Annotated in this window: 55 protein-coding genes and 2 pseudogenes (1 of these 57 cut by a window edge); 18 read left to right on the forward strand and 39 right to left on the reverse strand. The window is 70.5% G+C overall.

Going from position 1 to position 54,475, the window contains the following annotated elements; genetic code table 11:
* Positions 1–6: 6 nt before the first annotated feature.
* The 3 genes from ACFY36_RS32720 to ACFY36_RS32730 all read right to left on the reverse strand — a co-directional run bounded on the left by ACFY36_RS32720 (position 7) and on the right by ACFY36_RS32730 (position 3,867).
* Complete coding sequence (locus tag ACFY36_RS32720) at positions 7–936, reverse strand: diacylglycerol/lipid kinase family protein (RefSeq protein ID WP_499749774.1); 930 nt, start codon at positions 934–936, stop codon at positions 7–9.
* Between the two features lie 11 nt (positions 937–947).
* Positions 948–2,501, reverse strand: a complete 1,554-nt coding sequence (locus ACFY36_RS32725; RefSeq protein ID WP_499749775.1) for an alkaline phosphatase D family protein — start codon at positions 2,499–2,501, stop codon at positions 948–950.
* A gap of 103 nt (positions 2,502–2,604) precedes the next feature.
* Positions 2,605–3,867, reverse strand: coding sequence for a pyridoxal phosphate-dependent aminotransferase (locus ACFY36_RS32730; protein ID WP_499749776.1), 1,263 nt, complete (start codon positions 3,865–3,867; stop codon positions 2,605–2,607).
* A gap of 221 nt (positions 3,868–4,088) precedes the next feature.
* Here ACFY36_RS32730 and egtA point away from each other — a divergent pair, with 221 nt between their 5' ends.
* The 4 genes from egtA to egtD are packed head-to-tail and all read left to right on the forward strand — an operon-like array spanning position 4,089 to position 8,339.
* On the forward strand, positions 4,089–5,273 hold the full coding sequence (egtA, locus tag ACFY36_RS32735; protein ID WP_499749777.1) for an ergothioneine biosynthesis glutamate--cysteine ligase EgtA: 1,185 nt from the start codon (positions 4,089–4,091) through the stop codon (positions 5,271–5,273).
* A complete protein-coding gene (gene egtB, locus ACFY36_RS32740) occupies positions 5,270–6,592 on the forward strand; it encodes an ergothioneine biosynthesis protein EgtB (protein WP_499749778.1) in 1,323 nt (440 codons plus the stop codon). The genes egtA and egtB overlap by 4 nt, the downstream gene beginning before the upstream one ends.
* Positions 6,592–7,395: an ergothioneine biosynthesis protein EgtC gene (gene egtC, locus ACFY36_RS32745; RefSeq protein WP_499749779.1), complete on the forward strand. Its 804-nt coding sequence runs from the start codon at positions 6,592–6,594 to the stop codon at positions 7,393–7,395. The genes egtB and egtC overlap by 1 nt, the downstream gene beginning before the upstream one ends.
* Entirely contained in the window at positions 7,392–8,339 is a 948-nt protein-coding gene (gene egtD / locus ACFY36_RS32750) for an L-histidine N(alpha)-methyltransferase (protein WP_499749780.1), read from the forward strand. Before egtC ends, egtD begins: the two co-directional genes overlap by 4 nt.
* Here egtD and ACFY36_RS32755 read toward each other — a convergent pair.
* The 4 genes from ACFY36_RS32755 to ACFY36_RS32770 all read right to left on the reverse strand — a co-directional run bounded on the left by ACFY36_RS32755 (position 8,336) and on the right by ACFY36_RS32770 (position 16,944).
* Complete coding sequence (locus tag ACFY36_RS32755) at positions 8,336–8,947, reverse strand: dihydrofolate reductase family protein (RefSeq protein ID WP_499749781.1); 612 nt, start codon at positions 8,945–8,947, stop codon at positions 8,336–8,338. The two genes, egtD and ACFY36_RS32755, sit on opposite strands and share 4 nt — an antisense overlap.
* Before the next feature lie 29 nt (positions 8,948–8,976).
* Entirely contained in the window at positions 8,977–10,191 is a 1,215-nt protein-coding gene (locus tag ACFY36_RS32760; protein ID WP_499749782.1) for a hypothetical protein, read from the reverse strand.
* Between the two features lie 141 nt (positions 10,192–10,332).
* The gene (locus ACFY36_RS32765) at positions 10,333–10,800 is read right to left on the reverse strand and encodes a hypothetical protein (protein ID WP_499749783.1); all 468 of its coding nucleotides are present in this window, start codon (positions 10,798–10,800) and stop codon (positions 10,333–10,335) included.
* A 27-nt stretch (positions 10,801–10,827) separates the two neighbouring features.
* Positions 10,828–16,944 (reverse strand): polymorphic toxin-type HINT domain-containing protein, encoded by a 6,117-nt coding sequence (locus ACFY36_RS32770; RefSeq protein ID WP_499749784.1) that lies wholly within the window; start codon positions 16,942–16,944, stop codon positions 10,828–10,830.
* A gap of 168 nt (positions 16,945–17,112) precedes the next feature.
* Here ACFY36_RS32770 and ACFY36_RS32775 point away from each other — a divergent pair, with 168 nt between their 5' ends.
* Positions 17,113–17,883, forward strand: a complete 771-nt coding sequence (locus tag ACFY36_RS32775) for a phosphotransferase (RefSeq protein WP_499749785.1) — start codon at positions 17,113–17,115, stop codon at positions 17,881–17,883.
* Here ACFY36_RS32775 and ACFY36_RS32780 read toward each other — a convergent pair.
* Positions 17,765–18,160: a transposase gene (locus tag ACFY36_RS32780; protein ID WP_499749786.1), complete on the reverse strand. Its 396-nt coding sequence runs from the start codon at positions 18,158–18,160 to the stop codon at positions 17,765–17,767. The two genes, ACFY36_RS32775 and ACFY36_RS32780, sit on opposite strands and share 119 nt — an antisense overlap.
* Before the next feature lie 827 nt (positions 18,161–18,987).
* On the opposite strand from ACFY36_RS32780, the gene ACFY36_RS32785 reads away from it, so the two are divergent.
* Positions 18,988–19,737: a hypothetical protein gene (locus ACFY36_RS32785; protein WP_499749787.1), complete on the forward strand. Its 750-nt coding sequence runs from the start codon at positions 18,988–18,990 to the stop codon at positions 19,735–19,737.
* On the opposite strand, the gene ACFY36_RS32790 is transcribed toward ACFY36_RS32785, so the two are convergent.
* From ACFY36_RS32790 to ACFY36_RS32800, 3 genes are read right to left on the reverse strand one after another with little or no spacing between them, the layout of a single operon-like run.
* Entirely contained in the window at positions 19,734–20,459 is a 726-nt protein-coding gene (locus tag ACFY36_RS32790; RefSeq protein ID WP_499749788.1) for an ABC transporter ATP-binding protein, read from the reverse strand. The two genes, ACFY36_RS32785 and ACFY36_RS32790, sit on opposite strands and share 4 nt — an antisense overlap.
* Positions 20,456–21,187, reverse strand: a complete 732-nt coding sequence (locus tag ACFY36_RS32795) for an ABC transporter permease (RefSeq protein WP_499749789.1) — start codon at positions 21,185–21,187, stop codon at positions 20,456–20,458. Before ACFY36_RS32795 ends, ACFY36_RS32790 begins: the two co-directional genes overlap by 4 nt.
* Positions 21,184–22,170, reverse strand: coding sequence for an ABC transporter substrate-binding protein (locus ACFY36_RS32800; RefSeq protein WP_499749790.1), 987 nt, complete (start codon positions 22,168–22,170; stop codon positions 21,184–21,186). The genes ACFY36_RS32795 and ACFY36_RS32800 overlap by 4 nt, the downstream gene beginning before the upstream one ends.
* A gap of 79 nt (positions 22,171–22,249) precedes the next feature.
* Here ACFY36_RS32800 and ACFY36_RS32805 point away from each other — a divergent pair, with 79 nt between their 5' ends.
* Complete coding sequence (locus ACFY36_RS32805) at positions 22,250–23,155, forward strand: DUF6282 family protein (protein ID WP_499749791.1); 906 nt, start codon at positions 22,250–22,252, stop codon at positions 23,153–23,155.
* Positions 23,156–23,160: 5 nt separating this feature from the next.
* On the forward strand, positions 23,161–23,736 hold the full coding sequence (locus tag ACFY36_RS32810) for a DinB family protein (protein ID WP_499749792.1): 576 nt from the start codon (positions 23,161–23,163) through the stop codon (positions 23,734–23,736).
* Positions 23,737–24,015: 279 nt separating this feature from the next.
* Here ACFY36_RS32810 and ACFY36_RS32815 read toward each other — a convergent pair whose 3' ends face one another.
* A complete protein-coding gene (locus ACFY36_RS32815) occupies positions 24,016–25,125 on the reverse strand; it encodes an SMP-30/gluconolactonase/LRE family protein (RefSeq protein ID WP_499749793.1) in 1,110 nt (369 codons plus the stop codon).
* A 38-nt stretch (positions 25,126–25,163) separates the two neighbouring features.
* Here ACFY36_RS32815 and ACFY36_RS32820 point away from each other — a divergent pair, with 38 nt between their 5' ends.
* The 3 genes from ACFY36_RS32820 to ACFY36_RS32830 are packed head-to-tail and all read left to right on the forward strand — an operon-like array spanning position 25,164 to position 27,001.
* Positions 25,164–25,631, forward strand: coding sequence for a YfbM family protein (locus tag ACFY36_RS32820; RefSeq protein WP_499749865.1), 468 nt, complete (start codon positions 25,164–25,166; stop codon positions 25,629–25,631).
* 49 nt (positions 25,632–25,680) lie between these two features.
* Positions 25,681–26,541, forward strand: a complete 861-nt coding sequence (locus ACFY36_RS32825; RefSeq protein ID WP_499749794.1) for a hypothetical protein — start codon at positions 25,681–25,683, stop codon at positions 26,539–26,541.
* A complete protein-coding gene (locus ACFY36_RS32830; RefSeq protein WP_499749795.1) occupies positions 26,534–27,001 on the forward strand; it encodes an NUDIX domain-containing protein in 468 nt (155 codons plus the stop codon). The genes ACFY36_RS32825 and ACFY36_RS32830 overlap by 8 nt, the downstream gene beginning before the upstream one ends.
* Here ACFY36_RS32830 and ACFY36_RS32835 read toward each other — a convergent pair.
* Genes ACFY36_RS32835 through ACFY36_RS32850 form a run of 4 tightly spaced genes read right to left on the reverse strand, consistent with a single transcriptional unit; the run spans position 26,989 to position 29,889 of the window.
* Entirely contained in the window at positions 26,989–27,657 is a 669-nt protein-coding gene (locus ACFY36_RS32835; RefSeq protein ID WP_499749796.1) for a glycosyltransferase family 2 protein, read from the reverse strand. The genes ACFY36_RS32830 and ACFY36_RS32835 overlap by 13 nt on opposite strands.
* Positions 27,654–28,259 (reverse strand): class I SAM-dependent methyltransferase, encoded by a 606-nt coding sequence (locus ACFY36_RS32840; RefSeq protein ID WP_499749797.1) that lies wholly within the window; start codon positions 28,257–28,259, stop codon positions 27,654–27,656. The genes ACFY36_RS32835 and ACFY36_RS32840 overlap by 4 nt, the downstream gene beginning before the upstream one ends.
* A complete protein-coding gene (locus ACFY36_RS32845; RefSeq protein ID WP_499749798.1) occupies positions 28,256–28,981 on the reverse strand; it encodes a PIG-L deacetylase family protein in 726 nt (241 codons plus the stop codon). The genes ACFY36_RS32840 and ACFY36_RS32845 overlap by 4 nt, the downstream gene beginning before the upstream one ends.
* Complete coding sequence (locus ACFY36_RS32850) at positions 28,975–29,889, reverse strand: acyl-CoA dehydrogenase (RefSeq protein WP_499749799.1); 915 nt, start codon at positions 29,887–29,889, stop codon at positions 28,975–28,977. Before ACFY36_RS32850 ends, ACFY36_RS32845 begins: the two co-directional genes overlap by 7 nt.
* 57 nt (positions 29,890–29,946) lie before the next feature.
* On the opposite strand from ACFY36_RS32850, the gene ACFY36_RS32855 reads away from it, so the two are divergent.
* Positions 29,947–30,708 carry an alpha/beta fold hydrolase gene (locus ACFY36_RS32855; protein ID WP_499749800.1) on the forward strand — a complete coding sequence of 254 codons (762 nt, stop codon included), beginning with the start codon at positions 29,947–29,949 and terminating at the stop codon, positions 30,706–30,708.
* Here the strand turns inward: ACFY36_RS32855 and ACFY36_RS32860 are convergent.
* Genes ACFY36_RS32860 through ACFY36_RS32870 form a run of 3 tightly spaced genes read right to left on the reverse strand, consistent with a single transcriptional unit; the run spans position 30,695 to position 33,004 of the window.
* Positions 30,695–31,099 (reverse strand): RpiB/LacA/LacB family sugar-phosphate isomerase, encoded by a 405-nt coding sequence (locus ACFY36_RS32860; protein ID WP_499749801.1) that lies wholly within the window; start codon positions 31,097–31,099, stop codon positions 30,695–30,697. The two genes, ACFY36_RS32855 and ACFY36_RS32860, sit on opposite strands and share 14 nt — an antisense overlap.
* Before the next feature lie 10 nt (positions 31,100–31,109).
* Positions 31,110–32,255, reverse strand: coding sequence for a zinc-binding dehydrogenase (locus ACFY36_RS32865; RefSeq protein ID WP_499749802.1), 1,146 nt, complete (start codon positions 32,253–32,255; stop codon positions 31,110–31,112).
* A 23-nt stretch (positions 32,256–32,278) separates the two neighbouring features.
* Positions 32,279–33,004, reverse strand: a complete 726-nt coding sequence (locus ACFY36_RS32870) for an SDR family oxidoreductase (RefSeq protein ID WP_499749803.1) — start codon at positions 33,002–33,004, stop codon at positions 32,279–32,281.
* An 81-nt stretch (positions 33,005–33,085) separates the two neighbouring features.
* Between ACFY36_RS32870 and ACFY36_RS32875 the strand changes: the two genes are divergently transcribed.
* Positions 33,086–33,916, forward strand: coding sequence for a LysR family transcriptional regulator (locus tag ACFY36_RS32875; protein ID WP_499749804.1), 831 nt, complete (start codon positions 33,086–33,088; stop codon positions 33,914–33,916).
* Here ACFY36_RS32875 and ACFY36_RS32880 read toward each other — a convergent pair.
* The 6 genes from ACFY36_RS32880 to ACFY36_RS32905 all read right to left on the reverse strand — a co-directional run bounded on the left by ACFY36_RS32880 (position 33,894) and on the right by ACFY36_RS32905 (position 40,169).
* Complete coding sequence (locus ACFY36_RS32880; RefSeq protein WP_499749805.1) at positions 33,894–34,760, reverse strand: helix-turn-helix domain-containing protein; 867 nt, start codon at positions 34,758–34,760, stop codon at positions 33,894–33,896. The genes ACFY36_RS32875 and ACFY36_RS32880 overlap by 23 nt on opposite strands.
* A gap of 129 nt (positions 34,761–34,889) precedes the next feature.
* Positions 34,890–35,885, reverse strand: a complete 996-nt coding sequence (locus ACFY36_RS32885; RefSeq protein WP_499749806.1) for an arginase family protein — start codon at positions 35,883–35,885, stop codon at positions 34,890–34,892.
* Between the two features lie 141 nt (positions 35,886–36,026).
* Positions 36,027–36,524 carry an NUDIX domain-containing protein gene (locus tag ACFY36_RS32890; protein ID WP_499749807.1) on the reverse strand — a complete coding sequence of 166 codons (498 nt, stop codon included), beginning with the start codon at positions 36,522–36,524 and terminating at the stop codon, positions 36,027–36,029.
* Between the two features lie 224 nt (positions 36,525–36,748).
* Entirely contained in the window at positions 36,749–37,429 is a 681-nt protein-coding gene (locus ACFY36_RS32895) for a hypothetical protein (RefSeq protein WP_499749808.1), read from the reverse strand.
* 52 nt (positions 37,430–37,481) lie between these two features.
* Entirely contained in the window at positions 37,482–38,939 is a 1,458-nt protein-coding gene (locus tag ACFY36_RS32900; protein WP_499749809.1) for a GGDEF domain-containing protein, read from the reverse strand.
* A gap of 69 nt (positions 38,940–39,008) precedes the next feature.
* A complete protein-coding gene (locus ACFY36_RS32905) occupies positions 39,009–40,169 on the reverse strand; it encodes a phosphodiester glycosidase family protein (RefSeq protein ID WP_499749810.1) in 1,161 nt (386 codons plus the stop codon).
* 120 nt (positions 40,170–40,289) lie between these two features.
* Between ACFY36_RS32905 and ACFY36_RS32910 the strand changes: the two genes are divergently transcribed.
* Positions 40,290–41,057 (forward strand): PIG-L deacetylase family protein, encoded by a 768-nt coding sequence (locus tag ACFY36_RS32910; RefSeq protein WP_499749811.1) that lies wholly within the window; start codon positions 40,290–40,292, stop codon positions 41,055–41,057.
* Between the two features lie 3 nt (positions 41,058–41,060).
* Here ACFY36_RS32910 and ACFY36_RS32915 read toward each other — a convergent pair whose 3' ends face one another.
* Positions 41,061–42,497: a hypothetical protein gene (locus tag ACFY36_RS32915; protein WP_499749812.1), complete on the reverse strand. Its 1,437-nt coding sequence runs from the start codon at positions 42,495–42,497 to the stop codon at positions 41,061–41,063.
* 32 nt (positions 42,498–42,529) lie between these two features.
* A complete protein-coding gene (locus ACFY36_RS32920) occupies positions 42,530–43,057 on the reverse strand; it encodes a hypothetical protein (RefSeq protein WP_499749813.1) in 528 nt (175 codons plus the stop codon).
* 137 nt (positions 43,058–43,194) lie between these two features.
* On the opposite strand from ACFY36_RS32920, the gene ACFY36_RS32925 reads away from it, so the two are divergent.
* Positions 43,195–43,557 (forward strand): hypothetical protein, encoded by a 363-nt coding sequence (locus ACFY36_RS32925; protein WP_499749814.1) that lies wholly within the window; start codon positions 43,195–43,197, stop codon positions 43,555–43,557.
* On the opposite strand, the gene sodN is transcribed toward ACFY36_RS32925, so the two are convergent.
* On the reverse strand, positions 43,554–43,949 hold the full coding sequence (gene sodN, locus ACFY36_RS32930; protein ID WP_499749815.1) for a superoxide dismutase, Ni: 396 nt from the start codon (positions 43,947–43,949) through the stop codon (positions 43,554–43,556). The genes ACFY36_RS32925 and sodN overlap by 4 nt on opposite strands.
* Positions 43,949–44,428: a flavin reductase family protein gene (locus tag ACFY36_RS32935; protein WP_499749816.1), complete on the reverse strand. Its 480-nt coding sequence runs from the start codon at positions 44,426–44,428 to the stop codon at positions 43,949–43,951. Before ACFY36_RS32935 ends, sodN begins: the two co-directional genes overlap by 1 nt.
* Before the next feature lie 85 nt (positions 44,429–44,513).
* Here ACFY36_RS32935 and ACFY36_RS32940 point away from each other — a divergent pair, with 85 nt between their 5' ends.
* Positions 44,514–45,257 carry an SDR family NAD(P)-dependent oxidoreductase gene (locus ACFY36_RS32940; RefSeq protein WP_499749866.1) on the forward strand — a complete coding sequence of 248 codons (744 nt, stop codon included), beginning with the start codon at positions 44,514–44,516 and terminating at the stop codon, positions 45,255–45,257.
* Between the two features lie 140 nt (positions 45,258–45,397).
* Here the strand turns inward: ACFY36_RS32940 and ACFY36_RS32945 are convergent.
* A pseudogene (locus tag ACFY36_RS32945) lies at positions 45,398–46,833 on the reverse strand (IS1380 family transposase).
* 98 nt (positions 46,834–46,931) lie between these two features.
* The gene (locus ACFY36_RS32950) at positions 46,932–47,618 is read right to left on the reverse strand and encodes a hypothetical protein (protein WP_499749817.1); all 687 of its coding nucleotides are present in this window, start codon (positions 47,616–47,618) and stop codon (positions 46,932–46,934) included.
* 432 nt (positions 47,619–48,050) lie between these two features.
* On the opposite strand from ACFY36_RS32950, the gene ACFY36_RS32955 reads away from it, so the two are divergent.
* Both ACFY36_RS32955 and ACFY36_RS32960 read left to right on the forward strand, forming a co-directional pair.
* Complete coding sequence (locus ACFY36_RS32955; RefSeq protein WP_499749818.1) at positions 48,051–48,518, forward strand: hypothetical protein; 468 nt, start codon at positions 48,051–48,053, stop codon at positions 48,516–48,518.
* 351 nt (positions 48,519–48,869) lie between these two features.
* Positions 48,870–49,640: a hypothetical protein gene (locus ACFY36_RS32960; protein ID WP_499749819.1), complete on the forward strand. Its 771-nt coding sequence runs from the start codon at positions 48,870–48,872 to the stop codon at positions 49,638–49,640.
* 13 nt (positions 49,641–49,653) lie between these two features.
* On the opposite strand, the gene ACFY36_RS32965 is transcribed toward ACFY36_RS32960, so the two are convergent.
* The 8 genes and pseudogenes from ACFY36_RS32965 to ACFY36_RS33000 form a co-directional block, all read right to left on the reverse strand.
* Positions 49,654–50,457, reverse strand: coding sequence for an HpcH/HpaI aldolase/citrate lyase family protein (locus ACFY36_RS32965; protein ID WP_499749820.1), 804 nt, complete (start codon positions 50,455–50,457; stop codon positions 49,654–49,656).
* Positions 50,454–51,614, reverse strand: coding sequence for an acyl-CoA dehydrogenase family protein (locus ACFY36_RS32970; RefSeq protein WP_499749821.1), 1,161 nt, complete (start codon positions 51,612–51,614; stop codon positions 50,454–50,456). The genes ACFY36_RS32965 and ACFY36_RS32970 overlap by 4 nt, the downstream gene beginning before the upstream one ends.
* The gene (locus ACFY36_RS32975; RefSeq protein ID WP_499749867.1) at positions 51,604–51,834 is read right to left on the reverse strand and encodes a Zn-ribbon domain-containing OB-fold protein; all 231 of its coding nucleotides are present in this window, start codon (positions 51,832–51,834) and stop codon (positions 51,604–51,606) included. The genes ACFY36_RS32970 and ACFY36_RS32975 overlap by 11 nt, the downstream gene beginning before the upstream one ends.
* A 12-nt stretch (positions 51,835–51,846) precedes the next feature.
* Positions 51,847–51,951 (reverse strand): annotated as a pseudogene (locus ACFY36_RS32980) (zinc ribbon domain-containing protein); the annotation flags it as partial.
* Positions 51,948–53,021 (reverse strand): thiolase C-terminal domain-containing protein, encoded by a 1,074-nt coding sequence (locus ACFY36_RS32985; protein WP_499749822.1) that lies wholly within the window; start codon positions 53,019–53,021, stop codon positions 51,948–51,950. The gene ACFY36_RS32985 and the pseudogene ACFY36_RS32980, both read right to left, overlap by 4 nt.
* Positions 53,018–53,410: a MaoC/PaaZ C-terminal domain-containing protein gene (locus ACFY36_RS32990; RefSeq protein ID WP_499749823.1), complete on the reverse strand. Its 393-nt coding sequence runs from the start codon at positions 53,408–53,410 to the stop codon at positions 53,018–53,020. Before ACFY36_RS32990 ends, ACFY36_RS32985 begins: the two co-directional genes overlap by 4 nt.
* Complete coding sequence (locus ACFY36_RS32995; protein WP_499749868.1) at positions 53,397–53,846, reverse strand: FAS1-like dehydratase domain-containing protein; 450 nt, start codon at positions 53,844–53,846, stop codon at positions 53,397–53,399. The genes ACFY36_RS32990 and ACFY36_RS32995 overlap by 14 nt, the downstream gene beginning before the upstream one ends.
* On the reverse strand, positions 53,846–54,475 hold the 3' portion of the coding sequence (locus tag ACFY36_RS33000; RefSeq protein ID WP_499749824.1) for a RidA family protein. It continues 282 nt past the right edge of the window; the window shows 630 of its 912 coding nt (coding positions 283–912); the start codon falls outside the window, past its right edge; it ends in the stop codon at positions 53,846–53,848. Before ACFY36_RS33000 ends, ACFY36_RS32995 begins: the two co-directional genes overlap by 1 nt.

Genomic DNA, 54,475 nt, shown 5'->3' on the forward strand with positions numbered 1-54,475 from the left:
ATTTTTTTATCTGTCCGGAACGCCGACGGGCGCCATCACCCGAAGGGCGTTCGCGGCCAGCCCGATCCGTAGCGGGGTGGTGCCGCCGGGCTCGCCGTCGACCTCGACCCGGGCCGGCCGGTCGGTCTCGAGCCACAGCTCGTCCAGCGCGAGGAACGGCTCCTCCCGCAGGCTGCGGCGCGGGCCGGTGGCGGCGTTGCGCGCCGTCTCGCGCAACAGCTCGGTCTTGGCCGGGCCGCCGACCGGGTACGCCACGAGCAGCCGGTCGTCGGCGTTGGCGTCCCCGGTGATCGGGCGCCCGGCGTGATGCCCGCCGTTGGCCACGTACACCTGATGACTCACGAAGACATGACTGCGTTCCCTCGTACGCACGGTGATGCGCAACGGGCGGTGCCGGGTGAGCAGGCCGAGCGCGGTCAGCGGGTAGGCGACCTTGCCCAGCACCCGCTTGAGCAGCGGCGGCGCCTTGAGCATGACCTCGGCCGACAGCCCCACGCCGACATGGTTGGTGAACGCCTGGTCACCGGCGAGCCCCAGGTCGAGGTCGATCACCTTGCCCTGGGCGAGGACCGCGATCGACTCGTCGAGGCCGAGCGGGATCCCCGCCGTACGGGCGAAGTTGTTGGTCGTGCCCAGCGGCAGCAGGCCCAGGGCGATGTCGCGGTGGGCCAGCAGCCGGGCCGCCGTGCTGATCGTGCCGTCGCCGCCGCCGGCCACCAGCAGGTCGGGACCGAGCCCGATCGCCTCGGCCAGGATCTCCGGCAGCTCCTGCGGCCGGTCGACCGGATAGGCCTTGAGCAGCGTGAAGCCCGCCTCGGTGAGCCGGTCGCGGGCGCCCTCGTAGAGCTGCCGCCCGCGCCGGGAGTGGGCGTTGACGACCAGCACCGCCCGGCGCTCGCCGCGGATGGCCTCGGTCAGCTGCTCTTTGGTACGCATCAGGGCCGACCCTATCGGGTCAGCACCGAGGTCCCCGCCTCCACGGCGTACGAGGCGCTGGTGCTCACCGGCGCGTCGGGCACGTCGATCGTCTCCACGGTGCGCACGTCGGTGTGCCACACCGAGCGGTTCACCACGCAGCGCAGATAGCCGCGCTTGGAGCCGTCGAAGTACTTCACGTGCGGGTTGAGGGCCGGGTTGACCGCCTTGAGCGGCGCGTCGAACGCGATCGGGAAGTCGGAGCTGATCGAGGTGGCGGTGAACTCGACGGCGACCGGCCGCTGGTCGAGCCGGTCGAAGTCGGTGCGCAGCTCGCTGAACCAGGTCGAGTGGATGTCGCCGGCCAGGATGACCGGGTTGGCGACCTTGGCGTCGGCCAGGTGCTGGAGGAAGCGGGTGCGCTGCGGCGCGTAGCCGTCCCACTGGTCGAGGTTGGCCACGATCGGCGGCACCGGCGCCCCGGTCGGGTTGGGGAACTTGACGCGGCTCATCATGACCTGCTGAGCGACCACGTTCCAGCGGGCCGGCGAATGGTCGAGCCCGGCCCGCAGCCAGCGCTCCTGGGTCTCGCCGGTCAGCGAGCCGGTGGCGTTGGCCAGGCCGGCCTCGGCCAGCCCGAAGTCGCCCGGGAAGCCGCCGGGCTGGTCGGTGCGGTACTGCCGGGTGTCGAGCACGTTCAGCCGCAGCAGCCGGCCGAAGTCGAAGCGGCGGAAGATGCGCAGGTCGGTGCTTCCCGGGCGCAGGTCGGCCCGAATCGGCATGTGCTCGTAGTAGGCCTGATAGGCGGCGGCCCGCTGCCGGGCGAACTGGGCGACCGTCTGGCGCTTGGCGCCGGTGTCGTCGATCTCGTCGATCAGCCCGGCGTAATTGTTCTCGGTCTCGTGGTCGTCCCAGGTGACGATCCACGGGAACGCGGCGTGCGCGGCCTGCAGCGCCGGGTCGCCCTTGTACTGGGCGTGGCGGGCCCGGTAGTCGTCGAGGGTGACCAGCTGGTCGAGCCCGGCCGTGCGGGGCGCGGTGTGCCGCCGGTCGGCGAAGCGGCTGCTCGGGTCGTACTCGTAGATGTAGTCGCCCAGATGGACCACGACGTCGAGGTCCTCGGCGGCCAGGCCGAGATAGGCCGGCCAGTAGCCGTTCTGGAAGTCCTGGCAGTTCACGATGCCGAAGCGCAGGTTGTGGCCGCGCCCGGCCGTCTTCGTGCGGCCGACCGGGCTGATCCGGCCGAGCGCGCGGAAGCGGTAGAAGTATTCCCGGCCGGCGTCGAGCCCGCGCGCGTCGACGTGCACGGAGTGGGCCAGCTCGGGGCGGGCGATCGTGCGCCCGTGACGGGCGATCCGGCGGAAACGCTCGTCGTGGGCGATCTGCCATTCGACCTCGACTTTGCCCGTCAGGCCCTTCTTCAGCAGGCGGGTCCAGAGGATGACGGCGTTCGGTAACGGGTCGCCGCTGGCCACGCCGAGCGGGAACAGGTCGGCGGCTTTCGTCGCGTAGGCGGAGGCGGGCGGCAGGGCGGCGAGCCCGGCCGCCGCGGCGGCTCCGGACAGGACGTGGCGGCGGGTCAGCATGGCGGCGACTCCTCGACGTCGAGTGAACGCGTCCAATTTCGACCGTCACCCTGTCACGAAGGTCACCGCCCGGCGAAAGGCACGTGACGGAAATATGACCGGCTCAGGCGTTGGCGGCCCGCCGCGCGGTGTATTCGCCGCCGGAGCGGTGCGACGGGTACTGGATGAGGTTGTTGGGGGCGTCCTCCAGGCCGCTCGACCAGCCGCGGCGGCCCTCGAGGGGCTCCTCCTGATAGGTGTCGCGGACCCGGAACTGGCGGCCGTAGTCCATCATCCCGTCGATGAGCCGGTCGACGTCGCGGGCCGGCCGCACCACCAGGCGCATGAACTGGCTGGTCATGCCGAGCTTGTTGCCGCACTCACGGGTGTAGACGCCGTGGTTGGCCACCAGGTAGTCGCGCAGCGCCACACCGGACCACTCGGTGGGCAGCTTGACCAGGATGAAGTTGCCCTGCGACGGGAAGACCGTGATGCCCGGGATGCGGGCCAGCTCGCCGGCCATGGCGCGGCGGTCCCGGCTCAGCAGGCGCAGGCTGTCCTCGTACTCCTCCTCATGATCCTGGATCATGAAGACGACCTTCTCGGCCAGCGAGTTGAGGTTCCACTTGGGCAGCGCCTTGCCGATCTTGCCGGCGATCGACGGGTTGGCCATCAGATAGCCGAAGCGGATGCCGTGCAGGCCGAAGTTCTTGCCGAGGCTCTTGAGCACCACCGTGTTGGGGCGGATCACCGCGTCCGGGCCGACCGACGGATATTGCTCCATGTCGGAGAAGTCGATGAACGACTCGTCGATGACCACCAGGTCGAGGTCGCCCAGCATGTCCATGAAGCGGATGACGTCGCGGCGCGGCAGGTAGCAGCCGTCCGGGTTGTTGACGTTGCAGACCACGGCCACCTTGGAGCCGCGGTCGCGGATGAAGCGCACGTAGTCGTCGAGGTTGAGCCGGAAGCCGTCGCGCTCCTGCAACGGGAACATGTCGACCCGCTTGCCCGTCTCGAGCGGCTGGTCGGTCCAGCGGCCGAAGGTCGGGATCGGGATGGCCACACTCTCCTTGATCAGCAGGTGGTCGATCCAGGTGATCAGCTCGGTCGAGCCGTTGGCCATGGCGACCGTCTGCGGATGCAGGCCGAGCACGCTGCAGAGCTTCTTGGTGATGCTGGTGGAGTCGCTCGGGTAGTACTTCAGGATGTTCTTGAGGTCGCGGCTGAGCTCGTCGAACATCTCCGGGGTCGGGAAGTACGGGTTGCACGGGATGCAGAAGTCCACGATCTCGACGCCCTCGCCCGCGTTGCGCGCGAGGTCGAAGTAGGACGCGCTGTGCGCGCCCTTGTGCAGGATCGAGGTATCGATTCCGGTCCCCGCCATGACGACTCCTTGCTCGTTAGAGGTGGCCGCCCCTCAGTACGTGAACAGAGTTCGAAGGGTTCAGAAATTCTGTTTCCGCAGGTCAGCGTCTTAGGTAAGCCTTAACTGGACCTTGTGACCCAGATCACTTCGCGGTGATTGCCCAGCTAGACGACGGTTCATCCAAGGTCATGTGGGATCCGTCGCGGGAAAGTGTCGGACCCTGGCTTTAGCGTCGGCTCATGACCGAAAGCACGCGCACAGTCACGGCAACCGTGCTGCGCACCCAGGACGAGGTGGAGGCGCGCATCCGCGCCATCTGCTTCAAGACCGGCCCGCCCACCCTGATCGGCGCCGAGCTGGAATGGACCCTGCACCACACCGCGGCGCCCTCCGCGCCACTTCATCCCTCCGACATCCGTGACGCCCTGGGCCGCTACACACCGGAGACCCTCGGCGCACCCGTCCCGCCCGATCCGCTTCCCGCGGGTGGCGTGGTGACCGTCGAGCCCGGCGGCCAGGTCGAGATCTCCTCCGCCCCCGCCACCTCCCTCCCCGCGCTGCACGCCGCGGTGAGCGCCGACACGGCGTTCCTGACCGAGTTGCTCGCCGAGTCCGGTCTCACCCTCGGCGACCACGGCGCCGATCCCTACCGCGAGCCCCGGCGGCTCGTGCGGACCCCGCGCTACGACGCGATGGAGCAGGCCTTCGACGCCCGCGGCCCCGACGGGCGGGTCATGATGAGCAGCACGGCCGGGCTCCAGGTCTGCCTCGATCCGGGCGCCGGCTCGCTGCGGTGGGCCGCCGTCTCCGCGATCGGGCCGGCCATGGTGGCCGCGTTCGCCAACTCCCGGCGGCACGCCGGGCGCGACACCGGGCTGGCCTCGGCCCGCATGGCCGCCTGGCTGGCGATGGACCCCCGGCTCACCCACCCCGTACCCGCGTTCGGCGACGACCCGGCCGGCGACTGGGCCCGCTACGCCCTCGAGGCGCCGCTGACCTGTGTGCGCCGCGACGGCGGCTGCTGGGACGCGCCCCGGGGCCTGACCCTGCGCGACTGGGCCCGCGGCGCGCTGCCGTGGCAGCCGACGCACGACGACGTCGACTACCACCTCAGCCTTCTGTTCCCGCCCGTGCGGCCGCGCGGATATCTCGAGGTGCGCTATCTCGACGCGCAGCCCGGCGGCGACTGGATCGTGCCGGTCGCCGTCATCGCCGTGCTCATGGACGACCCGGGCCCGGCCCTCGACCTGGCCGCGCCCACCGCCGGCCGCTGGGCTGAGGCCGCGCGCCTGGGCGTCGCCGATCCCGCCCTGCGGCGCACCGCCGCCGTCCTGCTCGACCGGGCCTGCCGCCGCCTCGGCGGCTCGGGCCTCGACCCGCGAGTTGCCGAGTCCGCCACGCGGCTCCTGGAGGCATTGACGTGACCATCGAGACCGAACGGCTGCGCGACCGCGTGGCCGCCGAGCTGATCCGCACCCGTGACCGCACGACCCTGCTGACCGGGGCCGTCGACGACGGCGACCTGATCCGCCAGCACTCCCCGCTGATGTCGCCGCTGGTCTGGGACCTGGCCCACGTCGGCAGCCAGGAGGAGCTGTGGCTCGTGCGCGACGTCGGCGGCCGCGAGCCGGTGCGCCCCGACATCGACGAGCTCTACGACGCGTTCAAGCACACCCGGGCCGACCGTCCCGCCCTGCCGCTGCTGAGCCCGGCCGAGGCCCGGCGGTACGTGGCCCAGGTGCGCGACAAGGCGCTCGACGTGCTCGGCGCGGCCCGCCTGGAGGGCCGCCGGCTGACCGTCGACGGCTTCGCCTTCGGCATGATCGTGCAGCACGAGCAGCAGCACGACGAGACCATGCTCGCCACCCACCAGCTGCGCGTGGGCGCTCCGGTGCTGGCCGAGGCCCCGCCGCCGGCCGCCTCGCCCGCCGTGACGGGCGAGGTCCTCGTGCCGGGTGGGCCGTTCGAGATGGGAACCGACACCGAGGCGTGGGCGCTCGACAACGAGCGGCCGGCCCACCGGGTCGACGTCCCGGCGTACTACATCGACCGGGCCGCGGTGACGAACGGGCAATATGCGGCGTTCATCGCGGCCGGCGGCTACGACGACCCGCGCTGGTGGAGCCCGGCCGGGTGGGACCACCACCGGGCGGCCGGCCTGACCGCTCCCCTGCACTGGCGTCGCGACGGCGACGGCTGGCTGGCCATGTCCTTCGGGCGTACGGCACCGATCGTCGACGACGAGCCTGTCGTGCACGTCTGCTACTACGAGGCCGAGGCGTTCGCCGCGTGGGCCGGCAAGCGGCTGCCGACCGAGGCCGAGTGGGAAAAGGCCGCCCGCCACGACCCGGCCACCGGCCGCTCCCGGCGCTTCCCGTGGGGCGACGACACCCCCGAGGGCCGGCACGCCAACCTCGGGCAGCGCCATCTGCGGCCGGCCGCCGCCGGAGCGTTCCCCGACGGCGCGTCGCCGCTCGGCGTCCACCAGCTCATCGGCGACGTGTGGGAGTGGACCTCGACCGACTTCGCCGGATACCCCGGGTTCGCCCCGTTCCCGTACCGCGAATATTCGGAGATCTTCTTCGGCCCCGACTACAAGATGTTGCGCGGCGGCTCGTTCGGCACCGACCGGACGGCCGTCCGGGGCACGTTCCGCAACTGGGACTACCCGATCCGGCGGCAGATCTTCAGCGGCTTCCGCCTGGCCCGGGACGCCGCCCAGGACGCCGCGCGGGACGCCTGATGTGCCGTCATCTGGCCTACGCCGGGCCGGCCATCGCGCCGGCCCGGCTGCTGTTCGACCCGCCGCATTCGCTGTCCCGCCAGTCGTGGGCCCCGCGCGACATGCGGGGCGGCGGCACGATAAACGCCGACGGCTTCGGCGTCGGCTGGTTCCCCGGCCCGGCCGCGGGTGCCGGTGCTCCCGCAGGGGCCGGCGCGGGCTCCCGTGCCGGCGCTGGCGTTGTGCCGATCCGGTACCGGCGGGCCACTCCCCTCTGGAGCGACACCACCCTGCCCGCCCTGGCGGCGTCGCTGAGGGTGACCGGGATGCTCGCCGCCGTGCGCAGCGCGACCGAGGGCATGCCCGTGGTGGAGACCGCGGCGGCGCCCTTCGGCGGAGGGGACGGGCCGTGGCTGTTCAGCCACAACGGCAGGGTGACCGGCTGGCCCGGCTCGGTGGACAAGCTCGCCGCCACCCTGCCCACCACCGATCTGCTCACCCTCGAGGCGCCGACCGACTCAGCGCTGCTGTGGGCGCTGGTGCGTGACCGGCTGCGCACCTCGACCCCGGCCGAGGCCGTCGCCTCCACGGTGGCCGATGTCGAGGCGGTCGCGCCCGGGTCGCGGCTCAACCTGTTGCTCACCGACGGCACGACCATCGTGGCCACCACGGCGGGTCATTCGCTGTCCGTCCGCCGGGCCGACGGGGTGACAGTCAGCTCCGAGCCCCTCGACGACTCACCGGAATGGCAAACCGTCCCCGACCGTCACCTGCTCGTCGCCACCGCGAGCGACCTCGCCCTCACGCCCCTGGGAGCGCCATGACCACCACCGACGTCTACCTGGACGACGCCTACATCGAGCGCTCGCTGCGCGCCGACGTGGTCGCCGGCCTGACCGCCGACCCCAAGTGGCTGCCGCCGAAATGGTTCTACGACGCCCGCGGCAGCGAGCTCTTCGAGCAGATCACCGAGCTGCCCGAGTACTACCCGTACCGGGCCGAGCGGTCGATCCTGGCCGCCCGCGCCGCGTCGCTGCCACCGGTCCGCACGCTGATCGAGCTCGGCTCCGGATATTCGACCAAGACCCGGCTGCTGCTCGACGCGCTCGGCTCGCTCGAGACGTACGTGGCCATGGACATCTCGGCCTCGGCCCTGGCCGCCGCCGCCACACAGATCGAGGCGGACCATCCGGCGCTGCGGGTGCACAACGTCGTCGGCGACTTCGGCCGCCACCTCGGCCACCTGCCGGCCGGGCCCGACCGGCTGGTCGCCTTCCTGGGCGGCACCATCGGCAACCTCGAGCCGGCCGAGCGGGCCAAGTTCCTGGCCGCCATCCGCGAGGTCCTCCATCCGGGCGAGCGCCTGCTGCTCGGCACCGACCTCGTCAAGAGCCCGCGCGTGCTGGTGCCGGCGTACGACGACGCGCAAGGCGTGACGGCCGGCTTCAACCGCAACGTCCTCCGCGTGATCAACGCTTCGCTCGGCGCCGACTTCGACGTCGACGGCTTCTCCCACCAGGCCCTGTGGAACGACCGCGACGAGTGGATCGAGATGCGGCTGCGGGCCCGCTGGCCCATGCGGGTCACCATCCCCGCCGTCGGCCTGGTGATCGAGCTCAACTCCGGCGAGGAGATCCGCACCGAGATCTCGGCGAAGTTCCGCCGCGAGGGCGTCGAGAAGGAGCTCGCCGAGGCCGGCTTCACCCTCGACCAGTGGTGGACCGACCCCGAGGACCGCTTCGGCCTGTCACTGGCGTCGGCGGTCTAAGGCCGCAGGTGAGCCTTCGCGTCGTCGTACCCGGCCCCGCCGGGCGTGTCCCCGGCCTCGTACACCAGATGGAGAACGCCCGTCCCGAAAGCCTGTGACGACCGGAGGGTGAGCGGCAGCGGCCGCTCGCCCTCCGGGAAGAGACGACCGCCTCGGCGCACGGCGATCGGGTGCACCAGCAGATGCAGCTCGTCGAGCAGACCGGCCTCGATGAGCTGGACCACGACCGACGGTGAGCCGCTGATGCCGATCGGGCCGCCCGGCTCGTTCTTCAGCGCGGTGACCCCGTCGAGGAGGCCGCCCCGTAGCTGCTCCGAGTTGCGCCAGGTGAAATCGAGCTCCCGGTGGGAGACGACGACCTTGCGGCAGTCGCCGAAGTGCTGGGCGAAGGCCGCGTCGTCCCCGCCGGCCAGCTCACGCTCGGGCCAGGCGCCGGCGAAGCTGTCGTAGGTCTTCCGCCCGACCAGCAGCGTGTCCGTCACGCCCTCACCGACGACGGCGCCGACGGCCGCGCCCATCTCGTCGTTGAAGTACGGGAAGTGCCACTGGTCGGGCGCCTCGACCACGCCGTCGAGGGAGATGAACAGGGTCGCTCTGATCGCTCGCATGCCCTACAGACCGGCGTACGGACCGGAACTCATCGGTTGAAGCGGAAGATCGCGAAGTCCATGTACTCCACGTGACCACCGACGAGCAGCTTGCCGCCGGGCTGCACGGTGAGGGTGTTGCCGTATTCGGGGGCGCCGGCCACGTCGGTGGTGTGGGACCAGAGCAGCCGGCCGTCCGGCCGGAACTCGGCGAGCAGCACGTCGCCGTTCACCCCTCCGGTGACCATGATGCGGCCGCCGGCGCCGACGACCGGCGAGTTGAGTGACGGGAAGGTCGTGGTCACCAGGCCGTCGTGGCCGAAGCCGCGGTCGGGTCGGCCGTTCGGCAGGTAGCGCAGCAGGGCCGTGCGCCCGGTGCCGTTCTTCTGGGTCCACGCGGTCATCAGGATGCGGCCGCCGGCGGTGATCTGCGGGGCTCCCCCGCCGTCGATGCCCTGCGGCCCGGTGATGTCGCGGGTCACCCGCCCTCCTTTGCCGAAGGAGGTGTCGAGGGCGCCGTCCGGCGTGAAGCGGGCCAGCATGATGTCGCCGGTCGGCTCGGGCAGGGTGCTCCACCACATGGTCGAGCCGCTCACCACGATGTGACCGTCCGGTGTGACGGCCATGCCGCTCACCTGATCGAAGTCGCGTTCGCCGACGTCGGCGCGGACCACGCCGCCGGCGCCGAACGTGGTGTCGGGCGTTCCGTCCGGCAGCAGCCGGGTCAGCACGGGCGGGTCGCTGCCGTCCTCGGTCACCGCGGCCACCGCGACCAGCAGCTTGCCGTCCGGCCGGGGTGACACCGCGGCCACGCTGGAGGCGGCCAGCCCTTCGCCGAGGTCCGGGTAGAGCGTGCTCAGCACGGTGCCGTCACTGGCGTACGTCACCAGCACCGCGGTCTGGCGGCCGCCGGGTGTCACCCGGCCGCCGACGATGATCCGCCCGTCGGGCAGCAGGGTGAGGGTGGTCGGGTGTTCGCCCTCGGTGCCGGGGTGAACGTCCGTGCTGACCTTTCCCCAGCTGCCGAAGGAGATGTCGGGATAGCCGCTCGGAAGGCGCCGGACGAGGTTGAACCCGAAGTTGCCCGGGCCCATGGCGAGGATGTTCCCGTCCGGCTGCACCGTCAGGGCGGCCACCTCGTCGCCTCCCCCGAAGTCGTCGTAGACGGCCCCGGTTCCGGCGAACGACGTGTCAAGGCTGGGCGCCCCGGCCGGTGCGATCAGCGCACCGGCCACGACGGCGGCCAGCAGACCAGGTACATACATGACGACCACCTTCCTCACTCACGGTCCACGCTGGACGGTGTCGGCACAGTCTCCGGGCGCCCGTGTGAGGTCGGTGTTGCCAGTTCACGATGTGTGAGAGGCGCCCTTCCCGCCGGAACGGGAAGGGCGCCGATAAATCCCCTATGACGGGCCGTCGTAATAGCCCGGCGGGGCGACGAGCACGGAGTCGAAGTAGGCGCCGTCCTCGTCCTCGTCGTCGGTCTCCGGCTCGCAGAGCCGGCTGAGGGAGAGCAACAGGTCGGGGGCGACGATCAGAGCACCGTCGTCCTCGGAGATGACGCGGGTCGACTCCCGCAGCCGCTCGATGACGACCTCGCTGCGGGTGGCGAAGACGTCGATGCCCGCGTACGTCACGGGCACCGGCGTCAACGGCCGGAAGATCTCGACACCGTTCACCCGGTCGTTCATGGTCAGCGCCACGACGGTCAGGCCGCTGTCGAACTCCGCCCGTCCACGGGTCGGCACGGCGGAGTTCCGGGAACCGAGGTGCGCGAAACCCTCGATGCCGGACAGCGCGCGTTCCGCCTCGTCGATCCCCATGCCGACCCGTACCGGGCCGGCACCCTCAGGTGGTAGTAGCTCGAGCACCAATGCTCTCCCTCGTATGGGAACGGATCACCCGATGAAGCTGGGCACTGTTCGCAATGATTGATAGCCGGAGTGGCTGGACAGGCTGGCCACCATGTCCGCGATGGCACCGTCGTACTTGGTGCCGAACCGGCGGCGGATGTCGTCGATGTCCATCTGGATCGCCTCGTCGATGCGACCGGATCCTACCAACTCTTTCTGCCGCAACTGCCACGCCTGCGACTGATGGCTGGAGCCGGTGCTGTAGACGGCCCGGTGGTCGTCGTAGTCCATCTGGATCGACGGACCGTCCTTCATCTTGATGCCGAACGGGGTGATGGACTGCTTCGACGGCAGGTGGTTGATCTCGGTGCCCGGCACGTTCTTGCCCGTGGCCGGATCCTTGAGGTCGCGGTACTTGCCGCCCTTGTAGACGTGCCCGGCGGCCGCGCAGTTCGGGCCGTTCGGGTTGTTGTTGTGGACGAGGACCGACTCCTCGCCGGCGACCACGTAGTACGTGTGCAGGTCGTCGACGGTGAGGTCGTAGGTGATCTCCTCGTGCTCGTACGAGCGGACCGCCGAGACCTGGACGTACGTTCCGGCCGACGTGCGCAGGAGTTCGCCCTCGCGCAGGTCGCCCGCGTCGACCCACTGCTGGCGGGTCTCCGACCAGAACGGGTGGTGCTCGGTGGTGGTCAGCGAGTCGGACGAGCCGTCGGCCCCGGTGACGGTGACGTCGACGAATTCCTTGTCGTCGTCGGTGCGGATGGTGTGCGTGACCTGCCGGTCGGCGGTCTCACCGGTCTGCGGGTCGCTGGCCTGGACGGTGTCGCCCGGTTCGACCTCCTCGATCGGCTTGCGGGTGCCGTCGGCCAGCAGGACCGTGGTGCCGGCGACGAAGCTGTGCCGGACCGGGATCGGGCAGGACGCCCCGTCGCCCGCGTCCTTCTTCGTCTTCGCCTTGGCCTTGGCGGCCAGGGCTTTCGCCTTGGCCTGGGCCTCGGCGGCCGCCTTCTTGGCCGCTCTCTCCGCGGCTGCCTTGGCCGCCGCCGCCTTGTCGGCCGCCGCCTTGGCCGCCGCGGCCGCCGCTTCCTTGGCCGCCTTGGCCGCGTCCTCGGCGCCCTTGATGATCGCCTTGGCCCACTTCAGCTCCTGGAAGAAGGTGACCACGGCCTTGCCGGCCTTGTAGATCGCCTCGGCGATCTTCTTGGCCTTGAAGATCTTGCCCCAGGGCAGCGCCCCCACGACCATCGTGACGCAGGCGACCAGGTCGCCCTTGAGGCAGTTGAGGATGTCGTTGATGCCGAGGAGCTCCATCAGGATCTGCCCGCCGGCTTCCAGGATCACGTCGAGCGTGCTCTTGGACTGCAGCTGGTTGGCCTTGGCCAGATCCTCCGGCGACGGGCCCTGTGTGGCCGCGGGCGTCGTCGCCGTGGTGGTCGGCCCGGCGTCCGGCACGAGGCCGGTCGGGTCGCTGTACGCCAGCGGGTTGTTCGCGGCGTACGTGTAGGCCGAGCCGACACCCGGGCCGGTCGGCATCGGGTCGCGGCTGTCGAAACGGCCGGTGCCCGGGTTGTAGTTGCGGGCCCGCATGAAGTAGTTGCCGTCACCCGAGGTGTTGTCCTGATAGGCCCCGGTGTACTGCAGCGGGTTCTCGATGCTCTCGCCCGGCAGTTGCTGCCCGGCCAGGGTGGGACCGACCCGCGGGTTGCCGAACGGGTCGTAGTCGTAGCCCTTCTCGAGCGTGCCGTTGGGGGCCAGCAGGTTCGCCGTGCCGCCCAGCCAGTCGTGCGTGTACGAGTGCACCCCGCTCGCCGGGTCGATCAGCGCCAGCGGCTCGTCGTCCGGCCCGAACGTGAAGCCGCGCTTCTCGGTGACCGCGCCGCCCTGCTCGACCGTGTCGATCGCGATCTGCGGCAGCGTCCCGGCCACGTCCCACGACCAGCGCTGCGCCGAGGTCTGCTGCTGGAAGGCCGAGACCGAGGAGATCCGCAGCCCGCCGGCGTCGTAGTTGAACGCGGTGGACTGCCCCGACGCCAGCGTCGCCTTGGCCAGGCTGTTGTCGAGGTTGTACTGGAACTTGTCGCCGCCGGCCTTGATCTGGTTGCCGCGCTCGTCGTACTTGTACTCGGTCTCGCGCTCGTGCGACGGGCCCTCGACCTCTTCCTCGGTGAGCTGGTCGGCGTCGTCGTACTCGTACTCGGTGACGTCGTTGCCCGCCGTGCCGGTCCGCACCTGCTTGGTCCGGTTGCCGTTGAGGTCGTACCTGTAATCGATCTTGCCGACCGGCTTGACCGTCTTGTCGGTGCAGGAGGCCACGCCGTAGCAGGCCGAGATGATCTGGTCGGCCTCGTCGTAGCTGTAGGCGACCGACTCGGCGATGCCGCCGCGGGTGGTGACCACCCGGCTCGGGTTGCCGACCTTGTCCAGCGTCAGGTCGTACTTGGAGATCGGATCCTGCACGCCCGGCACGGCCTCGCCGGTGCGCTCGGTGCCGATCGAGGTGAGCCGGCCCGCGTCGTCGTAGACCCGCTTCTCGGTCAGGCCGGTCGCGGCCGGCAGCGTCGTCGTGGTCCGGCGCCCGGACACGTCGTAGCCGAAGCCCCAGGTGGCGCCGGCCGCCGTCTGCGAGGTGATCCGGCTGGCGGCGTCGTAGCCGTACGCCACCGTGGTGCCGTCCGGGTACTGGCGGCTGCTGACGTTGCCGCGCGTGTCGTAGTCGTACGAGAAGGTCTCGTCGGCGCGACCGGCCTCCTTGCGGGTGACCGACTTGATCTGGTCCTCGTCGTCGTAGACGACCTCCCGGACGCCGGTCGGGTCACCGTAGGAGGTGGTCCGGTCCTTGGCGTCGTAACCCCAGTTGTAGACCACGCCGCCGGTGCCGAGCGTGCGCTTGGCGAGGCGGTTGACGATGTCGTACTCGTCGACGATGGTCCGCTTGGCGATCTCGGCCGGGCTGAGGTCGTCGAACTCGTCGTCGTCGCCGAGGGTCAGCGTCTGGATCCGGTTGCCGTCGGCGTCGTACTTCGCGTACGTGCTGCGCCCGATCGGGTCGCTGGTGCGCAGCAGCCGCCCCGCCTCGTCGTAGTAGACCGAGGTCGTGTTGCCCTTGGGGTCGGTGACCGAGGAGAGGGCGCCGTCCTCGCCGTACTTGTAGAGGGTCGACTCCTCCTCGGGGTCGTCCGAGTCGAACTCGGCGTTCGGCGCGGTGACCGTCCGCGGCTGGTCGTCGTCGGTGTAGGTGAAGCGGGAGACGTGACCGTTGGCGTCGGTGGTGGAGACCGTCCGGTTCAGCGCGTCGAACTTCGTCGTGGTGACGTTGTCCAGGGCGTCGATGCTCCGGACCGGGTTGCCGGCCAGGTCGTACTCGAAGTGCGCGGTGAAGCGCTCCTTGTCGGCGCCCTCGACGTTGCCGCGCGGCTCGGTGACCGAGGCCATCAGGCCGTCGTCGGTGTACGTGAAGGTGGTGATGCCCCCGGTCGGGGAGATCTCCTTGATCTTGTGACCGGCGGCGTCGTACTCGGTCTTGGTCTGCGCCCCGCCCGTGTCGGTGATGCCGGTCTGCCGGCCCGCCTTGTCGTACTCCATCGCCGCGGTCCGGCCCAGCGCGTCCTTCGTGCTGGTGACCAGGCCGCTGTTGGCCCGCTGCGAGGTGGACGACTTGCCGAGCTCGTCGACCGTCTCCACGCTGCGGTCCAGGTCGTCGACCTTGTAGTCCTTCACGACCACCTGGCCGTTCGGGTACGGCCGGCGCATCTGGATCAGGTTGTCGTTGTGGTCGTACTTGTAGGTGGTGGTGAAGTCGGCCTTGTTCGCCCCGGGCGCGTTGCCGCGCGGCGAGGTGACCGACTCGACCAGGCCCTTGACGTTGTACGCCCAGCTGGTGACCAGGTCGGCCTCGTGCTTCATGTCGATCGCGGCGGTGGAGCGCCGCCCGGCCGCCGTGTACGTGTAGAGCAGCGTGCGCCGCTCCTCGAACGTGGCCTTGGGCAGGCCGTTGTCGAAGTAGCTGTACGAGGTGGACACGCCGCCCGAGGAGGTCGACTTCTTCAGCCGGCCGGCCGCGTCGTACTCGCTGGTGTCCGGGTTCTTCTTGGTCGGCTCGTAGACGGCCACGGTGCGGTCGAGGTCGTCGTAGACCGATCGGGTGGTGTAGGTCTCCCGCTTGGCGCCGGCCACGGTGCCCCGCGGATCGGTCACCGCGACCTTGCGGCCGACCTTGTCGTAGCCGTACTCGATCCGCCGGCCCTCGGGCGAGACGGCGGCCTTGGTCAGGCCGGCGTTGAGCTCGCCGTTGGGGATGTTCTCGTACTTCGAGACCTTGCCGAGCTGGTCGGTGACGGTCAGCGGCCGGCCCCGGTCGTCGTACGTGTAGGTGATCGAGTGGTTCTCGGGATCGGTGGTCTTGACCAGCTCGTCGAACTGGTTGTACTCGTCCTTCCACGTCTGGCCGTCGGCGTCGACGTGGGTGGTCGGGTTGTTGCGGGCGTCGTACTGGGTCTTGGTGCTGAACCGCTTGCCCGGCGCGAACTGCTCGATCAGGTTGCCGGCGGCGTCGTACTGCGACTCGTGCTGGTTCTGGTTGCCGTTGACCACCAGGTTGCGGTTCAGCGTCGAGTCGTACCGGTGATTGTTGGTGTCGCCGTTGCCGCGCTGCGAGTGCAGCAGCACGTTGCCCTTGTATCCGTCCCAGACCACGACGTTGTCGGCGTCGGTGGTCTTGGCCTCCTGCTTGGTGGCGTTCCACTCGAACGTCGTCGCGGCGCCCAGCGCGTCCAGCTGCCGGGTGACCCGGCCGGTGGCGCCGTACTCGTTGGTCAGCGTCACGACCTTGCGCGGGTCGATGGCCTGGGTGAGCAGGCGGGCGGCGTTGTACTTGTACTGCCAGATCTGACCGGAGGCGTCGATCACCTTGGTCAGCAGGCCGTCGGTGTAGAAGTACTGGGTCTTGCGCCCGTCCGGCAGGGCGATCGACTGGATCAGCCCGCCGGCCACCTTGGCCACGGCCTTGCGGCCGGAGGCGTCGGTCACCGTGATGCTGGTGTCGGTGTGCGCGAACCGCAGGCCCACCTGGCGCGGGTTGAGGATCGAGGTCATCCGGCCCTGCGCGTCGAACGTGAACACGATGTTCTCGCGCGTCGTCAGCGACCAGCCGTCACCGGCCTTGCGCAGCGTCGACCGCACACCCGGCGGCCGTACGTATCCGTCGCCGTCGGCCTTGAACAGGGTGTCCGAGCCGTCCTCGGCGCGGACCAGGGCGCCACCCTCGACCGGGGTGACCTTCAGGTCGTACACCCAGGCCCATCCCGGCCCGAAGGCCGAGGCCCCGGTGTTGAGCGACGAGTAGGCCCGGCCCGACGTGAACGGGATCCCGAACGAGATCATCGACAGGTCGCTCTCGCTGAGCGAGAAGCCACCGGTGCCGGTGTTCACGCCGATCGCGCGCACGGCCTGGCTGGCGTTCGTCATGCCCAGCGCGGCCGAGCATCCGCAGCCGGCCGCCTGCCGGTCCGGGATGGCCGGCGGGTCGACGGTCGTGCGCGGCTGCGCGTTCTCCGAGTTCGCCGACGGCACCTCGCCGTCCGGGTAGAGCCCGGTGATGGTGACGAAGTAGCTCTTCCCCGCGTCGAGCTGCCAGCCCTGTTCGGCGCCGAGCGACTTGCAGTAGCTGCGCAGCTCACCACAGCCGTCGTTGCCGAGCTGGTCCTTGCCCAGCACGGCCGATTCCTGCTTGGTCTGCGACTCGGCGTCGAACAGGTCGACCCGCCACGAGTCGAACCCTTGGTCCTTGAGGTTGAAGTAGGTGACGAGCGAGGTGTCGCCGACCACGAATCCGGGCCGCAGCACCACATCCACAAATGCTTCGCCCGGCGCCGCCTCAGCGGCCCGGGCGACGGCGGCCTTGCCTACTCTTTCGGCTTCGCCGCCGGCTTGCACCAGCGGCGGTACGACCGGAGGCCGCTCGCTCTCGGCCAGGGCGACCTCGCCGGCCGCGCCGGCCGGGACAGCCCGCTGCTGCGGGCCCTGCCCGGCGGTGACCTTGGGAACGTCGCCCGGATCGGCGAAGGCCGGCACATCCGCCGGCGGTGCCAGCGTCCCGACCAGAAGGAATGCGCTGAAGCCCGCCAACCAGCGGGCTCGCGCGAAACGACGCGCATACGACATGAACGATTACCCCTCCCCCGTGAGATGACCTCCGGGAGCGAAACATGCAGATGCGTCTATGAGCTTGATCTGTCCAAGATCTGTCACCTTCGCGGGTTTAGGTCTGACTGATCCGGAACAGTCGAAATTCGGTGTCGCTCTTGACCACGGTTCCGGTAGGAAACAGCGATGACCGAAGAGGTTCTGCCGGGCGGCAACACCGTCGGCGCGGCGCGCGCCGGCGACGTCATTCACAAGCGGGCCTCGCCGTGGACGGCGACCGTGCACGCGCTGCTCAGACACCTGGAGAGCGCCGGCTTCGACGGGGCGCCGCGGGCCCTGGGCTTCGACGCCGAGGGGCGCGAGATGCTGAGCTATCTGCCGGGCGAGGTGATCGGCGGGCGGGTCCCGTGGCCCGCCTGGGCCTTCGCCGACGAGACGCTGGTCCAGGCCGGCCGCTGGCTGCGCCGCCTGCACGACGCGACCGCCGGCTTCCGGCCACCGGACGACGCGCGCTGGTTCGCCGGCGGCGAGATGCGGCCCGGCATGGTGATCGGGCATCAGGACGCGGCGCCGTACAACGCCGTGATGGACGGCGACCGGCTGGCCGGCTTCTTCGACTGGGACACCGCCGGCCCGTCGGCACGCGAGTTCGACCTGGCCTTCACCGCGCTGTCGTGGGTGCCGCTCTACCCGCGGGCGGCGGCCGCGCATCTGGGCTTCCCCGACGGCGACGACCGCTCCCGCCGCCTGCGGCTGCTGCTCGACGCGTACGGCTACGAGGGCGACCGGCGCGCCTTCGGCACCGTGGTCGTCGAGCGGGCCCGCCGCCAGGCCGCGGTCATGCGCCAGATGGCCGACGCCGGCGACCCGGCCGCGATCGCCCTCCTCCCGGTCGCGGCCAACCTCGAACAGTCCGCCGCCGAGACCGAGTCGTTGCCGGACGACTTCTGGGGCTAGGGGCCGGCGGTCGACCACCTGCGGAGCCGCGCCGCCGTCGGTGCATCACCTGGTCCGGCGGCTCGGCGATGGTGGCTCGGATACCACGTCGTCGCAGCTCGGCACGGTTACCGCGAGAGCTGTGAGCGCTGTCGGCCAGGCTCCGGTCCGGGCGGGTCCTGGCCGCCGCGCCGCGACTCGTCCCAGGTGATGAGCAGTCTCCCCGGGGCCCATAACGTTCCGGCATGTCACGCCACGGCGACCCGGTGCGCACCCGCCACCGAATCGCGTTGATCACCGTCCGGCGATCTCACGGAGGACAACCCATCCGCACCGGCGGAAGCACTGCCTCAAGCTGGGCCCATTGATCATTCGTCAGGTCACCACGCGCCACGCATGCCCAACGAACGATCAACATCCCAAACACTCCCTAGGTGCAGAGGCGGCGTGGACGCAGGGGCGGGGGCGCGTGGGTGGCCCCGGTCTGGCGCGGGGTCGGCGTGGGCGTAGGTGCGGTGCGGGGTCGCCGCCTCTACGTCGCGGGCGCGAGGGCGGCCCGGGCGCAGGGTCGGCGTCGGAGTAGGTGGGGGGCGGCGCGGGCAGGAGCGGCGCTGGCGAAGTGCGAGCGAGGTATGGCGCGGGACGGTTGCGGGCGGAGGTGCGGCGCGAGGGCGACGCCGTCGAGGGCGCGGGACAAGGTGCGGCGGAAAGGCGCGAGGGCGACGCCGTCGGGACGCGGGACAAGGTGCGGCGGAAAGGCGCGGCAGCTGCGCGGGAGAAGGTGCGGGCGGAAGGTGCACAGCGGAGGCGTCGTCGCGGGTGCGGGTGGCTGACTGGTGTGGCGGTTGTGCGGGGTGGTGCTAATCGCCCAAAGCGGCCATACACCCCGCCGACAAGAGTAGGAGGAGGGCCACTATGACGCCGGCTCTCTGCCAGGGGGTCAGGCGGTCCCACAGCCGGGGCCTGGGCTGGCCCGGCCACTCTCGGTCGGAGTGGCGCGGTGTGCGGCGCATCGGGCAAGTCTCCGCGCCTCGATGATCGGCTAAATCGGCATTTCGGACGATGGGGCCTCGTCGAAAGAACCAGTTCGGTGCTGAATCGCGCACTGCTGCCGATTCTTCGGGCGTGCGAGACCACAGAACCTCCCGCCGGGGATTCCTCGGGCTGCTCGGCGTGGGTGCGGCGGCCACCGCCGGGCTTGCCGCGCCGGCCCAGGGCGCCGCGGCGACGGCCAAGGACCTACGGGGCTGGACGGGGGAGCTCGGCGACGGGCTCTTCGCCGCCAAGGGGCAGGCCGCCGTCACCGCCAAGGACATCGCCGTCGAGCATCTCGGTGGCTACTCCCGGCTGCGGGCCAACGTCCAGCGGCGGGGGATCATGGCGCACGTCATCGCGTACAAAAGGGTGACCGGAAGCGGACTGCTCAGGGTGACCCACCGCGGGGGTTATGCCTTTCGCCTGCCCGTGCCGGCGGTCAACGGCACCGCCCAGACCGTCGAGGGCGGCCTCTTCGTCTGGGACGGCCATCTCGATCACGGCACCGCGTTCCAGTGGGAGCTCAACCCCTGGCTGGCCACTTTCGGACAGCTTTCCGTGTGGACGGGGGACGCCTGGGTCAAGGCCGGCGTCAAGAAGCCCGACACCGCCTGGCACACCGTCAACTATCTGGTCCAGCCCGCGCGGAAGACCGTCCAGCTCGTGCTCGACGGCAAGAATTTGCCGGCGCCCTATTCGGCCACACCCAAGACCGGCTGGGGTACGACCGTGGCCGCTCGCCTGCAAGCCGAAGCCATCTCCGTTTATCCGGGCGCCAATGCCACCACCGCTCCCGCGCATGAGGTGCACGTGCGGAACTGGACGTGGACCCGTGCCTAGTGGAGCAGTTCGTGCAGCCGTGCCGAGGCCGAGGCGACCGCTTCCAGGTGGGCGTTGTAGCCGAAGCTCCGCGGCCGTGGAATGTCGATTTTCACGATCTCGCGGATGCGGCCGGGGCGGTCGCTGAGCACGGCCACCCGGTCGGCGAGCAGCACCGCCTCCTGGATCGAATGGGTCACGAACACGATCGTCGTGCCCAGGTCGAGGTGGATGCGCTGGAGCTCGACCGCCAGCTCCTCCCTGGTCAGCGCGTCCAGCGCCGAGAACGGCTCGTCCATCAGCAGCACCTTCGGCTTCTGGATGAGCGCGCGGCACAGGGCCACCCTCTGCTGCATGCCGCCCGACAACTCGTGCGGCAACCGTGAACGGAATTCCGTCAGCCCGGTCATCTCGAGCAGTCGCGCCGCCTCGGCCGAGGCTTTCCACCCGAATATCTCGGCCGGCAACAGGACATTGGCTTCGACCGACCGCCAGGGCAGCAGCGCCGGCTGCTGAAAGACCATGGCCACGTCGCGCCGCGGTGCATCCACCGCCGTGCCGTCGATGGTGATCGTGCCTCGTGACGGCGGGAGCAGGCCGGCGATCATGTTCAGCAGTGTCGACTTGCCGCAGCCGGAGCGCCCGATGAGCGTGACGAATTCGCCGTCCGAGACGGTGAGGGTGACGTCGGCCAGGGCCTCGATTTTGTCGAAGGAGCGGGCGATCCCGTCCACGGTGATCATACGGCCGCGCTCCACGGGATCACGACCCGTTCCACCGCCGCCACCAGGTAGAACAGCACCACCCCGGCCAGTGCCAGCAGCACCAGCGCGGCGAAGGCCATCGGCGTGTCGGCCGACGCGCCCGAGCCGGTGATGACCGAGCCGAGGCCGCGGTCGGGGCTGACCACCTCGCCGATCACCGCCCCGATGATCGCGAGCGGGGTGGCCACCTTGAGGCCCACGAAGATCTGCGGCAGCGCCCACGGCAGCCGCACCTTCACGAACGTCTGCCACCACGACGACCGCAGCACGCGGGCCAGTTTCCGCAGCTCGGCCGGGGTCGAGCTCAGTCCCGACATGGTCGCCACCACGATCGGGAAGAAGCTGACCAGCACCACCATCACGATCTTGGGCGTGTTCCCGAAACCCATCCAGACCAGCAGCAGGGGCGCCAGGGCCACCTTGGGCACGGCGTTGACGGCGGCCAGCACGGGCATGGTCATCTGCTCGACCGTGCGCGACGCCGCCAGCGCCACCGCCACGGCGAGCCCGCCCGCCACAGCGATCCCGAACCCGACGAGCACGCGGCCCGCGGTCACCCAGGTCTCGCCGAGCAGGTATCCCGGCGTGCTCCAGAATGTCTCGACGACGTCGCCCGGCGACGGCACGTAGAACGGGTCGATGCCGAACACGATCGTCGCGCCCCACCACAGCGCGATCGCGATGGCGGCGCCGAGCACACCCTTCACTTGACGAAGCTCGCGTCGACGACCTTGTCGGCGGTCAGGCCGGCCGGCATGAGACCGTTTTTGGTCAGTTCGGCGATGCCGGCTTCGACGCGTTTCGGGTCGAACGAGCCCAGCGCGGCGCCGCCGGCCGCCGTGACGTACGGCTTCATGGCCTCGATCTCGCCGATCGCGGCCGCCGTCGTGGCCGTGGGCTCGGCCTTGTGCAGGATGCCGGCCGCCTCGGCGGGATTGTCGATCGTGTACCGCAGGCCCTTCATGGCCGCGCCGACGAAGCGTTGCACCAGGTCACGGTCGCTGCCGATCAGGTCGGCCTTGACAATCACAGCGTTGCCGAACAGATCGGTCAGATATTCGCTGTACGGCAGCACGGTCACCGGCTTCTTCGACGCCGTCTCGAGCGCCTTCCGGCTGAGCAGGAACGTGCTGAGCGCGTCGACCTTGCGCTGGGCCATGAGGCTGTTCAGCGCGGTCGTCTGCGCGCCCTGGATCTTGACAGACTCAGGATCAAGACCGGCGAGCTTGGCGTACGCCGGAAAGAGCAGCTCACTGACGCTGCCGGTGGCCGTGGCGATCGTGCGGCCGGACAGGTCGGCGGGCTTGGTGATCCCGGTGTCGGCGGTCGTCATGATCGAGACAAGGGTCTGCTGGTGCACCGCCGCCACGGCCCGCCAGTCGGTGAACTTGCCGAGCCCAGCCTGGATCTCGGCGCCCGTGAAGTCGAGCGCGCCGAACTGCGCCTGACCGGATTTGATCATTGTGAGGTTCTGGACGTTGCCGGCGCCCTTCTGGATCTGGACGTCGATACCGGCGTCGGCGAACCAGCCCTTCTCCTTCGCCACCCAGACGAACGCGTCCCGGCCGACCGCCCCGAACGCGGTCACGTAGGTGACCTGGTCCTTCGCCTCGCCGCCGCTGGAGTCGCCGCATCCGGCGGCGGTGACCAATACGGCGGCCAGTGCCACCATCGCGATCCGTCTGATCATCTCGCGCACCCCGCTATAGATCTGGATCTATCGAAGTGCGATCGTAGACGGGATTGTCGACGATATCTATGGGGGCTTTATGTCCGATCCGTCAGATGCCGCCCGGGACCTCGTCGCCGGGGCCTACGACACCCACGTGCACGTCGCCCCGGACGTCATGGAGCGCCGCATCGACGACCTCACCCTGGCCCGGCGCTGCGCGGAGGTGGGCCTGGCGGGCTTCGTCCTCAAATCGCACTATGTGACGACCGCCGAGCGCGCTTCGGTCGTCCGCGCCGCCGTCCCCGGCGTCGACGCCCTCGGCGCGATCACCCTCAACGGCTCGATGGGCGGCATGAACCCGGCCGCCGTCGAGATCGCCGGGCGCCTCGGCGCGCGGATCGTGTGGATGCCCACCGTGGACTCCCGCAACCAGCGCACCAGCACGGCCGGCGACCTGCCCGGGGCCAAGCCGGCGATGTGGGGCGCGCTCCAGGCCGACCTGCACGCGCACGGCATCGTCCCCGACGTCGTCGAGGTGGTGTCGCCGGACGGCGCCGTGCTCGACCCGGTGCGCCAGGTGCTGCGGGTGATCGCCCGGCACGACATGGTCCTGGCCACCGGACACCTCGCGGCCGACGAGATCGTCGCTGTGGTCGCGGCGGCGCGGTCCGAAGGCGTACGGCGCATTGTCGTCACCCACCCGGAGTTCACCTCCCAGCGGTTGCCGGCCGGGGTTCAGCGGGAGCTGGCCGGCATGGGTGCCCTTCTCGAACGGTGTTTCACCACCCCGTACACCGGAAAGGTCTCCTGGGACGATCTTTTCGCGAACATCCGGGCGGCCGGCGTCGAGCACTCGGTGCTGTCGAGCGACCTCGGCCAGCCCTTCAACCCGCCGGTCGAGGACGGCCTGGCCCTGTTCGCCGACCGCCTGCTCGAGGCCGGCTTCACCCCGGCCGAGATCCGGACCATGGCCGTCACGAATTCGCGGCGCCTGGCATTGTGACCACCATGGATCAACACGTCGCGACCCTGCACCGCTATCTCCAGCAGGCCCGCGAGGCGCTGCTGTGGAAGCTCGAGGGCGTTTCCGAGTACGACGCCAGGCGCCCCCTGGTGCCCACCGGGACCAACCTGCTCGGCCTGGTCAAGCACATGGCCGGCGTCGAGGCCGGCTATTTCGGGGAGACCTTCGGCCGCCCGTTCCCCGAGCCGATGCCGTGGATGGACGAGGACGCCGAGTGGAACGCCGACATGTGGGCGACCCCGTCGGAGCCGCGCGACGAGATCATCGCCCTCTACCGCCGCGTGTGGGCGCACGGCGACGAGACCATCGCCGCCCTGCCCGCCGACGGCCCCGGCAAGGTTGCATGGTGGGGCGACGAACCGGTGACCCTCCACCAGATCCTGGTCCATGTGACGGCCGAGACCCACCGTCACGCCGGCCACGCCGACATCGTCCGCGAGCTCGTCGACGGCGCGGCCGGCGTCCGCGCGAGCAACTCCAACCTCCCGCCGGCCGGCCGCGACTGGTGGCCCGGCTACCACGACCGCGTGGAGAAGGCGGCACAGACCTTCCGCGGCTAGGCAGTGTTTGGCAGCGTGAGGGTGTCTGGGCCGATGTCCTCACGAGGTTGCGAACCGACGCCGAGCAGATCATCACCTGGGACGAGTCGCGGCCGTTCTGGCCGGCATCAACCGGCTCGGACAACACCGCGCCGTGGCCACTCACAACGACAAGTTGGCTGTGCGCTACCCCGCCACCGTTGATGTCGCCGCCATCGGCGAGTGGCTCCGATGACCTATCAAACACTCCTTAGGCCCACGCCGACCCCGCGCCCGCGCCGTCCACAGCGCTAGACCTTCTCAGCCGCTTTTGCGGCTTTTATGCCGGGCGAAAATGACCCCGATCGCGGCGACGACCAGAACCACTCCGGTGATCACGATGCCCACGGGGATACGGCCGGCGGGCTCTGACGCCGTGTCCCCCGCCGCCCTTTGAGCCCCCGCCGAAGCCGGGGCGGGATTCGTCGTCCGTGTCGCCGGGGGTGGCGCGGACGTAGCCGCCTCCGGCGCTTTCGCCGGATTTACCAGTGGATAGCGGAGAATCTCCGGTTTGACGCCCTCGGAGATCGTCAGCAGGGCGCTTCCGTCTCGGCTGTAGGCGATCGACTCACCCTGCGGCTCGTCGGGCAGGGCTGTCGTCCGCGGCTCGCCACCAGTGATCGCCGCGACCACGTCCCCGTCGCGCACGTCGAATTCGAAAGCGTCGGCGTACGTCCTCAGCACCGCCCTCGTCCCGTCCGCGCTCACCGCTCCTCCCGTGATCACCAAGCGCCCGGCCAGCGAGAACGGATTGCTCGTCGTGGTCACCGGCAGCCGTACGTTGCCCGCCGGCTTCAGCGCCGTCGTCTTCTTCAGCGGCCCCGCCGGCACGTACACCCCCGCCGCCAGCGGCGTCTTGGTCACGATCACCGGCGTGCCGTCCGGGCTGAGCAGCAACGCCTCCGCGTCGTGCGCCCCGTCCGGATATCGCAGGCGGAGAAGCTCCGGCGTACGACCGCCCGGCCTCAGCCGCCACAAAGCAACCGTCTCCCGACTGGCCGAATTGTCCCCGATGTCAGCCACCCACACCGTGCCGTCCGCACCCAGCGCGAGATCCTCGGTGTCCCGGGGCCGCGACGGATAGGCGACCGTCCGCACCACCTTGCAGCGCCCGTCCAGGAAGAAGATCCGCCGCCCGGCCGGATCATCGGCCCCGTCGTTGACGACCACATAGCCGTTCCCGGTGGCCGCCATCCCCGAGATCTCGTTGAGCCGGCTGTCCCCCACCCGGCACACCCGCTCGGGCGCGGCCGCCGCATATGCCGGCCCGCCCGTCGCCGCCACGAGCACCGCCGCCACCGCTACCGCTCCGGACAGGCGCAGCATTCGGCCGCCCTCGATCGCCGAGCCGTACTCCGTAAGCAGCCTCACCGTGCTCCCCCGCTACCTGTACCTTCTCCCGCGTGGGAATGATATTCGTCGGCCGCCGCCTGCCGAGCGACCAAGTCGAAGCGGTCCTCGACGACCCCGAGGCCGTCGACGCCCTGCTGTACGGTGACGGGCCCGGCCAGATCGACCTCGACAAGTCCTGGCACGGCCTGCACTACCTGCTCACCGGCACCACCTGGGACATCACCGAAGGCGCCGGCTCCGCCCTCCTCGGCGGCGCCGTCGTCGGCGACGACAACGGCTACGGCCCACCCCGCCTCCTGCGCCCCGCCGAGGTCCGCCTGGTCGCCGAGGCCCTCACCGCCGTCACCACCGGCGCCCTGCGCGCCCGCTGGGACCCCTCGGCCCTCTCCCGGGCCGAGATCTACCCGGACGCCTGGGACCCCACCGACTTCGACACCTACCTCGAGCCCAACTTCACCACGCTGCGCGACTTCTACCTCGCCGCCGCCGCCGAGAACCAGGCCGTCCTGATCGCCATCACCTGAACGGTGCCCGGGTATCTTCAACCCGGCCGGTGTGTTGGGAGGGCTCAGGATGAGGACGGCGACGCGGCGGTTCGCGCTGTGGCGAGGGGACATCGACGAGGGTGTCTGCGCGGCGCCCGAGGAGTGCGTCCGTGAGCTTCAGGACCGGGAGACCGTCACCGTGATCATGGAGCACCGCCAGCTCGGTGTCACGGCCGTCCGGGCCGAGTTCGCCTCGACGCTCCGGCAGGACGTCGAGTGGGAGTTCACCGGCATCTCCTGGCCGCCCGATGTGCGGCCGGGGGTGCTCGTCACCGTGACCTGGCATGCCGCCAAGGACGCGGTCGTCGTCCGGACCACGCCTCTCGACGAGCCTGTGCGGGTCGACGGGGTCGACTACTTCCACGAGTACGACCCGAAGGTCGTCACCCGCGAGTTCGATCCGGGCAAGTCGAACCGCGGTCAGGTGCTCAACGCCGTACGGCGTCAGGGCCGGGTCTTCGAGGACGGCAGCGCCGTGCTGCCCGAGGAGCAGGTCAGGCTGGGCCGGGGCGCCAAGGCCGCCTTTCTGCTGCGCAACGCCGTCGACCAGCTGATCCGGGAAGGATTCCTGACGCGGGTCGAGGGCAGCGTCGACTCCTCCGGCTATCCGTCCTACCCGCCGGCCGACGGCCAGAAAACGGCCGACATGCTCTTCTACGCCCCTCTGGTCGAGCCCGTGGAGTTCTACGACGAGGACGGCGAGGACGGTGACGGCGCCGATCGCCGGGACCATTGGGTACGCGGTTTCGTGCGCCGCCTTCCGCCCGGCGCCCACCCGTCGGAGAAGCAGCTGAGCGCCCACGAGCAGGCCGTGGAGAACGCCCAGATCGGCGCCGGCGAGCTGGCGCCGGGCTACACCTTCGTCAAGCGCCACCACCGCCATGGCTGACCACACCGCCACGCTGCCGCGCAAGCGCATGGGCGCGGCCGCGCTGCTCACCGACGCGGGCGGGCGGATGCTGCTGGTCGAGCCGACGTACAAGCCGTACTGGGAGATCCCGGGCGGCGTCGTCGAGGCGGACGAGTCGCCGCACGCGGCTGTGAGCCGCGAGCTTCAGGAGGAACTGGGCCTCTCCTTGAAGCCGGGCCGGCTACTGGTCACCGATTGGGTGCCGCCGCGCGAGGGCCGCACCGAAGGGGTGATGCTCGTCTTCGACGGCGGCACTCTCAGCGACGAGCAGACCGCCCTCATCCGCGTGCCCGCCGACGAGTTGCGGGGCTGGGCGTGGTCGACCGAACGGGAGGCCGAGCAGCGCCTGTCGGGCCTGCTGGCCCGGCGCATCGTGGCCGCGGTCCGGGCCCGCGCGGCCGGCACCGCCGTCTACCTCGAGGACGGCTACGTCGTCTGAAGCCCGGCGGCCAGGCCGGCCAGGTGGGCCGAGAAACCGTGCGGGGCGCGGGCCGACGGGCGGGCGCTGGTGCTGACCGGGCAGCCGTCGTCGGTCACCACGCGGGCGCCGGCCGCGTGGAACCGGCTGATCAGCTCCCGGTCCTCGTCGAAGGGCAGGGGCGGAAAACCACCGGCCGAGACGTACGCCGTCGCGGAGAACCCGAGATTGGCCCCATGCACATGGGGTTGCGCCGCACGCCGGTATCCGGCCTCGTAGACGGCCCGCAGCGCGGCCGGCCAGCGGAGCCAGTCGTCGACCCGCACCGTGCCCATGACCAGGTCGGCCCCGGCGCGGGCGTGGGCCAGCTGCCACTCCAGCCAGCCCGGCGGCACCCGGCTGTCGGCGTCCGTCGTGGCCAGCCACAGACCGTCGGTTCCGGCTCTCATGGCGTACGCCGCCCCGGCCGCCCGCGCCCGCCCCACGTTCCGCACGCTGGTGGTGACCACATGGGCGCCGGCCGCCCCGGCCCGGGCCGCCGTGTCGTCGCCGCATGCGTCGGCCACCACGATGATCTCGACCGGGACCGGCGAGGGGCACGCGCGCAGGGCGTGCAGGCATCCCGGCAGCAATGCCTCCTCGTCGTGCGCCGGAACGATCACCGCGACGCGGTTCACGCGAGTCCCTCGCGCTGGGCGACCGACCGGGGCTCCGCGGCGCGGGTGAAGACCTCCAGCAGGAAGTCGGCCTCCTCCAGCCGCGACAGCCGGGTCAGGCCGGGCCGGGCGGCGATGGCCCGGTGCACGTCGTCGCCGGAACGGGCGTGTTCCTCGACCGGCCAGCGCCAGTGCACGGCGACGAGGTCGCCGCCGGGCTCCAGCGAGTCCACGGCCCGGGTGAGCAGCGTGTCCAGGTCGGCGTCGTCGAAGTAGTAGCCGAGCTCGGAGAGCACGACGAGGTCGAACGGCCCGGCCGGCCAGTCGTCCGGGACGCTCGCGCGCTCCACGGTCACCCCGGGCACCCCGGCCAGGCGTTCGGCGGCCGTCCGGACGGCGTCGCCGACCGCGTCGACGGCCAGCAGCCGGTCGCATCGCGGGGCCAGCAGCGCGGTGAGCCGCCCGGTCGAGCAGCCGGGCTCGAAGGCCGACCGGTAGCGCCGGGCCGGTGGCACCGCCGCCGTGAGCGCGTGCTTGCGGGCGTCGTACCAACGTGACTCGAAGCTCCACGGGTCGGCGTTGCCGGCGTACATCTGCTCGAAGTAGTTGATCGGGGTCGTCATGCCAGCACCACCTCGAACGGGCGCGCGAACCGCGCGAGAACATGCGGGGGCAGGATGGCCGCGTCGGCCGGTTCCGGGCCGAGCGGGTGGATCTGGCTGGGGAAGGCCTCGACGGCGGCCCGTTTGGCCGCCAGGACATCGGATTTCAGGGGTACCCGGCGAGCCCGCTCCCACGGCACACGGGGATCACCCGGCGTGGCCCAGTGCCAGGCCCAGATCGGATATTCGAGCAGCCGGGCGCCGGTCCGCGCGCACGCCTCGGCGGCGGCCCGGCCGACGGCCTCGTGGTCGGGATGGCCGTCGCCCCGCCAGGTCGCCAGGCACCATTGGCCCTCGCCGAGCAGCGGGGTGAGCGCGTCGGTGAGCGCCGCCTCGCCGATGCCGCCGTCGGGCTGCCCGAGCCGGACCACAGTGGACCCGCCGAGCCCGAGGCGGGCCATCGCCTCCGCGGTCTCCTCCCGCCGGATCCCGGCCAGCCGCTGCGGCGTGTGCACGGTCGAGCCCGGATGGGACGCCTCCCCGTCGGTGACGGCCACCAGGCACACGTCGCCCAGCGTGGCCATGAGCCCGGCCACGCCGAGGATCTCGTCGTCCGGATGCGGCGCCACCACCACCGGCGCCAGCGGCCCGGCTTCCAGCGCCAGCACCGGCCAGTCCGCCATCGCCGGCCACGCCTGCCAGGTCGCCTCGGCCGTGCCCGCGCCGTCGATCGCGGTCACCATGGCTCGCCGGCCCCGCGCGGCTGGGCGAGGACCGCGGCGCCGAGCTGCTCCAGGTCCTTCTCGGCGTGGCTCTGGCGCAGATAGACGGTCAGGTCGGCGACGCGGCGGGCGTGCTGTTCGTCGCGGCACAGCGGGCCCGCGCCGAGCGCGCGGCCCACGTGCTCGAGGACCTGGGTGGCGGCCGCCTCGACGGTCGCGCGCACCCTCAGGGCCAGGCGCCGCACCTCGCGGGTGGGGTCGGCGTCGATCTCGGCGGCGGCCTCGGCCAGGACCGCCCGGGCCGCGCCCAGCGCCACGTCCACGGCGCCGAGGTGCGCGAGGCCGTGCGGGCCGGGGTCGGCGGCGGCGAGGAGCCGGTCGGCCACGCCCAGGGCTCCGCCGTACCAGCAGGCGGCCACGCCGATGCCGCCGTGCCAGAAGCCCGGCCGGTCCACATATTGGCCGGCCTCTCCCACCGGGCGGGCGGGGGCGGCGTCGAAGCGGATCGTACGGCTGTCGCTGCCGGCCATGCCGATCGCGGGCCAGGTGCCGTCGACCGGCCGCGCGTGCGGGGGCTCGTTGCGCACGGCGAACAGCCGGATCCCGTCGGCGGCGGCCGCCGTCACCAGCGCGTCGGTGCACCAGGCGGCGCCGGAACACCAGGGGCGCTCGCCGGTCAGGCGCCAGCCCTCGGTGGTGTGCTCAGCCCGTACGGACGAAGGCGCCGCCGCCCAGACGCCCCACCTCTCCCCCGGCGGGGTCGCGGGTTTGTCGAGGTCGCCGAGCTCGACGCGGATGGCGACGGCGTCGGCGTGGCCCTCGCCGAGGCGGGCATGGACCAGATCCTCGCGGCCGAGCGCGGCCAGGAGACGAAAACGTTCGGCGGTGGCACCGTGCCCGGGTAGCGGCAGGTCAGGGGCGTTGATCACGAGCGCGCATTACCCGCGCCGGGCCAACTCAACCTATCGGCGTGCGAGACTTCCGCCGTGCTCACCCTTCCCGGCGGCGTCTCGCTCTCCTATCTGACCCGCGGCGACATCGGCGGCCCGGTCACCGTTCTGCTGCACGGGCTGACCGGAAGCGCCCGCGAGATGCTGCCGACGGCCGAGGCCCTCGCCTCCGCGGGGCATCGGGCGGTGGCGCTCGACCAGCGCGGGCACGGCCGTTCCACCCGCCGGCCCGGCGACCTGTCCCGCGAGGCCTACGTCGCCGATGTGGTGGCGCTGATCCGCGAGGTGGCCGGCGGCGGCCCGGTCACGCTGGCGGGCCAGTCGATGGGCGGGCACACGGCCATGCTGACCGCGGCCTGGCACCCCGGGCTGGTGAGCCGGCTGGTCATGCTGGAGGCGGGCGTCGGCGGCGGCGACCGCGTGAAGCTGAGCGACTGGCCGGCGTCGTTCCCGTCACGCGAAGCGGCGGCGGCGTTCCTCGGCGACTCCCCCATCGCCGGCGCCTGGCTCGAGGACCTCGAGGAACGCGACGGCGGATGGCGGCCCCGCTTCGACATGGACATCATGCGAGGCGCCATCGACCCGGTGACGGACGTGGCCCGGTGGGCCGAATGGGAGCGGGTCACCGCGCCCACCCTGCTCGTGACCGGCGACAAGGGCATCATTTCGCAGGCGGAGATCGAAAAGATGCTTGCTGTACGGCCGGAGGCCGCTCACGCCGTCATCGCCGGCGCTGGGCACGACGTCCATCTGGAGCAGCCCGGCGCGTGGATCGAGACCCTGCTCAGAGCGCTCTGATGTTCGCGGCCTCGTCCGGGTCGGGCGCCGGCTCGGCCAGGAACGCCCGCAGCACCTCGACGGCCACGTCCGGAGCGAGGCGTTTCAGGCTCATGGCCAGCACGTTGGCGTCGTTCCAGAGGCGGGCGCCGCGGGCGATCCACGGATCCCAGGCCAGGGCGGCCCGCACGCCGGGCACCTTGTTGGCGGCGATGGCTGTGCCCGTGCCGGTCCAGCACATCACCACGCCGTAGTCGGCCCGGCCCTCGACGACGTCGAGACCGACCGCGCGGCCCAGCTCGGGCCAGGACCCGAACGAGGGCCGGACCACCTCGTGGCCGTCGTCGGCCAGGGCCTGGACCACGGCCCGGGTCGTGTCGTTGTCGTCGTCGCTGCCGAAGGCCACCCGCATGCCGGCCAGCCTATTTCAGCCACGGGTCGACGAGAATCTTCGCGTGCCGCCCGGCCCGGCCCAGCTCGTCGAAGGCGCCGGCCACCCCGTCGAGGCCGACCACGCCGGTGAGCAGGGGGCGCGGGTCGAGCTTGCGGCGGGCGATGAGATGAAGGGTGGCCCGGAACTCGGCCGGGTCGTAGCAGAACGAGAACCGCAGGTCGATCTCCTTGTTGCTGGCCATGGTGGGCCGGAACGTGTCCGGCTCCATGCAGACGCCGACCACGACCACGCGCGACTGGAACGGCGCCCGGGTCACGATGTCGTCGATGACGCCGGGCACGCCCACGCATTCGAAGACGACCGCGCCGCGCGGTCCGGCCCCGAGGCGCCGGCCGGCGGCCACGGCCGACCACCACGGAAGACCGGGCACGGAACGCAAGGCGTGCAGCGCGTCCAGCCCGGTGCCGTACAGCTCCGGGGCGGAGGTGACCGGGCCGTCGCCGAGCATGCCCCACGGTGACTCCACGGCCGGGTCGACCACGACGTCGGCGCCGCACGCCCACGCGAGTTCCCGCCGGCCGGCCGAGTAGTCGCTCGCCACGACGTGGCGTACCCCCGAAGCCTTGAGAATCAGGATGACCGCCAGGCCGATGGGACCGCAGCCGACGACCACCGCCGGATCGCGGCGGGGCACCTCACCGCGCCGGACGGCGTGGTAGGCCACGGCCAGCGGCTCGGTCAGCGCGGCCAGATCCGGTGGCAGGCCGTCCGGCACCGGCATGGCGGCGTCCTCGGCGACCAGCATGTACTCGGCGTACGCGCCCGGGGCCCGGGCCGACAGGCCGATCATGTGGATGTCGTCGCCGTGCCGGATCAGCGGCAGGGCCACCATCGCCCGGCCCGGCCGCCAGCGCCGCCGGCAGCCCGGGCCGTAGGCGTCGACGGCGCCGGTGAACTCGTGACCCATGACGACCCGCTGCCCGGCCCGCATGAAGTCCGGATATCCGACCTCCGCCGCGACATCGGCGCTGACGTCCGGGTCGGCCCGCACGTGCAGGTCGGAGCCGCAGATGCCGGCCCGGGTGACCCGCAGCCGGACCTGGCCCGGCCCGGGCGCCGGTTGCGGGACGTCGTCGACGCCGAGCTCACCTTTGTGCAGGACCACAGCTCTCATGCGGTCCATCGTCGAGCATCACTTCACCACGGCACCAGCCCCGCGTCCTCGAAGAACGCTCCGGTCGGCCCGCCGTCGGGCAGGGTGGCCAGCCGCAGCGCGGTCGCCGCGCCCTGCTCGGGCGTCCGGTGACCGCGGAACCCGTTGAGGTCGGTCGCCACGAACCCCGGGCAGGCCATGTTGACCAGGACGGGCGTGTCGCGCAGCGCCTTGGCGTACTGGAGGGTGACGGCGTTGAGGAACGTCTTCGAGGGCGCGTACGCCATGGACAGCGGCCCGGTCTCACCGCCGGGCCCGGCCTGGCGGGTCAGCGAGCCCACGGCGCTCGACATCATGACGACGCGCGGCGACGCCGAGCGGCGCAGCAGCGGCAGCATGGCGTCGGTGACCCGGATGACGCCGATGACGTTGGTCTCCACGACCTTCCGCACGATGGCGACGTCGGTCTCGGTCGGCGCCTGCTCCCAGCCGCCGGTGATGGCGGCGTTGTTGACGAGCACGTCGAGACGTCCGGCCCGGTCCTCGATCAGAGCCCCGGCGGCGGTCACGCTGGCGTCGTCGGTGACATCGAGGGGCACGCCGAAGACGTCCGCCCCAGCCGCACGAAGCTTCTCGACCGCGGCGTCACGCCGCTGCTGGTCGCGGGCACCCACGCCGACGGCGAATCCGCGCGCGGCCAGGCCGGCCGCGATCTCGTACCCGATACCCTTGTTGGCCCCCGTGACCAGGGCAACCTTGCTCTCACTCATGTCATCGATCCTGTCGCCGAGGGCGCGGGCGACCAACACCGTTCCGGTACCCACCGATACCGTGCGGGTATCGTTCCCGGCATGGAGACCCGCGAGCTGCGCTACTTCGTGGCGGTCGCCGAGGAACTGCACTTCGGCCGGGCCGCCGACCGCCTGGGCATGGCCCAGCCGCCCCTGTCCCGGGCCATCGGCCACTTGGAGCGCCGCCTGGGCGTCGCCCTGTTCACGCGGACGTCCCGGGCGGTCGCCCTGACCGCGGCCGGGGCGGTGCTCCTGCGCGAGGGCCGGGCCGCGCTGAACGCCGTGGAGGCGGCCGAGCGCCGCACGCAGCGAGCCGTCGACGGCACCGAGAAGCTGGTGCTGGTGACAAAGGCCGGCGCTTCCAGCGACCTGCTCCCGAAACTGCTGGACGCGTACGCGGCCGAGCCCGGCTCGGTCCCGGTCGACGTCATCCTGTGCGGCGTGGCCGAACAGGAGTCACACCTGCGGGACGGCCGAGCCGACGTGGCCCTGCTGCATCTGCCGTTCGACTCGACCGCCGGCTTCGACACCGAGGAGCTGATCACCGAGGGCCAGGTCCTGATCCTGCCGGCGGGCCACCCGATGAGCACCCGAACGTCGGTGTCGATGGCCGAGCTGGCCGACATTCCCCTGCCCCGCTGGCCGGGCCACAACGGCGCCTACGCGGAGGGCGCGGGCCCCGAGGTCCGAGACCACGCCCAGCTGCTCCAGCTCATCTCCCTGGGCCGGGCCGTGGCCGTGCTGCCCGAGTCGTGCCGCTCCCTGCTCCCGTACGACCTGGCCGTGGTCCCCGTCCCCGACGCCCCGCAGGTGACGACGGTGATCGCCTGGCCACCACACAGCCGCTCCCGCCCACTGGCCACCTTGGTCAGGACCGCGACCCGCCTCTGAGGGCAAGGACGCTTTCGATGAGCTCGCGCGTCTGCCTTTGATCGAGGCACTTCGCGGTCACCTCCCGCAGATCGTCCTGGAACTGGGCGACGTCGGCCTTCCGCTTCAGCAGGGTGTGGGTGCCGCGGTAGTGCTCGAGGTAGACGACGTCCAGATCGGGCGCGTCGTGGAACTCGAGAATCACCGCCGAGATGCTCAACAGCGGGTGCTCGCCGGCGTCGTACGGCAGGACGCGGAGGTCCACGTTCTCCCGCTGCGACAGCGCGACGAGGTGCCGCAACTGATCAGCCATCACGCCGGCGCCGCCGATCCGGCGGTGGATCACCGACTCGTCGATCACCGCCTGCACGACGAGCGGCGGGTCGTCGGTGAGCCGGCGCTGGCGCGCCAGTCGCAAAGAGACGAAGCGGTCGACGCTACCGCGTCGGCCGAGACGAGGGACGGAGAACAGGGCCCGCACGTACGCCTCGGTCTGGAGCAACCCCGGCACCAGCACCGGCTCCCAGTCACGGATGAGAGAGGCGTCCGCCTCGAGCCGGATGAACGCGTCGGCCGGCAGAATGTCGCGGTACTCCGACCACCAGCCCCGCTGCCCACCCGACCGGGCGAGCTGCATGAGGGAGTCGCGATATTCCGGATCGTCCACCCCGTACAGAAGCAGAAGATCCTTGACATCACGAGCGGTCACCGCGACCCGGGCCGCCTCGATGCGGGTCACCTTGGCGGCATGCCACTCGAACTCGCGGGACACCTGCTCCTGCGTCAGCCCGGCGGCTTCACGGCAGCGCTTCAGCTCCGCCCCCAGCCGCCGGCGGCGAATCGTCGGCCCTTCTTCGACAGACACCGAAGCTCCTCGATACGACAGGACGCCCTCGAGCCCATCCTGCCAGCGCCACCTCCATCCGGGAACGGGCACGGGCCGTGACTCCACAACAACGCGCGGCCATCGCCTAGTACTTGGTCAGGAATGCCCTCAGGAAGCTTGGGGTGTTACCGGCAAAGCCTTTCCGATCGCGGTGAGGAAGCGCTGGATCGCGTCGACGTCCGGTGCGTGGTCGGGGTTCAACTCGGTCAGGACCAGGCCGGCGAAGGACGGGCTGGACGCGAACACGGAAAGGCTTTCGATCAGTTCCTCGAGCGTCAGGCCCGCGGGATCGCCGCCGGAATCGGGGACGTCAGCCAGCGGAACGTCGTTGAACGACAGGACGTCGACATCGAGATGCACGAGGAAGGATGCCTGACGCTTCTCGACCTGGTGACGTGCCCGCTGTGCAGCGGCCAGCGGGTCGGCGTGTATCTCGTCGGCGGACACGTGGTCGATACCGAACTCGTTGAGCAGCTGAAACTCGGTGTCTTCCGGCGGCAGCGTGTGCCCGTAGGAGACAACGTCTTGTGGGCCCACCAGCGGCACTACGGGTCCTACGCCGGCCACCAGCGGAACGTGACCGGGTGTCGCCAGCAGGTGGGCCAGGACCATCGCGTCGATATTGCCGTTCGGCCTGGTCTCCGGGGTGTACAGATCGGGCCCACCATCGAAGTACAGCAGCGCCGGACGGACCCCGTGGTTGAGGAACCCGGCGACCACCCCGATGGTGATGGAGCAGTCGCCGCCAACTACGAACGGGATCTGGCCGGCGGCCAGGACACCGGCGACTCCGATGGCTGTTTCGGTGGCGATGCGCGCCACTGCGGCAGCGTTCTTGGCGTTGGGCCGCTCGGTGTCCGGGCGCCAGCGAAACGCACTGACGTCGCCGTGGTCCTGAGCCCCGCCGGGCAGTAGATCTACAAGTCCGGCATCCCGAACCGCCGCTGGCCCCTTCTCCAGCCCGGGCGTGTGCGCACCGGCGCTTGACGGCACGCCGAGAACTCCCCATCGAGCAGTCATAGCCGCCATGGTCGCACGCAGCACTGACACAAAAGGTCCCGCGCCACCGTCGATGCCCGCCACAGAGCAGATGCGCGTCGTCATCTGCCGCGATCCGTCCGGTATGGCTGTCACCGCATAAGCACGCATTGCAGCGTCGGGTCGCCCTGTCTGTGGAAGCGACCGCCGGTTCGCCGCCATAGCGTTGCATGGGCTTCTCGATGTTCGGTCGCCGGTTCCTAACCGCTAAGGGTTGATCCCCTGTACCCGGCAGCCGTCCTCCAGATAGCGCACCCGCTTTGTCTTCCAGGCGGCGCGTACCCGGCGCCGGACGGGTCCGCTGAGCAAAGGCAGCGCCGCGTCGATCGGCAGGATCCGGCTTTCGGCGATCTCGACCGGCTCGATGATCACGGTAGCCAAGAAGTCGTCGTCGAAGACGCCGCAGTCGAAGAGGAAGCGCATGCCACCCGGACGATCAGGCCGTGGCCGGAGGAAGTCAACGCATGCCAGCCGCCCGGTGGTGACGTCGAGGCCGCATTCCTCCCTGGTTTCGCGTCGGCATGCCTCCCAGGGTGACTCGCCGATCTCGACAACTCCACCCGGGATCGTCCAGCCGCCCTTGTACGTCGGCTTCAGGATGAGCAATCGCCCCTTGCGGCCACGTACCAGCGCGCCGGCCGAGGCCGGGATGCCCGGGAGTGTGAACGACAGCTCGGGTAGCTCACCGGCGTCGACGTCGCTCATGGAGGCCATGCTAGATCTGGCGCGACCGATCGTACGGACCGAGCCGCCTTCTTCGCTCAGCCAGTCGTCGCTTGAGGTCCTCGTAGAGCTGGCCAGCAGGGGAAAGCGAGCCAAGCGCCGGGCTCGTAGAGGCCTCCGTAGCGGTCTCGCGATACCAGCAGCAGCCGCACTCAGTTGCCGCCGGACTGGCGCGAACTGAAACCGCGCCCTCAGCCCGAACGGCGCTAGCTGACCGTCGGTGCAATCGGATAGCCGGTCGCGGTCACCTCTGCGCGAACCGCGGCGAGGCTCGACTTCGGGTTCAGCGCCCGGACCACGTCGTCGGTGAGTGGCCGCAGCGCCGCGATGTGCGCCACCGCGTCCCGGTCGATCTCGGTCTCGTAATAGTCACTGGCGAAGTCAACGTACTCGTCGACGATGTCGTCGCACAGGATGCTGAGCCGGTCAGTGCCGTCCGGGCTGATGTCGTAGGGGCCGAGGGACGGCGGGAACGTGATGCCGGCGCCGGCGTGCCAGTGGTCGTCGGTGGTCCGCCGCCACAGCACCGCTGTCGCGATCAGGTCGTCGCCGTCGCAGAACGCCGGCTCGGTGACGTGCCCGGCGAACTCCGGCGGCAACCCGTCGAGCAGTCCCGGCCAGAGTGTCATATCGTCACTGGCGGCATAGGGCGACATCGCGGACTCGTGGTCGAACAGCCGGATGAACACGCCCGCCTCGCCGAAGACGATGGTGTATTCGTCGCCGCCGCCGTTGCTCATCAGCGCCGCCTCGTCGTCACCCCAAGCGGCGTAGCTGTAGTACTCGTACCCGGTGCCCTGGATCAACTCCAGAACGGCCAGGGCCTTGCACCGGCCGCGCAGCACCGGAATCGAGGGCAGCCGGCCGACGATGTCGTAGACGTTCACTGGATGACCTTACGAACCCCGCCGTACTCGCCGCCTGCCGCCACCCACAGTTCTATGCCGCGGCCGCGCTGCTGGTCTGCTCGAACGACTCCTGCCAGACTGCCCAGCGCGTGTCCGGGCCCAGCGCCTTCGCCCGGTACATCGCCAGGTCGGCGCGGTGCACGATGACGTCGTGGGTGAGCTCGCCCGGGGCCGACACCGCGACGCCCACGCTCGCCTGCAACGGGATCAGCTTGCCGTCGACCACGACCGGGGCCAGTGACGACACGATGCGGCCGGCCACGTCGTACGCCTGCTCCGGGAAGTCGAGGCCGGGCAGCACGACCGAGAACTCGTCGCCGCCCAGGCGGCACGGCAGGCCCCAGTCGGGCACACACGAGCGCAGGACTCGGGCGAACTCGACCAGCACCAGGTCGCCGGACTTGTGGCCCAGCGTGTCGTTGATGCCCTTGAAGCCGTTCAGGTCGATGACCATGACCGCGCTGTGCTTGCCGGTGCGGGCGTCGCGGTCCAGCGCTCGGTTCGACGTGGCGCGGAACGGGACTCGGTTGGCCAGGCCGGTCAGGCCGTCCGTCACCGCGCGCTCGTCGCTCTCCTGCTGCACCAGCGTCTGGCGGACCAGCACGATCACGCTGATCAGCGTGCCGCCCAGGGCCAGGCCGCCCCACGGCCACAACGAGCCCGAACGGATCGCGGCCGTGAGCATCAGGCCGTTGGCGACCGCGATCGCCACGAACGGCATGTAGCGCGCCGCCGCGAATCGGCGCCGGGACTCCCGCCGCTCGTTGATGCCCCGGCACTGCTCCACCGCGGCCGCCGCCAGCAGCGCGTCCGCGGTCAGCCAGCAGATGAACTGCCACGGCGAGTTCGTGTCGATCAGCTCGTGGCTGCGCAGATAGCCGTGCACCGCGTCGCCCGCGAAGAGCACGAGCGCGCCCGCCGTCAGCATCCGCAGCGCCCGCGGCGTCGAGCCCAGTGTGCCGCGCAGCAGGATCCGGGCCACGCTGAATAGCAGGGCCAGATCGGCGATCGGATAGACGGCGGCCGGGACGATCACGCCGCCGGAGAAGCCGTGCTCCGAGATGTACGTGCCGAAGGAGAAGTACCACAGCAGCATGCAGCCGCCGACCAGCACGACCGACGCGTCCAGCGCGGTCTTCCACCGTTCGCGGCGCGTGGTCGCGGGCAGCGGGAACAGCTGCAACGCCAGCATCAACGAGACGACGAACGCCACATGCGTCACGTCGTCCACCATCGTCGTGCCGGCCAGGGCGAACACGGGCGAGACGACCAGCACCATGAAGCTCAGCGCCACCGCCCGCCACGCCGGGCCTGCCCGGCGCGAGGCCTGGATCGCCGCGACCAGGCCGATCAGGCCGAAGACGCTCCGGGCGATCTCGGCCACGTCGTCGTAGTGCCGGTATCCGGTGAAGAGCGCGCTCACCGACAACGCGAGCACGAGCGCGTACAGGAGGCCCAGGCAAAGGGCCGCGGCCTTCCAGTTCCTCATGGTCCCCTCACGGATCCGCCACCACCGACCTGCCCAGCATCGGTAGTGGCGGAGCCGACTTGAGGATCGTCAGTTGTCCCAGACCAGCGCGTCGCCGACCGGGCGCTGCGCGCCGCCGCTCGGGGTGTTCACCACGGCGCCGCCGGCGACCATGGTGGTCGAGCCGCCGCCGTCGAGGTTGATCGCGTCGCGCAGGCCGAGCGCCTTGGCCACCTCGGCCGTCTCGTCCATGGTCGTGCCCACGCTGGTGGTCATGCGGCCGTCGATGGTCGCCAGCACGAGGTCGCCGTGACGGTTGGTGCCGGCGATCGTCCGCGGGTTGCGGTCGAAGAAGCTGCCGGTGCCGTCCGGCACCACGATCGCGCCCTTCTCGACGAGGCGGTAGCGGCCGTTCACGGCGTACGTGCCCGGCTCGATCGCCACCCGGCGCCCGGAGGCGTCGGTCACCCGGTGCTTCACCTTCAGGCAGCCGCTGGCCAGTGCGGTCAGCGCGGTCGCCTGCTCACCGGAGGCCTGGAGCGAGGTCTGCCCCTTGGCCAGGGCGGTTCCCCGGGTGGTCGCGACGCGCACGACGCAGCCGCGCTTGTCGAGGACGACCTCCGTTCCGGCGCCGGACGGCGTCTGCGCCCCGAACTCCGGCGTGAACTCGGCGACGGCCGCCGACGGGTCGTTGATCTGCGCGATCGGCAGCGACGTCTTGGTGCGGGGGTTCAAGACCGTTCCCTCGTACGACAGTTTGCCCACCGCCATCGTGTTGCGGCGCGAGTCGATGACCAGGTCGGCCTCGGCCACGTCGGTGGTCGGCTCGCTGAGCAGCCGGCCCTGGTAGACGCCGAGCCCGACCGGCGTTCCCGGGTAGAGCTGGCTGGCCGTGAAGGTGAAGAACGACGCGTTGACGCCCGCGACCGCGTCCTTGGCCAGCTCGCTCACCGTCTCGGTGCGGGACAGATCGGCGCCGTACGCCGCCTTGAGGTGCCCGCGCGCCCGGTCCGGGTCGATGGTCAGCACGTTGACCCGCCACGGTCCCTTCGTGGTCGTGTTGATCTCGCCGGAGGGGGCCGGCTCGGTGCCGCGCACGATCCGCGTCAGCGTGACGCCACGGTCCAGCGTCTGCACCGTACGCGTCTCGGCGAGCCCGGCGTCGCCGAGCGGAAGCGAACCTACGGGAGCGGCGGGGTGGGCCGGCGCCAGCGACGCCAGCATCACACCCGCGACCAGGTGATGAATCATGATCGATATCCTGGGCACCGGATCCGACATCCACCTGACCAACCCATTAAGGCCTAATGTCCGGTTACCGGCAAGCGGGCGGCAAGCGCGCCGCAAGCGGTCGCGGTGAGGCTGGCCGGCATGAGCACACTTCTGGGGATCTGGGCCCACCCCGACGACGAGGCCTATCTGTCCGGCGGCCTGATGGCGCTGGCCGCGGACCGTGGCGACCGGGTGGTCTGTGTGACCGCGACCCGCGGCGAACAAGGCACCAGCGATCCGCAGCGATGGCCACCGGCCCGGCTGGCCGCCGAGCGCACCACCGAACTGGCCCGTTGCCTGCGGATCCTCGGGGTCACCGAGCACCACTGGCTCGGCTGTTCCGACGGCGGCTGCCCGGCCGCCCCGGCCGGTGAGGCGATCGCGAAGCTGGCCGCGCTGGTCGGCGAGATCCGCCCCGGCACCGTGGTCACCTTCGGCCCCGACGGCAACACCGGCCACGCCGACCACCGCGCGGTCGGCCGGTGGGCGGCGGCGGCCTTCGCCCAGGCCGCCGTCCCCGGGGCCCGGCTGCTGCGCAGCGCCGTCGGGGAACGCTGGCACCGGCGGTGGGCACCGCTGAACGAGGGCCTGGGCGTCTTCGAGCCCGGCTATCCCGTGGTGGTGCCCGACAGCGCCCTCACGGTCGATCTGGTGCTCGACGACCTGACTGTCCACCGCAAGGTGCGGGCGCTGGCCGCCCAGCGGACCCAGACGGCCACCCTGATCGGCGCGATGGGCGTCGAGCGGTACACGGAATGGGTCCGCGAGGAGTCCTTCGTCGAGTGGGTGCCCCCGAACTCGGGCCACATCCCGTGCCCGTCCTGCTGGTGGGACCTGACCTCCGCCCGGTGGCAGTGCGCCTGCTGAGCCCTACTCCACGAAGCGGGGCATGACGCTGCGCACCTCGACCGGAGCGCCGGGCGCGCCGCCGGGACGCGACTTGTATTCGCCGACGCCCACGCAGGTGAACAGCAGCGTGATCAGGCCGCCGGGCTCGTGGAGCAGGGCCGGAACCTCCGAGTCGAGGAAGGTCATGCCGGTGGCGGTCGCGCCCGTGGCGTACGCGGCCAGGTGCAGGCGGCCCTCGACGATGCCCGAGGCCAGCTGGGCCTCGCGGTAGGACCGATCGTCCAGGTCGCCGCCGGGCACGGCGGCGATGACCACGTACGCCGCCTCGGCCGCCAGCGACTGGCCGAGACAGACCCGCTCGAGCTCGCCGCGCAGGTCGCCCGCCGTGATCGGCGTGCTCAGATCGGGCCAGCGATAGAGGCCCGGCGCCAGGCCGTCCACGCCGTGCGCGACGACCCAGTGCGGAACGTCGACGCCGCGCGTGGCCGCGGCCATGGCCCACTCCAGGCCGGCGCGGGGGATCGTCTTGGTGCGGTCCATGCGCCGCTGCGAGCCCCGCTTGCGGATGACCCCGTCCAGCGTCTGGCCGCCCGCTTCGAAGTCCACCGGAGCGGCCACCGGCCACGCCGGGCCGAGGATGCCGCGGACGCCGGCATGCTGGGCGGCCGTGACCAGCGGGAACTCGACCGGTGGGAGGTCGCCGGGAGTGGCCTTGCCGGTGGGTGCGACCGCTGGTGTGCCGTCGCCGAAGGTCAGCAGGGCCACCGGGAACTCGTGGGTGCCGTCGGCGCCGGTCAGCTCGCCGATCCGGTCGTCGGGGAAGGCGGTGCGCAGGCGCGGGGCCAGACCGGCCGAAGCGGCCGCGGCGTCGAGCTGGGCCAGCAGCGTGCCGGCGTCCCAGTAGATGTGGCGGAAGCCCCGCTCGGCGTAGCGCCAGCCGGTGCGCCACGGGACGCCGGTGACGATCAGGGTGGTGGCCTCGCCGTCGGCCGGTGGGGCGACCTGGATCAGGGCGTGCGCCATCGGGTCGTACCAATGGACGCCGTCGGGAACACCGTCCACTCCGCGGGCGGAGACGTAGAGCTCCAGCGGGAAACGGGCGCCGGCCGAGCCGGCGGCGCGGAAGACGAAGCGGCGGCCGTTGCGCTCGGAGGTACGCACGACGCCCGCGCCCAGGAACAGGACGCGCCCGAGCTGGGCCGCGTCGAGCGGCTGAGGAGGCGCTCCGGCCCCGGACAGGACGGCGGTGGCGGGCACGCCGGGGTCGGGCAGGTCGCGGGGAAGCGCGACCGTGGGCAGCCCCGGCCCGTACGTCTTGTAGGGCGGCGGGAACGTCGCCGGGTCGTTCGGGGTGAGGTCGTGACGCACCCGCGGGTCGTCGACGGGGGCGTCCCACTCCCGGTCGGGCTGATAGGACGTGAGGCGGTGCAGCAGGCCGGCGCCGGAGTCGAAATCCACCCGGACAGACTGCCATCAATCCGCGGCGCCGGTCAGCCCGTCACCGCGATCACGGCCACGCCGACACCCAGCGGCACGTCCAGAGCCATGCAGGCCTCGGAGAGCGAGCGCGGCACGACCGTGTCGCGTACGAAGTTCACAGTGTCCCAGCCGGCGTGGGCGGCCAGGGCGAGGCCCGCCAGCACGCCACCCGCGGTCTCCGGCAGATAGAGGGCGGTCACGGCGAAAAGCCCGTACCCCAAAGCAGCTGAAGCCTGCGCGGCAAGCGGGCGCCGCGGAACGCCGAAGGCGAAGCCGAGGCCGAGAAGCGCCACGCCGACGACGGCCAGAGCCACCCACGGGGTGATCTCGGCGAACTGCGCGAGCGTGATGACGGCGCTGAGACCGAACACCCCGGCCCAGGCCACCCAGCGCCGGTCGAAGGCGGCCGCGCCGAGATAGCAGAGCACCGCGACGATCGCGGCGGTCGACGCGGTCTCCCGGTCGGCGGCGAAGATCAGGACAAGGACGGCGGCGGCCAGACCCAGCGCGGCCGGCCAGCGGCGGAGAAACGCGGTCACCCATTCAGGGTCAACGGCGTTTCCCGTACGGTCGAGAGCGCGGCCGCCGAAGGTCAGTAAACGTGGGATACGCGTCCGGAATGGTTGAGTCCTGGTACTCATGCCGGGCCCGGTGCCGCGACGGAAGGATGACCGGCATGTGGAAGACCGCGATCGCCGCCGCCGTGCTCACCCTCGCCGCCTGGGCGGGCTGGCTGGGCTGGGAGTCCGGATATGTGACCGACCCGTCGACGGGGGCGGTGAGCGGGCCGTACGCCTGGTGGCAGGTCGCCGGGTGTGTGCTGACCCTCATCGTGATCGCGGCGGTCGCGGCCCGGTGGGCCCACCCGCTGGTGGTGGCGGCGGTGATGACGGTGGTGTTCACCGCCGCCTGGTCGGCGAAGGCAGCCGGCTCCGACGAGTCCGGCCTGTGGCCGGTGGGCGCGACCCTGGTCGCCATGGGTATGGCCGCCGGTTCCGTCGCGGTCGCCTTCGCCGGGCGCCGGCTGTTCCGCCCCTAGGCCTGCTTGGTCTCCCAGAAGATCTTCGAGATCTCCTCGATCTTCGCGAGCAGCCGATCGGCCACGGCCGGGTCGGCCGAACCCTTGGCGCCGGAGGCGCCGGCCAGCTTGGTGGCCTCGTTGAACAGGCCGTGCAGCTGCGGGTACTTCTCGAAGTGCGGGGCCTTGAAGTAGTCGGTCCACAGCACCCACAGGTGATGCTTGACCAGCTCCGACCGCTGCTCCTTGATGATCAGAGCACGCGTGCGGAACTCGGGGTCCTGGTTGGCCTGGTACTTCTCGGCGATCGCCTTGACCGACTCGGCCTCGATGCGGGCCTGGGCGGGGTCGTACACCCCGCAGGGCAGATCGCAGTGTGCGCTCACGATGGTGCGCGGCTGGAAGAAACGCATCAGTTGCTGAACTCCTCGGCTTGGATGAATTGCCGGTCGTGATAGACGAGCCGCCCGCCGGCCGGCCCGAGGAGGACCTCGTGCACCGACGCGACGACGACGGTCGAATCCCCGACCGGAAGGCGGTGCAAGGGCGTGGCCCGCAGGGAGGCCAGCGCGTGACGCAGAACCGGCTCCCCGGTGGGCAGGAAGGTCCACCCCTGCTCCTCGGTGAACCGCGGCCCGCCACTGCTGGCGAACTGCCGGGCCACCTCGGCGCCGGCGGCTCCGAGCAGGTTGACGACGAAGCTCTCGGCCTCGAGGAGGGCCCGGGCCGACCTCGTACCCATGGCCGAGAACGACAGCGCCGGCGGATCGATCGACACGGACGCCACGCTGGAGGCGGTCAGCCCGATCGGCCCGCCGGCCCCGATCGCGGAGATGACCGCGACCCCGGTGGGATAACGCCGAAAGGCCGCCTTGAACTGCTCCGCGATCACAGTGTTCCCTTGAGTCGTCCGTGCACACGCCTGGTTGAGGCTAAAACTTGAAGTGAGGTTGAAGTCAATGGCGCCCTTGGACGGCATGAAAGCCCTGGTCATCGGCGGCGGTGGAGAGGGCATCGGCCGCGCGATCACCCGGGCCTTCGCAGCGGCCGGCGCCTCGGTCGCGATCGCCGACATCTCCGCCGCCCGCGCCGGGGAAGCGGCGGCCGAACTGGGCGGCCACGGTGTCCCGCTCAGCGGCGACGTGCGTTCCCGTTCGGACGTCGACGGGTTCGTGGAGCGTACGGTCTCCGCGTTCGGCCGTCTGGACACGCTGGTGACGGTCGTCGGAGGACAGGTGGCGTTCGTGCCCGCGGTCAGGCTGCACGAGATGGCCGACGAGGACTGGGACCTGGCGTACGAGATGAACCTCCGCTATGTGGCCCGCGCCGCTCGCGCCGCGATCCGCGCGTTCCTGTCCCAGGGCGACGGCGGCTCGATCGTCAGCGTGGGCTCGGTGGCCGGCCTGATGGCCGCACCCGAACAGGCCGCCTACGGAGCCGCCAAGGCCGGCCTGGCCAGCCTGGCCCGCACGGTGGCCGCCGAGTACGCCGCCGACGGCATCCGCATGAACATCGTCGCCTGCGGCGCGATCGCCACGGCGGTGGCACACTCGGCGCAGGCCACAGAGGACGTCCCCGAGATCCCGATGAGACGCCTGGGCGCACCGGACGACGCGGCCGCGGCCGCCGTCTACTTGGCCTCACCAGCGTCGTCGTACGTCACCGGCCAGACCCTCGCAGTCGACGGCGGAGTGACGGTCCGCGGCCCGTTCCCGTCCTAGCCTCCGTCTTTCATTAAGCGGTGCGGGTTGTCGCGGTGGGTGCCGGGTTATGGGGTTGGCGGGTCAGGGCAGGCGGTGTCGCCCGGCCGGGGGCCGGGTTGCTCCCTGGGTCCTGGTTGTTGGTGCGGCGGATTCCGTTGTCAGGTAACGGGTTCGGGTAGTGCGGCGAGGCGTTGGAAGGCGGCGACGAGGTCATCGGTCCAGGGCCAGTCAGCGGCGATGCGCAGGTTGGTGGTGCGGGCTGTGCGGGTGAGTTTCGCGGCGACGTGTAGTAGCCGGTAGCGCAGCTTCTTCGGCTCCGCGTGGTCCATCGCGCCGTCCAGGAGCAGGTGCTGGGTCCAGGCGAGCAGGTCGATGCCGGTCATAGCGAGTTCTAGCCAGGCGGCGTCGATCGCGAACTGGCGTGAGGGGAATCGGCCGAGGCCGGTGGTTTTGCCGGTGCGGATGCGGTCCTCGACCCGGGCGTGGCAACGGTGCCGGACTTCCAGGAACTGCGTCGAGCAGCCACCGTGGGGTGTGTCGGTGGCGAAGACTTGATGCCGGACGCCGTTAACCTGGTCGAACAGGGAGAGCTGCGCTCCGGGGTGCGGGCGTTCGCGGCGGCAGATCAGCCGGGTCCCGGCCGGGAACGAGGCCAGCAGTCGCGGGTCGGCAGATCGGCGAGTTCGACGACTTCGGCGCTGTAACGCAGGCTGCCGTCACCGTCGAGGGCCGGCACCCACCCGGTCGCGGCGGTGATCGCGGCCCAGACCGGTTCGGTGATCGCGACACCGACGGAGAACTCGGTGGCCACACCGTAGTCACGCAGACCACGGATATGGGCGAGAAAGTCGTGACTGCTGCCGCCGAATCCGACCGGATCAGGATCGGGCTGCCATAACGGTGCGGCTCGGGGATTTGCTGCAGGGCCTGACCCAGGACCGTGACGTGGTCGGCGGCGGTGTTGCTGCCGGCGTTACCCGGGCACAGCATCCCGGCCAGAGCCTCACCGGTCGCGTCGAGGAAACACAACAGCGGGTGGAACCCGAAGCTGTGTTTCCAGGTCGCCGCCGCCGATTCCTTCTCCGAGTGAGCCAGCACGATCGTCGCGTCGATGTCCCGCACGAACCCCGCCAGCACCCGCCCGAGGACGGTGGTCGAGGGCAGACCGCAGCGGGTCTCGAGGAGCTGAGCCCAGGCCAACTCCCGCGCAGCAGCGCGAGCCGCCCGTAACCGGTCCAGGGCCGCAGCGTCGATCGAGTCAAGGACCCGCCAGGCGGTCGGATCCGAGGCCACCGACCCGAACAGGCCGGGCTGCTGCCGCAATACCGCCAGATCCGCGATGGCCTCACCGCCATCGGCCAGCAGCACCGCGAGGTCGACCCAAACACGGCCCGGCTCATGCACCGGGCGACGCACCCGGCCCAGCCCGAGCGCCTTAACGAAACCGCTAATCAACGCGGTCTTGTCAGCCAGATCGGTGAGCAGCCGGGTGCCGGCATGACCGACCACACCACGAGCGCCACCGCTGACAACAACCTTCGGACGTGTGCCGGTAACTCTGCACCTTGAGAGTGCCTTCCGGTGATGGACAGATAGGGCCCTAGACAAGTCCCATCGTTCCAGATCAGAAGGCACTTTCGCGTTCCCGGGACCCACCACCAGCAGCCCTTACTGAAGGGCCAGGGCTAAGACCTACTTGACGCCCAGCTCTTTGCGTACCGCGTTGCTGAATCCGGCACTGGCTTCTCCAAACGCGCCGCCCTCCGGGTCATCCATGTTAGTCGCAACCCACAGTTTTAAGGCGGCTTTCCGCACATCTCTGGATGCAATATAGTCCAGGCTGAAGAGTGCTTTTTGGGAGTCTTTGACTTTAGCTTCAGCGCGTTCTCGCGTTTCGCTAGCAATCTTAACGGCTTCCCTGTACCGCTGCTGTAACTGACTACCTTCGACCTTAAGAGCTTCCAATCCCGCGATGTCGTACTTTGCATCAAGGTTGGACATGTAATCTCGGATGGAGATCATCATGGCTTCGGGAACCGGCTGGCCGTTATCCTGATGGCCCAGCGTGCCCAACTGTTCGGATACGTAACCTCGCAGTTCATCAGTCCAGGCTTGTGCTCGGTCATGCCGAGCTTCCAGTATGGATTTCAGATCATCGGCAAGCCGCGCAGCTTTTTTGTTCGACTCAGTTGCTTCGCGCGTAATGCTAATTACCATTTGGAACCCTGCGTAGGTTTCTAGCCGCTTATCCGTATATTGCTTCCGCCACTCGTGCCTTCGCTGGAAGATGCCTATTGCAATCTGTCCGGCAATAGTTACGATCACGCCTGCCAGTGTCGCAATCACTGGCAGTACGATTCTCAGCGTCTCGTCCTTCATGCTCCCTCTGCGTGATTTGATCTCTTGGTCGCTCAAGGCACCCTCGCGCAATCCCCCAGACTTTACGTGGGTCCTGTCGTAAAGATCCAGGTTGGATTCACGATCCTCGGGCACCGGCCCGGTACAGAAGGGCGCCGGATGCCGACCGAGATCGGCCAATATGACCAACAATGCTCAGAAATAGGGGAGCCAGCGTTTCACGACCGCAACCGCCTTGGGCGACGGACAAGTTGGCCTACACGCCGGATGCTGGTGGCTTGCTTCGTGGCTGCATGGGGCAGATATCTGAACCGATGAGGGAAATCGCCGCCAGCTCACCGGATCTTAGATGCAACCCCGGCTTCGCGGCTGCAGTCGTTGCTCGCGATCAAGATGCACCTTCACCGATACTACGGGGGATGCCGAGGACAGTCGAAGCCATCGGAGCGTGATATGTCTGAGTTCTTATGGGGTCTCCTCCTTTCAATCCCAATCGGTATCGCGGTGAACCTCGTTTCACCGGCTTTCGGTAGCTATCTGGAAAAGAGGAGCGAGAAAGTCGCGAAACGTCGCGAAATCGAGAGGAAGGAGTTTGCTAACGAGGCCATCAGCTTGGCGACGGACCAAACGACCTACTATACATTCCTATTGGGAGCGGTCCTGAGGACCACCTATATCGGAGCGTTGATCGGCATCTTGACCGGCGTTCTGGCCGCAGTTGGACAAGGAATAAGTGCGGTAGGAATCTACCGTTTTTCGCAATTCTTTTTTCTTGGCTCGCAGCTGGCAGCCCTGGCGGGGGCGATCTTAGTTCTGAACATCGCACGGAACGCCCTCGTAATGATTAAGGAAGTTCGGCGCATCCGACTGCGCGAGGCGCGAGGCGACATCACGACACCGTCAGACGGAGTGTCAGATTGAGGCTACCCTCCACCAGTCGTTGCGTCCCCGTATGCGAGCGGTTCGGTACATCCGGCGGGCGACCGGCAGGACGATGGCGGCGAGAGGTCCCGATGGCACGTTGATCGGCCTAATCAGCCCGGCCGACGGATTGGTTCCGGCTAGTGAAGTCGGTCCGGCGCCGGCCAACGCAGCAAGCGATACCGAACAGATCGCCGCAGATCCGGATGCTCGATAGGTCGGTCGCTGTTCATGTTCGACGACGTGTGGGCCCACAGCCACCACTACCTCGCCTCGTCGTTGCGACGATGGTTCAGCGAGGACTGGGACCTGCTGGAAGGCCTGCCCGACTCGCAGTAGACCATCATCGTGATGCGGACGTCGGAGGAAATCGTGCTCTCGGGTGCTGTGGAGATCTATGCCAACCATGCCGTGTTGCTGGTGGGGTCGACGGCCTGGCCGGAGGTCGATTGGGATGACGGGCCGGTAGGCGCCGACAGCCGTCATGTGGCGATCCGCACCCGAGGTCAGGTCGCCCACACGCGTGTGTCGATCTGGCAGGGCGCCATGCCGCTCGTAGGGCATCTCGTCTTCGACGGTGAACTGGATCTTGATGACTATACGATTTTCGTCGGGGACATCGAGCGGCTCCGGCGCTGGACGCAACAGATCGGACAGACCGGCGTCCAGAGGGTAGTGGTTCGCGTCGACGATCCCGGCTACGCCTCTCGCGTGAACGTGGGGCTCGCCATCAGCGAAGAGGCCCACGTTCAGGCGCTTCCGGCGACAGGTGAAGCGGCGCTGTTCGAGGTGCTCACCTCGGAGCGCAACGGCATCTCACCGCCGAATGCCCGGGGCCTCGTGCTTGACGGCCACGATTCACCACACGCCCGCCTTTCCGCAGCGATCAGGTTGCTTTCCGCGCCGGACCCGGCGAAGCCTTGGCTTGAGCGCTACGAGACGGAAGTCCTTGTCGAATGGTTGAGGTGGCTCGGTGTCGACCTCAGCCGGGCTGGAGCGGAAGAGATCGGTTCGGAGATCCTGCGACTGGTGCGAGCTGCCCGCGCGACGGACACCGACGGCGTTGTCCCGCCGGACGTCGCGGGCCGTATCGCCGCTCGCGCCCTGCGCACGATCGAGTGAGGCCCCCATGAATTCACAGAGCGAGCACCCGCCGGGCCTCGCGCACGACCGCTAGGTCGACCATCCGGCCTCGCGCGTCGAGGCAGACGCCGCCGCCGGCGCGCTCGAAACGCTCGACCAGGTCGCGGGCCGCGGCCACCTCGTCCTCGGTCGGTGTGAAGACCTCGTTGACCACCGGCACCTGCGCCGGATGGATGCAGGCGCGGCCCCGAAACCCCAGTCTCTTCAACGCTTCCGTGGAGCGGCGCAGGCGATCCAGGTCGCGAAAGTCGGTCGACACGGCCGCGGTCGGCGGCTCGATGCCCGCCGCGGCCGAGGCCAGCACGACCGCCGACCGAACGAACAGAAGTTCCCGCTCGTCCTCACCGGGCCTGATTCCCAGCTCGGCCGCGAGGTCGGCCTCGCCGATCTGAAGCCGCACCACGCGCGGGGCGAGCGCGAGCTCACGGGCCTCCATGATGGCCGACGGCGTCTCCAGCAATGGAATCAGCACGGCGTTGCTTCCGGCCTCGTCGAGGACGGACGCCATGCCCACCACCTCCGGCACCGAGGCCTTGGCCAGGCACAGTGCGCGCAACGCGGGCGAAACCACCGCCCGGGCGTCGTCGAGACCGGCCGGCCCCGGGTTGACGCGCACGATGACCGGCGTCCCGGCTGGCTGTGCGCGCAGCCAGGCCGCGACCGCCTCCCGAGCCTCAGCCTTCTCCCCCGGCGGGACGGCGTCCTCCAGGTCGACGATGACCGCGTCGGCGCCCTTGGCCAGCGCTCCGGCGAGCATCGACGGCCGGTTTCCGGGGACGTACAGGGCGGACCTCATCCGATCGCCGCCGCCCCCGACAGCAGCGCCCGCGCGATGACGATCCGCTGGATGTCGTTGGTGCCCTCGCCGATCAACATGAGGGGCGCGTCGCGGTACAGGCGTTCCACCTCGAACTCCTTCGAATAGCCGTATCCGCCGTGCACCTGCATGGCGGCCAGCGAGCAGAAGACCGCCGCCTCGGCCGCGTACGCCTTGGCCATGCCGGCCTCCATGTCGACGCGGTGGCCGCCGTCGGCCCGGGAAGCCGCCCACCGCACGAGCAGCCGGGCCGCCTGCACCTGCGAGGCCATTTCGGCGATCTTCAGCTGGATCGCCTGGAAATCGCCGATCGGTTTGCCGAAGGCCCGTCGTTGGCCGGCATAGGCCAGCGCTTGGGTGTACGCCTCCTGCGCGATCCCGAGAGCGCGAGCGGCCACGTTGATCCGCCCGATCTCGAGCCCGGACAGCACCTGCTGCATGCCTCGCCCCTCGGCCCCGCCGAGCAGGTTGGCCGCCGGAACGCGGCAATCCTCGAAGAGCACCTCGCACGACTCGGTTCCCTTGTAGCCGAGCTTGGGCAGGTCCCGCTCGACCGTGAAGCCCGGCGTGCCGGCGTCGACCAGCAGCACGGACATGCCGCGATGGGCCGGCGTAGTCACGGACGTCTTGCACAGCACCGGGAGCGGGTCGGCGTGCCGGGCGTTGGTGATCCAGGTCTTGCGGCCGTTCAGCACGTACGAGTCCCCGTCGCGCACCGCCACGGTGGCGATGCCCTGGAGGTCCGTTCCGGCGTCGGGCTCGGTCAGCGCTATCCCGGTACGTCGTTTCCCGGCGGCCAGGTCGGGCAGGTAGCGCTCCTTCTGCTCCTCGGTGCCGTGCCGCGCGAGCAGCCAGCACGACAGCGAGTGGCTGCCGAGGATGCCGGCCACGCCCATCCAGCCGCGGGCGATCTCCTCGAAGACCAGCGCGAAACTGATCATGTCGGCGCCGAGCCCGCCGTACTCCTCGGGCACGGTCAGCCCGAACAGCCCCATCTCGGCCATGGTGGCGACGATCTCGGCCGGATAGCGGTCGCTCGCCTCCCATTCGCGGGCCACCGGCCGGATCTCCCGGTCGACGAAGTCGCGCAGCACGTCGCGGAAGAGCCGCTGCTCCTCGCTGAGGTCAAAGTCCATCGGCGCTCCTGAAGACGGGTAGGTGGCGGCCGTCGGGCAGCGGCCGCCAGGCGACCTGGACGGGCATGTCGCAGCGGGGCTCGGCGACGCCGTCCAGGTGGGTGAGCAGGATCGGGCCTTCGGTGAGGCGGACCCGGGCCAGGATGTACGGCTCGTCGGCCCGATGAACGACCGTGAAGCTGTCGACGATCCCCGTGCCCGCGACCTCAATGAGCGACAAGTCGGACCCGGTGCAGGAAAGGCACAACGCGCGGGGATAGTGCTGATACGCAAGGCACGCGTCGCAGTGCTGGATCAGGAGGCGGCGGGAGCGGGTGGCTTCCCACCACGCGCTCACCGGTCCACCCCCAGGATCACGGTGGCGTGACTGGAGAAGATGCCGCCGGTGCCGTGCACGAGGGCGGTCTCGGCCGTCGTGTCCCGCAGCTGCCGGACGGCCTCCACGAGCAGCAGCACGCCGAACTGGCCGGGATGGCAATACGCCAGGCCGCCGCCGCCCGTGTTCATCGGCGTGGTGACCGACAGCCCCTCCCCCGGCGCCGCGAAACCGAGCTGTTCCAGCCCGAGCGGCACCGAGATGGTGAAGGCGTCGTAGAGCTGGATGACGTCGATGTCGGCCGGTGTCAGCCCGGCCGCATGGAACGCCGTCCGGCCCGACTCGATCGCCCCGGTGCGCAGCAGATCGGGCGCGGTGGCCATGCCGGTATGGTCGAGCCTCTCCCCGTAGCCGAGCACGACCGCCGGCGGCCGCGGCAGGTCACGGGCCCGCTCCAGGGACGTGAGCACCACGGCTCCGCCGCCATCGGTCACGAGGCAGCAGTCCAGGACGCCGAGCGGGCTCGACACGAGCGGTGCGGCCAGCACATCCTCCACGGTGAGCGGCCCGGCGCCGTACGTCCAGGCCTTGGGGTTGCGCTGGGCCCGTTCTCTCGCGCCGATCGCCACTTGCGCCAGGTGACGGCGATCGAGGCCGTACGTGTGCAGGTAGCGCTGGGCGACCATCGCGTAATACGACGCGGGATAGAGCGGACGGTACGGCGATTCGTACTCGTCGTCGGCGACGGTGAGAGACCGGGATCGCGCCGAGCGCTGGTTCGAGGCGTACGAGATGACCACCGTCGAGCACTGGCCGGCGTCGATCGCCTGGGCGGCCCGGGCGACGTACATCTCGAAGGCCGAACCGCCCACGAAGGTCGAGTCGCACCATCGAGGCCGCAGGCCGAGATAGTCGGCGAGCTGGGTGACGGGGAAACGGCCGATGTTGTTGGTGGCCAGCGCGTCTACATCGGACAACGTCAGCCCGGCGTCGGTCAGCGCCCGCGTGACGGCCTGGGTCTGCAGGGTGAGCACGTCGAGCCCGGTCTTGCCGAGGTCGCACTCGGCGACCCCGGCGATGGCGACGGTCATTGCTGCGGAAGGCGCAGCCGGGCCGAGGCGGGCGCCACCGCCAGGCGGCCGTCCTCGACCACCTCGACGCGCAGGTCGACGTCCGCGACGCCGTCGTCGACCGAGCGCAGCTCGCCGAGGCAGCGGATCGTCTCCCCCGCGAAGACCAGGCTCCGGAAGCGGAACGACAGCCCGGTCAGGACGCTGTCCGGGCCGAACCAGCCGCGCAGCGCGATGGCCAGATAGGCGCCGAAGACCTGCCCGTCCACCACAGGCCGGTCGAGGCCGCGCGCCGCGAGGTAGGCCGGGTCGTAGTGCAGCCGGTGCCAGTCCCAGGTCGCGCCCGCGTAGGCGATCATGTCGGGCAGCTCGACCCGCCGGACGAGCGGCTCGAACTCAAGCCTCGACATAGATGAGCGCCTCCTCGTTGGTGGCCAGCAGCCGCCCGTCCTGGTTGGTGTAGGTGGCGATCGAGGTGACGATCAGCATCCGCTTGCCGGCGCCGTTGACGCGCTCGGCGATGTCGTCGAGCCGCCAGCGGGCGGTGATGACGTCGCCCGGCCCGGCCGGGCTGTGGAAGCGGTAACTGTTGCCACCGCGGACCAGGCGCGCGCCGGGCACGTCGAGATCCCAGCCGTGCCCGGCGAAACCGTCGGCGTCGCGCGGCCGGTTGGCGTACTGGTTCGTCTCGCACACGAGCGTGGGCGGGGCGACGTCCCCGGCCAGGTGCGCCGGGTCGGTGTCGCCGGTGGCGAGCGCGAAATACCGGATCGACGCCCGCCCCAGCGGCTCGGGCGCGGTGTAGACGGCCTCCTCGCCGACACGGGCGGCCAGCTCCGGCGTCATCACGGCAGCACCGCCGTGGGCACGCTCTCCAGCAGGAAGGAGGGCCGCAGCAGCGCCGAGCAGACCACCGAGACGACCGCCGCGTTCGGGAAATGCTTCTCCCGCAACGCTTTCGTTCGGGGGTACGCCTCGACCGCCGCCGGCGTCACGTATTCGACGAGGCTGGTGACGTGGTCGCCGGTGGCGCCCGCCTCGGCCAGGACGGTCCCGATGCTCGCGTAGACGTACTCGGCCTGTGCTTGGAGGTCCCCGTCGTGCAGCGCCTCCTGCGTCACCGGGTCGAGCGCGCCGAATCCGGAGAGGAACAGATGCTTCCCGGCCTGCACGGCCGGTTCGTAGGTGAGCGTGTCGTAGCGGGCCCAGCCCGGATTGAGCACCCGCAGCGGACCGGTGGCCGCGACGCCGTCCAGCGCGACCCGGGCCCCCGGCGCGACCGGCACGTCGACCAGAATGCCGGCCGCCGCGGGATGGGACGAGCCGAGCACCTCGCGGCGGGGCCGGCCGCAGCGCGGATAGTCGGCCCGGGTCGCCGTGGCCGTGTAGTCGATCGTGCGGACCAGGACCGCGTCGCCCGCCAGCTCCCGCAGCCGCTGGAGACACCAGCGGTACTGCTCGCGGAAGTCACCCTC

The organism is Actinoplanes sp. NPDC000266 (assembly GCF_042899005.1).
GTDB lineage: Bacteria > Actinomycetota > Actinomycetes > Mycobacteriales > Micromonosporaceae > Actinoplanes.

Bases quoted from the DNA above. Each gene is read 5' to 3' on its own strand.
- ACFY36_RS32720 (WP_499749774.1), bottom strand. From the start codon at position 936: ATGCGTACCAAAGAGCAGCTGACCGAGGCCATCCGCGGCGAGCGCCGG.
- ACFY36_RS32725 (WP_499749775.1), bottom strand. From the start codon at position 2,501: ATGCTGACCCGCCGCCACGTCCTGTCCGGAGCCGCCGCGGCGGCCGGG.
- ACFY36_RS32730 (WP_499749776.1), bottom strand. From the start codon at position 3,867: ATGGCGGGGACCGGAATCGATACCTCGATCCTGCACAAGGGCGCGCAC.
- egtA (WP_499749777.1), top strand. From the start codon at position 4,089: ATGACCGAAAGCACGCGCACAGTCACGGCAACCGTGCTGCGCACCCAG.
- egtC (WP_499749779.1), top strand. From the start codon at position 6,592: ATGTGCCGTCATCTGGCCTACGCCGGGCCGGCCATCGCGCCGGCCCGG.
- egtD (WP_499749780.1), top strand. From the start codon at position 7,392: ATGACCACCACCGACGTCTACCTGGACGACGCCTACATCGAGCGCTCG.
- ACFY36_RS32755 (WP_499749781.1), bottom strand. From the start codon at position 8,947: ATGCGAGCGATCAGAGCGACCCTGTTCATCTCCCTCGACGGCGTGGTC.
- ACFY36_RS32760 (WP_499749782.1), bottom strand. From the start codon at position 10,191: ATGTATGTACCTGGTCTGCTGGCCGCCGTCGTGGCCGGTGCGCTGATC.
- ACFY36_RS32770 (WP_499749784.1), bottom strand. From the start codon at position 16,944: ATGTCGTATGCGCGTCGTTTCGCGCGAGCCCGCTGGTTGGCGGGCTTC.
- ACFY36_RS32775 (WP_499749785.1), top strand. From the start codon at position 17,113: ATGACCGAAGAGGTTCTGCCGGGCGGCAACACCGTCGGCGCGGCGCGC.
- ACFY36_RS32790 (WP_499749788.1), bottom strand. From the start codon at position 20,459: ATGATCACCGTGGACGGGATCGCCCGCTCCTTCGACAAAATCGAGGCC.
- ACFY36_RS32800 (WP_499749790.1), bottom strand. From the start codon at position 22,170: ATGATCAGACGGATCGCGATGGTGGCACTGGCCGCCGTATTGGTCACC.
- ACFY36_RS32805 (WP_499749791.1), top strand. From the start codon at position 22,250: ATGTCCGATCCGTCAGATGCCGCCCGGGACCTCGTCGCCGGGGCCTAC.
- ACFY36_RS32810 (WP_499749792.1), top strand. From the start codon at position 23,161: ATGGATCAACACGTCGCGACCCTGCACCGCTATCTCCAGCAGGCCCGC.
- ACFY36_RS32820 (WP_499749865.1), top strand. From the start codon at position 25,164: ATGATATTCGTCGGCCGCCGCCTGCCGAGCGACCAAGTCGAAGCGGTC.
- ACFY36_RS32825 (WP_499749794.1), top strand. From the start codon at position 25,681: ATGAGGACGGCGACGCGGCGGTTCGCGCTGTGGCGAGGGGACATCGAC.
- ACFY36_RS32830 (WP_499749795.1), top strand. From the start codon at position 26,534: ATGGCTGACCACACCGCCACGCTGCCGCGCAAGCGCATGGGCGCGGCC.
- ACFY36_RS32840 (WP_499749797.1), bottom strand. From the start codon at position 28,259: ATGACGACCCCGATCAACTACTTCGAGCAGATGTACGCCGGCAACGCC.
- ACFY36_RS32845 (WP_499749798.1), bottom strand. From the start codon at position 28,981: ATGGTGACCGCGATCGACGGCGCGGGCACGGCCGAGGCGACCTGGCAG.
- ACFY36_RS32860 (WP_499749801.1), bottom strand. From the start codon at position 31,099: ATGCGGGTGGCCTTCGGCAGCGACGACGACAACGACACGACCCGGGCC.
- ACFY36_RS32865 (WP_499749802.1), bottom strand. From the start codon at position 32,255: ATGAGAGCTGTGGTCCTGCACAAAGGTGAGCTCGGCGTCGACGACGTC.
- ACFY36_RS32870 (WP_499749803.1), bottom strand. From the start codon at position 33,004: ATGAGTGAGAGCAAGGTTGCCCTGGTCACGGGGGCCAACAAGGGTATC.
- ACFY36_RS32875 (WP_499749804.1), top strand. From the start codon at position 33,086: ATGGAGACCCGCGAGCTGCGCTACTTCGTGGCGGTCGCCGAGGAACTG.
- ACFY36_RS32885 (WP_499749806.1), bottom strand. From the start codon at position 35,885: ATGACGACGCGCATCTGCTCTGTGGCGGGCATCGACGGTGGCGCGGGA.
- ACFY36_RS32890 (WP_499749807.1), bottom strand. From the start codon at position 36,524: ATGAGCGACGTCGACGCCGGTGAGCTACCCGAGCTGTCGTTCACACTC.
- ACFY36_RS32900 (WP_499749809.1), bottom strand. From the start codon at position 38,939: ATGAGGAACTGGAAGGCCGCGGCCCTTTGCCTGGGCCTCCTGTACGCG.
- ACFY36_RS32905 (WP_499749810.1), bottom strand. From the start codon at position 40,169: ATGATTCATCACCTGGTCGCGGGTGTGATGCTGGCGTCGCTGGCGCCG.
- ACFY36_RS32910 (WP_499749811.1), top strand. From the start codon at position 40,290: ATGAGCACACTTCTGGGGATCTGGGCCCACCCCGACGACGAGGCCTAT.
- ACFY36_RS32925 (WP_499749814.1), top strand. From the start codon at position 43,195: ATGTGGAAGACCGCGATCGCCGCCGCCGTGCTCACCCTCGCCGCCTGG.
- sodN (WP_499749815.1), bottom strand. From the start codon at position 43,949: ATGCGTTTCTTCCAGCCGCGCACCATCGTGAGCGCACACTGCGATCTG.
- ACFY36_RS32940 (WP_499749866.1), top strand. From the start codon at position 44,514: ATGAAAGCCCTGGTCATCGGCGGCGGTGGAGAGGGCATCGGCCGCGCG.
- ACFY36_RS32950 (WP_499749817.1), bottom strand. From the start codon at position 47,618: ATGAAGGACGAGACGCTGAGAATCGTACTGCCAGTGATTGCGACACTG.
- ACFY36_RS32955 (WP_499749818.1), top strand. From the start codon at position 48,051: ATGTCTGAGTTCTTATGGGGTCTCCTCCTTTCAATCCCAATCGGTATC.
- ACFY36_RS32960 (WP_499749819.1), top strand. From the start codon at position 48,870: ATGCGGACGTCGGAGGAAATCGTGCTCTCGGGTGCTGTGGAGATCTAT.
- ACFY36_RS32965 (WP_499749820.1), bottom strand. From the start codon at position 50,457: ATGAGGTCCGCCCTGTACGTCCCCGGAAACCGGCCGTCGATGCTCGCC.
- ACFY36_RS32970 (WP_499749821.1), bottom strand. From the start codon at position 51,614: ATGGACTTTGACCTCAGCGAGGAGCAGCGGCTCTTCCGCGACGTGCTG.
- ACFY36_RS32985 (WP_499749822.1), bottom strand. From the start codon at position 53,021: ATGACCGTCGCCATCGCCGGGGTCGCCGAGTGCGACCTCGGCAAGACC.
- ACFY36_RS32990 (WP_499749823.1), bottom strand. From the start codon at position 53,410: ATGTCGAGGCTTGAGTTCGAGCCGCTCGTCCGGCGGGTCGAGCTGCCC.
- ACFY36_RS32995 (WP_499749868.1), bottom strand. From the start codon at position 53,846: ATGACGCCGGAGCTGGCCGCCCGTGTCGGCGAGGAGGCCGTCTACACC.